57 protein-coding genes and 5 tRNA genes (2 of these 62 cut by a window edge) are annotated in these 54,702 nt (G+C 66.2%); 35 read left to right on the top strand and 27 right to left on the bottom strand.

The features are described 5' to 3' along the window. Positions 1–563 carry the final stretch of a class II histone deacetylase gene (locus FHR96_RS03120; protein WP_183386201.1) on the top strand. Its footprint begins 589 nt before the window's first position, so 563 of the gene's 1,152 nt are visible here — the last part of the coding sequence; its start codon lies off the left edge, out of view; its stop codon occupies positions 561–563. Next, positions 560–1,531 (top strand): branched-chain amino acid transaminase, encoded by a 972-nt coding sequence (locus FHR96_RS03115; protein WP_183386200.1) that lies wholly within the window; start codon positions 560–562, stop codon positions 1,529–1,531. The genes FHR96_RS03120 and FHR96_RS03115 overlap by 4 nt, the downstream gene beginning before the upstream one ends. Before the next feature lie 55 nt (positions 1,532–1,586). Here FHR96_RS03115 and FHR96_RS03110 read toward each other — a convergent pair whose 3' ends face one another. Continuing rightward, positions 1,587–2,066, bottom strand: coding sequence for a phosphate-starvation-inducible PsiE family protein (locus FHR96_RS03110; RefSeq protein WP_183386199.1), 480 nt, complete (start codon positions 2,064–2,066; stop codon positions 1,587–1,589). A 298-nt stretch (positions 2,067–2,364) separates the two neighbouring features. Further along, positions 2,365–4,077, bottom strand: coding sequence for a sigma-54-dependent Fis family transcriptional regulator (locus FHR96_RS03105; RefSeq protein WP_183386198.1), 1,713 nt, complete (start codon positions 4,075–4,077; stop codon positions 2,365–2,367). A gap of 357 nt (positions 4,078–4,434) precedes the next feature. Here FHR96_RS03105 and FHR96_RS03100 point away from each other — a divergent pair, with 357 nt between their 5' ends. The 8 genes from FHR96_RS03100 (at position 4,435) to FHR96_RS03065 (ending at position 11,115) form a co-directional block, all read left to right on the top strand. Then, positions 4,435–4,674, top strand: a complete 240-nt coding sequence (locus tag FHR96_RS03100; protein WP_183386197.1) for a phenol hydroxylase subunit — start codon at positions 4,435–4,437, stop codon at positions 4,672–4,674. Positions 4,675–4,712: 38 nt separating this feature from the next. Continuing rightward, positions 4,713–5,699: an aromatic/alkene monooxygenase hydroxylase subunit beta gene (locus FHR96_RS03095; RefSeq protein WP_183386196.1), complete on the top strand. Its 987-nt coding sequence runs from the start codon at positions 4,713–4,715 to the stop codon at positions 5,697–5,699. A 70-nt stretch (positions 5,700–5,769) separates the two neighbouring features. After that, complete coding sequence (locus FHR96_RS03090) at positions 5,770–6,039, top strand: MmoB/DmpM family protein (RefSeq protein WP_183386195.1); 270 nt, start codon at positions 5,770–5,772, stop codon at positions 6,037–6,039. A gap of 95 nt (positions 6,040–6,134) precedes the next feature. Next, positions 6,135–7,646: an aromatic/alkene/methane monooxygenase hydroxylase/oxygenase subunit alpha gene (locus FHR96_RS03085; protein ID WP_183386194.1), complete on the top strand. Its 1,512-nt coding sequence runs from the start codon at positions 6,135–6,137 to the stop codon at positions 7,644–7,646. 13 nt (positions 7,647–7,659) lie between these two features. After that, complete coding sequence (locus tag FHR96_RS03080) at positions 7,660–8,022, top strand: phenol hydroxylase subunit P4 (protein WP_183386193.1); 363 nt, start codon at positions 7,660–7,662, stop codon at positions 8,020–8,022. Positions 8,023–8,037: 15 nt separating this feature from the next. Then, the gene (locus FHR96_RS03075) at positions 8,038–9,105 is read left to right on the top strand and encodes an NADH:ubiquinone reductase (Na(+)-transporting) subunit F (protein ID WP_183386192.1); all 1,068 of its coding nucleotides are present in this window, start codon (positions 8,038–8,040) and stop codon (positions 9,103–9,105) included. Between the two features lie 94 nt (positions 9,106–9,199). Then, positions 9,200–10,144, top strand: coding sequence for a catechol 1,2-dioxygenase (gene catA / locus FHR96_RS03070; RefSeq protein WP_183386191.1), 945 nt, complete (start codon positions 9,200–9,202; stop codon positions 10,142–10,144). Positions 10,145–10,215: 71 nt separating this feature from the next. After that, on the top strand, positions 10,216–11,115 hold the full coding sequence (locus tag FHR96_RS03065) for a SphA family protein (RefSeq protein ID WP_183386190.1): 900 nt from the start codon (positions 10,216–10,218) through the stop codon (positions 11,113–11,115). 52 nt (positions 11,116–11,167) lie between these two features. Here the strand turns inward: FHR96_RS03065 and FHR96_RS03060 are convergent, their stop codons facing one another. The 4 genes from FHR96_RS03060 to FHR96_RS03045 all read right to left on the bottom strand — a co-directional run bounded on the left by FHR96_RS03060 (position 11,168) and on the right by FHR96_RS03045 (position 14,821). Then, positions 11,168–11,902 (bottom strand): RNA methyltransferase, encoded by a 735-nt coding sequence (locus tag FHR96_RS03060; RefSeq protein ID WP_183386189.1) that lies wholly within the window; start codon positions 11,900–11,902, stop codon positions 11,168–11,170. A 205-nt stretch (positions 11,903–12,107) separates the two neighbouring features. Then, positions 12,108–13,754, bottom strand: coding sequence for a chaperonin GroEL (gene groL, locus FHR96_RS03055; RefSeq protein ID WP_183386188.1), 1,647 nt, complete (start codon positions 13,752–13,754; stop codon positions 12,108–12,110). 58 nt (positions 13,755–13,812) lie between these two features. Then, complete coding sequence (locus FHR96_RS03050; RefSeq protein ID WP_097788920.1) at positions 13,813–14,106, bottom strand: co-chaperone GroES; 294 nt, start codon at positions 14,104–14,106, stop codon at positions 13,813–13,815. Between the two features lie 202 nt (positions 14,107–14,308). Then, positions 14,309–14,821: an FxsA family protein gene (locus FHR96_RS03045; protein ID WP_183386187.1), complete on the bottom strand. Its 513-nt coding sequence runs from the start codon at positions 14,819–14,821 to the stop codon at positions 14,309–14,311. A 188-nt stretch (positions 14,822–15,009) separates the two neighbouring features. On the opposite strand from FHR96_RS03045, the gene FHR96_RS03040 reads away from it, so the two are divergent. Then, positions 15,010–15,771 (top strand): SDR family oxidoreductase, encoded by a 762-nt coding sequence (locus tag FHR96_RS03040; RefSeq protein WP_183386186.1) that lies wholly within the window; start codon positions 15,010–15,012, stop codon positions 15,769–15,771. A 237-nt stretch (positions 15,772–16,008) separates the two neighbouring features. Here FHR96_RS03040 and FHR96_RS03035 read toward each other — a convergent pair whose 3' ends face one another. Next, entirely contained in the window at positions 16,009–16,290 is a 282-nt protein-coding gene (locus FHR96_RS03035) for a ComEA family DNA-binding protein (RefSeq protein ID WP_183386185.1), read from the bottom strand. On the opposite strand from FHR96_RS03035, the gene FHR96_RS03030 reads away from it, so the two are divergent. Together FHR96_RS03030 and pyrF are read left to right on the top strand one after the other, a co-directional pair. Continuing rightward, positions 16,289–16,453, top strand: coding sequence for a hypothetical protein (locus FHR96_RS03030; protein WP_183386184.1), 165 nt, complete (start codon positions 16,289–16,291; stop codon positions 16,451–16,453). The genes FHR96_RS03035 and FHR96_RS03030 overlap by 2 nt on opposite strands. 39 nt (positions 16,454–16,492) lie before the next feature. Further along, a complete protein-coding gene (gene pyrF, locus FHR96_RS03025; RefSeq protein WP_183386183.1) occupies positions 16,493–17,194 on the top strand; it encodes an orotidine-5'-phosphate decarboxylase in 702 nt (233 codons plus the stop codon). A gap of 10 nt (positions 17,195–17,204) precedes the next feature. Here pyrF and lapB read toward each other — a convergent pair whose 3' ends face one another. Genes lapB through FHR96_RS22555 form a run of 3 tightly spaced genes read right to left on the bottom strand, consistent with a single transcriptional unit; the run spans position 17,205 to position 19,326 of the window. Continuing rightward, positions 17,205–18,389: a lipopolysaccharide assembly protein LapB gene (gene lapB, locus FHR96_RS03020; protein WP_183386182.1), complete on the bottom strand. Its 1,185-nt coding sequence runs from the start codon at positions 18,387–18,389 to the stop codon at positions 17,205–17,207. A gap of 2 nt (positions 18,390–18,391) precedes the next feature. Beyond that, a complete protein-coding gene (locus FHR96_RS03015) occupies positions 18,392–18,697 on the bottom strand; it encodes a lipopolysaccharide assembly protein LapA domain-containing protein (RefSeq protein WP_183386181.1) in 306 nt (101 codons plus the stop codon). A gap of 53 nt (positions 18,698–18,750) precedes the next feature. Continuing rightward, entirely contained in the window at positions 18,751–19,326 is a 576-nt protein-coding gene (locus FHR96_RS22555) for an integration host factor subunit beta (RefSeq protein ID WP_281378364.1), read from the bottom strand. Between FHR96_RS22555 and FHR96_RS03005 the strand changes: the two genes are divergently transcribed. Then, positions 19,259–19,552, top strand: coding sequence for an FAD assembly factor SdhE (locus FHR96_RS03005; protein WP_183386179.1), 294 nt, complete (start codon positions 19,259–19,261; stop codon positions 19,550–19,552). The two genes, FHR96_RS22555 and FHR96_RS03005, sit on opposite strands and share 68 nt — an antisense overlap. Beyond that, complete coding sequence (locus tag FHR96_RS03000) at positions 19,512–19,910, top strand: hypothetical protein (RefSeq protein WP_183386178.1); 399 nt, start codon at positions 19,512–19,514, stop codon at positions 19,908–19,910. Before FHR96_RS03005 ends, FHR96_RS03000 begins: the two co-directional genes overlap by 41 nt. Before the next feature lie 7 nt (positions 19,911–19,917). Here FHR96_RS03000 and nadB read toward each other — a convergent pair whose 3' ends face one another. From nadB to uvrY, 8 genes are all read right to left on the bottom strand, one after another. Then, complete coding sequence (nadB, locus tag FHR96_RS02995) at positions 19,918–21,504, bottom strand: L-aspartate oxidase (protein ID WP_183386177.1); 1,587 nt, start codon at positions 21,502–21,504, stop codon at positions 19,918–19,920. Then, entirely contained in the window at positions 21,485–22,642 is a 1,158-nt protein-coding gene (locus tag FHR96_RS02990; RefSeq protein WP_183386176.1) for an FUSC family protein, read from the bottom strand. Before FHR96_RS02990 ends, nadB begins: the two co-directional genes overlap by 20 nt. A gap of 49 nt (positions 22,643–22,691) precedes the next feature. Further along, a tRNA-Leu gene (locus FHR96_RS02985) sits at positions 22,692–22,778 on the bottom strand. A 29-nt stretch (positions 22,779–22,807) separates the two neighbouring features. Further along, a tRNA-Cys gene (locus FHR96_RS02980) sits at positions 22,808–22,881 on the bottom strand. Between the two features lie 28 nt (positions 22,882–22,909). Next, a tRNA-Gly gene (locus tag FHR96_RS02975) sits at positions 22,910–22,984 on the bottom strand. 62 nt (positions 22,985–23,046) lie between these two features. Beyond that, a complete protein-coding gene (gene pgsA / locus FHR96_RS02970) occupies positions 23,047–23,595 on the bottom strand; it encodes a CDP-diacylglycerol--glycerol-3-phosphate 3-phosphatidyltransferase (protein ID WP_183386175.1) in 549 nt (182 codons plus the stop codon). A 69-nt stretch (positions 23,596–23,664) separates the two neighbouring features. Then, positions 23,665–25,479: an excinuclease ABC subunit UvrC gene (gene uvrC / locus FHR96_RS02965; protein ID WP_183386174.1), complete on the bottom strand. Its 1,815-nt coding sequence runs from the start codon at positions 25,477–25,479 to the stop codon at positions 23,665–23,667. Positions 25,480–25,659: 180 nt separating this feature from the next. After that, the gene (uvrY, locus tag FHR96_RS02960; RefSeq protein ID WP_183386173.1) at positions 25,660–26,298 is read right to left on the bottom strand and encodes a UvrY/SirA/GacA family response regulator transcription factor; all 639 of its coding nucleotides are present in this window, start codon (positions 26,296–26,298) and stop codon (positions 25,660–25,662) included. 211 nt (positions 26,299–26,509) lie between these two features. Between uvrY and FHR96_RS02955 the strand changes: the two genes are divergently transcribed. Together FHR96_RS02955 and FHR96_RS02950 are read left to right on the top strand one after the other, a co-directional pair. Continuing rightward, a tRNA-Ala gene (locus FHR96_RS02955) sits at positions 26,510–26,585 on the top strand. A gap of 165 nt (positions 26,586–26,750) precedes the next feature. Then, a tRNA-Ala gene (locus tag FHR96_RS02950) sits at positions 26,751–26,826 on the top strand. Between the two features lie 167 nt (positions 26,827–26,993). Here FHR96_RS02950 and FHR96_RS02945 read toward each other — a convergent pair. The 4 genes from FHR96_RS02945 to FHR96_RS02930 all read right to left on the bottom strand — a co-directional run bounded on the left by FHR96_RS02945 (position 26,994) and on the right by FHR96_RS02930 (position 30,130). Next, positions 26,994–27,752 carry an SDR family NAD(P)-dependent oxidoreductase gene (locus FHR96_RS02945; protein ID WP_183386172.1) on the bottom strand — a complete coding sequence of 253 codons (759 nt, stop codon included), beginning with the start codon at positions 27,750–27,752 and terminating at the stop codon, positions 26,994–26,996. 146 nt (positions 27,753–27,898) lie between these two features. Next, entirely contained in the window at positions 27,899–28,585 is a 687-nt protein-coding gene (locus tag FHR96_RS02940; protein ID WP_183386171.1) for a type 1 glutamine amidotransferase domain-containing protein, read from the bottom strand. Positions 28,586–28,700: 115 nt separating this feature from the next. Continuing rightward, positions 28,701–29,510: a 2,5-didehydrogluconate reductase DkgB gene (gene dkgB, locus FHR96_RS02935; protein ID WP_183386170.1), complete on the bottom strand. Its 810-nt coding sequence runs from the start codon at positions 29,508–29,510 to the stop codon at positions 28,701–28,703. Positions 29,511–29,533: 23 nt separating this feature from the next. Further along, positions 29,534–30,130: an NAD(P)H-dependent oxidoreductase gene (locus tag FHR96_RS02930; RefSeq protein WP_183386169.1), complete on the bottom strand. Its 597-nt coding sequence runs from the start codon at positions 30,128–30,130 to the stop codon at positions 29,534–29,536. A gap of 291 nt (positions 30,131–30,421) precedes the next feature. On the opposite strand from FHR96_RS02930, the gene FHR96_RS02925 reads away from it, so the two are divergent. Then, a complete protein-coding gene (locus FHR96_RS02925) occupies positions 30,422–31,315 on the top strand; it encodes a LysR family transcriptional regulator (protein WP_183386168.1) in 894 nt (297 codons plus the stop codon). Positions 31,316–31,357: 42 nt separating this feature from the next. Here FHR96_RS02925 and FHR96_RS02920 read toward each other — a convergent pair whose 3' ends face one another. Beyond that, a complete protein-coding gene (locus FHR96_RS02920) occupies positions 31,358–32,392 on the bottom strand; it encodes a LacI family DNA-binding transcriptional regulator (RefSeq protein ID WP_183386167.1) in 1,035 nt (344 codons plus the stop codon). Positions 32,393–32,525: 133 nt separating this feature from the next. Here FHR96_RS02920 and ltnD point away from each other — a divergent pair, with 133 nt between their 5' ends. From ltnD to FHR96_RS02865, 11 genes are all read left to right on the top strand, one after another. Beyond that, on the top strand, positions 32,526–33,461 hold the full coding sequence (ltnD, locus tag FHR96_RS02915; protein ID WP_343066321.1) for an L-threonate dehydrogenase: 936 nt from the start codon (positions 32,526–32,528) through the stop codon (positions 33,459–33,461). Between the two features lie 2 nt (positions 33,462–33,463). Next, on the top strand, positions 33,464–34,744 hold the full coding sequence (gene otnK, locus FHR96_RS02910; RefSeq protein WP_183386165.1) for a 3-oxo-tetronate kinase: 1,281 nt from the start codon (positions 33,464–33,466) through the stop codon (positions 34,742–34,744). Next, positions 34,741–35,388 (top strand): 3-oxo-tetronate 4-phosphate decarboxylase, encoded by a 648-nt coding sequence (otnC, locus tag FHR96_RS02905; protein ID WP_183386164.1) that lies wholly within the window; start codon positions 34,741–34,743, stop codon positions 35,386–35,388. The genes otnK and otnC overlap by 4 nt, the downstream gene beginning before the upstream one ends. Positions 35,389–35,408: 20 nt before the next feature. Further along, positions 35,409–36,215, top strand: coding sequence for a 2-oxo-tetronate isomerase (gene otnI / locus FHR96_RS02900; RefSeq protein ID WP_183386444.1), 807 nt, complete (start codon positions 35,409–35,411; stop codon positions 36,213–36,215). 43 nt (positions 36,216–36,258) lie between these two features. After that, the gene (gene denD, locus FHR96_RS02895) at positions 36,259–37,224 is read left to right on the top strand and encodes a D-erythronate dehydrogenase (RefSeq protein ID WP_183386163.1); all 966 of its coding nucleotides are present in this window, start codon (positions 36,259–36,261) and stop codon (positions 37,222–37,224) included. Positions 37,225–37,372: 148 nt separating this feature from the next. Continuing rightward, positions 37,373–38,374 carry a TRAP transporter substrate-binding protein gene (locus FHR96_RS02890; RefSeq protein ID WP_183386162.1) on the top strand — a complete coding sequence of 334 codons (1,002 nt, stop codon included), beginning with the start codon at positions 37,373–37,375 and terminating at the stop codon, positions 38,372–38,374. A 60-nt stretch (positions 38,375–38,434) separates the two neighbouring features. Next, positions 38,435–39,055, top strand: a complete 621-nt coding sequence (locus FHR96_RS02885; protein WP_183386161.1) for a TRAP transporter small permease — start codon at positions 38,435–38,437, stop codon at positions 39,053–39,055. Further along, complete coding sequence (locus tag FHR96_RS02880; protein WP_183386160.1) at positions 39,052–40,326, top strand: TRAP transporter large permease; 1,275 nt, start codon at positions 39,052–39,054, stop codon at positions 40,324–40,326. Before FHR96_RS02885 ends, FHR96_RS02880 begins: the two co-directional genes overlap by 4 nt. Before the next feature lie 20 nt (positions 40,327–40,346). Beyond that, positions 40,347–41,807 (top strand): aldehyde dehydrogenase family protein, encoded by a 1,461-nt coding sequence (locus FHR96_RS02875; protein ID WP_183386159.1) that lies wholly within the window; start codon positions 40,347–40,349, stop codon positions 41,805–41,807. 135 nt (positions 41,808–41,942) lie between these two features. Next, complete coding sequence (locus tag FHR96_RS02870; protein ID WP_183386158.1) at positions 41,943–43,019, top strand: tartrate dehydrogenase; 1,077 nt, start codon at positions 41,943–41,945, stop codon at positions 43,017–43,019. Positions 43,020–43,105: 86 nt separating this feature from the next. Further along, positions 43,106–43,987: an NAD(P)-dependent oxidoreductase gene (locus tag FHR96_RS02865; protein WP_183386157.1), complete on the top strand. Its 882-nt coding sequence runs from the start codon at positions 43,106–43,108 to the stop codon at positions 43,985–43,987. A 168-nt stretch (positions 43,988–44,155) separates the two neighbouring features. Here FHR96_RS02865 and FHR96_RS02860 read toward each other — a convergent pair whose 3' ends face one another. From FHR96_RS02860 to FHR96_RS02850, 3 genes are read right to left on the bottom strand one after another with little or no spacing between them, the layout of a single operon-like run. Beyond that, entirely contained in the window at positions 44,156–45,496 is a 1,341-nt protein-coding gene (locus tag FHR96_RS02860) for a four-carbon acid sugar kinase family protein (RefSeq protein ID WP_183386156.1), read from the bottom strand. Continuing rightward, positions 45,493–46,761 carry a ribulose-bisphosphate carboxylase large subunit family protein gene (locus tag FHR96_RS02855; protein WP_183386155.1) on the bottom strand — a complete coding sequence of 423 codons (1,269 nt, stop codon included), beginning with the start codon at positions 46,759–46,761 and terminating at the stop codon, positions 45,493–45,495. The genes FHR96_RS02860 and FHR96_RS02855 overlap by 4 nt, the downstream gene beginning before the upstream one ends. 11 nt (positions 46,762–46,772) lie before the next feature. Beyond that, positions 46,773–47,600: a phosphogluconate dehydrogenase C-terminal domain-containing protein gene (locus FHR96_RS02850; protein ID WP_183386154.1), complete on the bottom strand. Its 828-nt coding sequence runs from the start codon at positions 47,598–47,600 to the stop codon at positions 46,773–46,775. 186 nt (positions 47,601–47,786) lie between these two features. Between FHR96_RS02850 and nanR the strand changes: the two genes are divergently transcribed. The 4 genes from nanR (at position 47,787) to gcvA (ending at position 51,260) form a co-directional block, all read left to right on the top strand. Then, positions 47,787–48,494 (top strand): transcriptional regulator NanR, encoded by a 708-nt coding sequence (gene nanR, locus FHR96_RS02845; protein WP_183386153.1) that lies wholly within the window; start codon positions 47,787–47,789, stop codon positions 48,492–48,494. Between the two features lie 83 nt (positions 48,495–48,577). Then, the gene (locus tag FHR96_RS02840; protein ID WP_183386152.1) at positions 48,578–49,264 is read left to right on the top strand and encodes an AraC family transcriptional regulator; all 687 of its coding nucleotides are present in this window, start codon (positions 48,578–48,580) and stop codon (positions 49,262–49,264) included. Between the two features lie 73 nt (positions 49,265–49,337). Further along, the gene (gene yddG / locus FHR96_RS02835) at positions 49,338–50,261 is read left to right on the top strand and encodes an aromatic amino acid exporter YddG (protein ID WP_183386151.1); all 924 of its coding nucleotides are present in this window, start codon (positions 49,338–49,340) and stop codon (positions 50,259–50,261) included. A gap of 72 nt (positions 50,262–50,333) precedes the next feature. Then, a complete protein-coding gene (gene gcvA / locus FHR96_RS02830) occupies positions 50,334–51,260 on the top strand; it encodes a transcriptional regulator GcvA (protein ID WP_183386150.1) in 927 nt (308 codons plus the stop codon). Between the two features lie 21 nt (positions 51,261–51,281). Here gcvA and FHR96_RS02825 read toward each other — a convergent pair whose 3' ends face one another. Then, complete coding sequence (locus tag FHR96_RS02825) at positions 51,282–52,271, bottom strand: LysR substrate-binding domain-containing protein (RefSeq protein ID WP_183386149.1); 990 nt, start codon at positions 52,269–52,271, stop codon at positions 51,282–51,284. Between the two features lie 210 nt (positions 52,272–52,481). Between FHR96_RS02825 and FHR96_RS02820 the strand changes: the two genes are divergently transcribed. Together FHR96_RS02820 and FHR96_RS02815 are read left to right on the top strand one after the other, a co-directional pair. Then, a complete protein-coding gene (locus FHR96_RS02820) occupies positions 52,482–53,696 on the top strand; it encodes an aromatic ring-hydroxylating oxygenase subunit alpha (RefSeq protein WP_343066318.1) in 1,215 nt (404 codons plus the stop codon). 262 nt (positions 53,697–53,958) lie between these two features. Next, on the top strand, positions 53,959–54,702 hold the 5' portion of the coding sequence (locus FHR96_RS02815) for a quaternary amine ABC transporter ATP-binding protein (protein WP_221195679.1). It continues 405 nt past the right edge of the window; the window shows 744 of its 1,149 coding nt (coding positions 1–744); its start codon is at positions 53,959–53,961; its stop codon lies beyond the right edge, outside the window.

The raw sequence follows: 54,702 nt of genomic DNA, 5'->3' as shown, positions 1-54,702 counted from the left end.
TCTACACCGATTCCGAGGTCCTGACGGTATCGATCCACCAGGCCGGCAACTTTCCACTGGATACCGGCGCCTTCGAAGAGCAGGGCGAGGAAGCGGGGCAGGGCGCCTGCCTGAACCTGCCGCTGCCGCCGGGCTGCGGCCTGGGGGCCTATGCCCATGCCATGGAAACCCTGGTACTACCGGCTCTCGAGGCCTTCCGACCCGAGCTGATCGTGGTCGCCTGCGGCTATGACGCCTGCGCCAAGGATCCGCTGGGCAAGATGCTGCTCAACGGCCGGGCCTTCGGCGAGATGACCCGCGGTCTCATGGCGCTGGCCGAGCGGGTCTGCGGGGGGCGGCTGGTGATGATTCACGAGGGCGGCTACTCGGAAGGCTACGTACCGTTCTGCGGACACGCGGTGATAGAGGCGCTGGCGTGCAGCGAGACCGCCGTGCCCGACCCGCAGAACGACGAGATCGCCGCCTGGGGTTACCAGGCCCTGCAGCCCCATCAGCGGGCACTGATCGACGACTGGCGCGAACGCTGGTTCGCCCATCCTCCCCCCGACGAGAGAATCCCATGACGCCCCTATACGACCGCGACGGCTGGCTATGGCGGGACGGCGACTGGCTGCCCTGGCGCGAGGCCGGTACCCATCTGCTGACCCACACCCTGCACTATGGCATGGGCTGTTTCGAGGGCGTGCGTGCCTATCGGGGGCCGGATGGGCGCCCGGCCTTGTTTCGGGTCGCCGAGCATACCCGGCGGCTTCTGGATAGTGCTCATGCCCTGGATATACCGTTATCTTGCAATGCCGAGACCCTGATCACGGCCCAGCGCGAGTGCCTGACGCGCAACGGCCTGGCCAACGCCTATCTCAAGCCGACCGTCTATCTGGGCGCCGAGGGGCTTGGCCTGCGTGCCAAGGGGTTGACCAGCCACGTGATGATCGCCGCCTGGGACCTCGGCGACTATGTTTCCCCGGAGGCGTCGAGCGTTGGCCTGCGGGCGCTGACCTCCTCCTGGGCACGCCACCACGTCAATATCAGCCTGTGCCGGGCCAAGACCAACGGCCACTACGTGAACTCGATGCTGGCGCTCAACACCGCGGTGAAGGCGGGCTTCGACGAGACCCTGATGCTCGACCCCGAAGGGTATGTGGCCGAGGCCTCGGCGGCCAACGTCTTCCTGCTGCGCGACGGTGCCCTGCATACCCCGGAGATCACCTCCTGCCTGCAGGGCATCACCCGCGACAGCGTCATACGCCTGGCCCGCGAGGTGCTGGGGCTCGAGGTGGTGGAGCGGCGGATCACCCGGGATGAGCTGTATGTCGCCGACGAGGCCTTCCTCACCGGCACCGCCGCCGAGATCCTGCCGCTGCGCGAGCTGGACGGCCGGCATATCGGGGCGCGGGCGGGAGCGCCGCCCCCCGGCGAGCCGATTGCCCAAGACTCGGTGACCGCTCGGCTGCAGCGGCTCTATCGCCGCGTCACCCGAGGCGATCTTGGCGACGACCTGGCGGCCTTCGCCGACTGGCTGACGCCCGCCTGAACCCACTGGGGGAGTGCTGTTGCCGCGGTTGGCTCGGGTAAGGCATATCAAGACACTAGTGCTTGCGGGCCACCAGCCAGTGGGTGACGCCCAGCGCCAGGACCACGGCGGCGATGGCCAGGACGTATTCGGCCGAGACGGTCTCGATGTCCAGCACGATCACCTTCCGGGCAATGGCCATCAGCGCGGTGGCGATGACCAACTGGATGGGCAGCACGCTGGTGCCGAGGTAGAGGCGAATGTTGATGAAGATCTCGATGGCGATCAGCACCACCATGAAGGCGCCGAACAGCCGGAAGATGTCGCCGACCTCGAGCAACAGGATGGGAGGCGAGGAAAGCTGCTGGTAGAGAACGTAGACGACGTCGAAGATGCCCCACAGGATCACGAACACCATCAGGATCGCGAGCACCTTGACGCCGACGCGGATAACGCGATGCAGCATCCCGATCAGCGGATCATCGTGTTCCTTGGGCAGTTCGTCGTGGAGTAGCTGGGGGCGCTTTTCCTTGGCGGTGTCGGGCTCGATGCTCATGGCGTCACTCCTGACGGGCTAGGGACTCTCTGCCTCCTCAGTCTGGCGTGCGCGACGAAAAACGCCACGACGCGGGGCGTCGTGGCGACATCTCCATCCTCCCTGGGCATCGTCCCGATGCCGAGATCGGCGTCCCTGAGGGGCATCCTGCCCCTGGCATCCCTGGCGAAGCGTATGGCAGTGTCCCTTGCCGGTCCCGTCTTGGGCAGGATCAGTGTCGTCGAGACGGGTGACGATGCGGTGACGCTGCCATGAAGGTTCGGTGACTGCCCTGCGAGCGGCTGCGCCCCAGGGCGGATCAGCGATCGCTGATCTGGCGCTTCTTCAATCGATAGTCCAGCGCGGCCCGGCTCAGGCCCAGGCGTCGTGCCGCCGCCGAGACGTTGCCGTTGGCGTCGCGGTAGGCGCGTTCCAGCAGGGCTTCCTCCAGGGCTTCCAGGGCGATGCCGCCTTCCAGGATGCTGCCGCACAGCGCTTCCAGCGCATCGCCAGTGGCCGCGTCATCGACGGCCTGGATGAGATGACCGCTGTCGCCAAGCACCTGCCCGCGTGCCACGGCTGGCTGCTGACCGAACAGCGCCTGCTCGCCGACCGGGTGGCCCTCGCCGGTCAGGATCACGCCGCGCTCGATGGTGTTCTGAAGTTCACGAATATTGCCCGGCCAGTCGTGGCGGCGCATGGCCGCCAGGGCCTGGTCGGTGAAGCCCAGCGTCTTGAGGCGGTAGTGTTGCTCGAACCGCGCCAGGAAGTGCTCGGCGAGTAGCGGCATGTCGTCGCGCCGGTCGCGCAATGGCGGGATCGTCACCGGATAGGCATTGAGCCGGAAAAACAGGTCGGCGCGGAAGCGACCGTCCTGGACGCGCTCGGTGAGATCGCCGTGGGTGGCGGCGACGATGCGGACGTCGACATGGTAACTGGCCTGGCCGCCGACTCGCTCGATCTGCTTATCCTGCAGCACTCGCAGCAGGGCGGCCTGGGCCCGTGGCGAGAGCTCGGCGAGCTCGTCGAGGAACAGGGTGCCGCCGTGGGCGCGTTCGAAGCGTCCGACACGGGATTGCACGGCACCGGTGTAGGCGCCTTTCGCGACGCCGAACAGCTCCGACTCGATCAGCTCGGGCGGAATCGCCGCGCAGTTGACCGCCACGAAGGGTTCGTTGGCGCGCTCGCTCTGCTGGTGGGCGCGGTGGGCGAGGATCTCCTTGCCGGTACCGGTTTCGCCGAGCAGCAGGATCGGCACCTCGGAGCGGGCGGCGCGGTCGATCAGATCCAGGGCGCCCAGGAAGGCGGGAGACTGGCCGATGGGGCGATACCGTTCCTCGCCCTGGTGACGAGCGATGTCGTCCTCCAGGTAGGCGATGCGCGACTGCAGTTCGTAGAGTTCGTCGATCAGCGGGTCCTCGCGGAACAGTTCGGCGAAGGCCTCGTGATCCTCCCATTCCCGGGCCGGCTTGCCGACGATGCGGCAGCGTGCGTCGCCGCAGCCCCGGCACTCCACCTCGCGATACTGGATCTCCTGGCCGAGGAACTGGCTGGAATAGGCGCAGGCATAGCCCAGTTGCAGCCAGCATACCGGCTCCTTGAGCGGGCCGAAGATGTGCTGGGAGATGCTCACTTCGTAGGAGTCCTGCCACTCGAATTCGCCATAGAAGTGGCCACTACGGGGATCGATATCCAGGGCGATGGGCACCACCTTCACCAGGCCACGTAGCGCGTGCAGCTGGGGCCCGGTGAGAAAGCCATCCTCCACCGACATCTCCTGGCCGCGCACCGACCGGGCCAGCTCGGCATCCTGGAGGCCGGCATGGTAGCCCAGGCGCATGAAGAAGCTGCGCGCGCGCTGCATGCCCATGGTGTTGACGATCTCCTGGCGGAACGTGGCCATGGTCTGGACCTGCAGCAGCAGCATGCGCTGCTCGCCAAGCCATATCTGCCCCTCGCTGGGCAGGAAACGCAGCTTGTCCAGGATGTCCTGGCTGTCGGGGTAGCGCGGCGTCGTCAAGGGCGTGGGCATGGGGTCTCTCACGGTGTCAGGCGTTGGCATGCTGAATGTTGTGGTTATTGTGATGATGATTCTTTGGTCGTATTTTTTCGGCCGGCCGCTCCGCCGGTCGGAGATCCAGCATAAATCTCCCGTGCTTTTCCCACCAGCATTCCGCTTGGCCATCGCCTGAAGGCTTTCCGGTTTCATGAATTGATGACGCTGCAAGGCAGCAACTCATCATTTGCTTGATGCCTGTCGGCCTTTCGTGGCACGGCATATCAGCGCTTGTTTTTTCAATTCATTGTTTATCAGTGGTTTTTCAGTGCGAACAGGCATCTGGCACGGAGCTTGTAATGTTCAGGGAGACGCAACATCCGGAGGTGCCCGATGTCCCAATCCGCCATTTCCCGTTCCCTCAAGCGCTACGTGCGCGTCAGGGAGCGCAGCGAGAAATTCGTCGAGTTCGACTTTGCCATCGAGAACCCCGAACTCTTCGTCGAGCTGATCCTGCCGCCTCAGGCCTTTGAGTCGTTCTGTGCCCGCAATGAGGTGACCCTCATGACCGAGGAGCAGGCCAGGCAGGTCGATATCCAGATGGAAAAGTGGCGCTACAGCGTCGGCCAGTAGGTGAGCGAACCCGTGACAACAACAAGCGAGGAGACACTATGAGCATCGAGATCAAGACGGCAGAAATCGAGCCGATTCGCCAGACCTATGGCCATACCCGCAGGCGTTTCGGCGACAAGCCGGCGACCCGTTATCAGGAAGCCAGTTTCGATATTCAGCCGACCGAGAACTTTCACTATCGCCCGATGTTCGATGAGCGACACGAACTCTACGACCCGGGCTACACGGCGCTGAAGATGGAAGACTGGTATGCCTTCAGCGACCCTCGCCAGTTCTATTACGGCGCCTGGGTCGGCGCGCGTGCCAAGTTCCAGGAGAGCACCGAAACCAGCTTCGCCTTCTTCGAGAAGCGCCATCTCGGCGGCCAGCTGAGCGACGAGGCGCGTCGCCTGGTGACCGAGTGCCTGCTGCCGCTGCGTCACGTCGAGCTCGGCGCCAACATGAACAATGTCGGCATCGCCTCCACCGCCTATGGCACCACCCTCAGCCAGGCCCACATGTTTCACGGCATGGACCGACTGGCCGTCGCCCAGTACCTGTCGCGTATCGGCCTGCTGATCGATGACAGCCCGGGAGTGCTGCTGGGCGAGGCCAAGCAGCTGTGGATGGACGACCCCGACTGGCAAGGCGTGCGCCGCTACGTCGAAGACACGCTGGTGCTCGAGGACTGGGCCGAGCTGTCGGTGGCCCAGAACCTGGTGCTCGACGGCCTGCTGTATCCCTTCGTTCAGGAAACCCTGGATGCCCGATTGATGGACGCGGGGGGCGGCCAACTCGCCATGCTCACCGACTTCATGGGCGAGTGGTTCAAGGACGGCAGCCGCTTCATCGATGCGCTGATGAAGACGCTGGCCGCCGAAAGCGATGAGAACCGTGGTCTGCTTGCGCAATGGGTGTCGGGGTGGCGGGAGCGTGCCGTTGCCGCGTTGCAGCCGGTCGCCGCCAAGGCTGGAGTCACGCTCGACGATGCCCTGTCGATCCTCGACGAGCGTCTGGCCAAGCTCGGCCTGCTCGAGACGCACTGAGTCGGCGCTTGAACGCCTCTCTCGATCTTGGACGTCAACCCCGATTTTCTTGCCAATGGAGTACCCGCTCATGTCACGCGTCTTTATCGCCCTGCAGGACAACGAGAATGCCCGCTTCATCGTCGAGGCGGTGACCGAGGACAACCCAAGTGCCGAGGTCAAGCACAGCCCGGCGATGGTGCGCATCGAAGCCGACGATCGTCTGACCATCCTGCGCGAAACGGTGGAAGAAAAGCTGGGGCGAGACTGGGACACCCAGGAGCTGCAGGTCGACCTGATCAGCCTTGGCGGCAACGTCGACGAGGACGACGACAGCTTCACTCTCTACTGGAACACCTGAGCCGTTGTGGATCGGCCATACGCCGGTTCCACACGAATGCGCCAGCCAATCATCTGCCAACAGCCAGCCAATAATAACGGCGAGGAGCCTTCCCCATGAACGCCAAGACCAGCAAGCGCCTCAACATGAAGGAGCGCTACCGGATCATGACCCGTGACCTGGACTGGGAACCCAGCTACCAGCGCTACGAGGACATCTTTCCCCAGGAGAGCTTCGAGGGCATCAAGATCACCGACTGGAGTCAGTGGGAGGATCCGTTCCGCCTGACCATGGACAACTACTGGAAATTCCAGGCGGAGAAGGAGCGCAAGCTGTACGCCATTTTCGACGCGGTGTCGCAGAACAACGGCCAGATGAAGATCAGCGACCCGCGTTACCTGAATGCGGTCAAGCTGTTCATCACCGCCGTGACCCCGCTGGAGTACAACGCCTACAAGGGCTATGCCCGGGTGGGCCGCCAGTTCGGTGGTGTCGGCGCGCGCATCGCCTGCCAGATGCAGTCCATCGACGAGCTTCGCCACACCCAGACCCAGATCCATGCCATGAGCCACTACAACAAGTATTTCGGTGGCATGCATGACTTCCCGCACATGTTTGACCGGGTGTGGTACCTGTCGGTACCCAAGTCGTTCTTCGAGGACGCCTCCACGGCCGGCCCCTTCGAATTCCTGACCGCGATCTCGTTCTCCTTCGAGTACGTGCTGACCAACCTGCTGTTCCTGCCGTTCATGTCGGGTGCCGCCTACAACGGCGACATGAACACCGTGACCTTCGGCTTCTCGGCGCAGTCCGACGAGGCGCGGCACATGACCCTGGGGCTCGAGATCATCAAGTTCATCCTCGAACAGCACGAGGACAACGTGCCGATCGTCCAGCGCTGGCTCGACAAGTGGCTGTGGCGCGGTTATCGGCTGCTGTCGATCGTCGGCATGATGATGGACTACATGTTGCCCAACAAGGTGATGTCCTGGGCCGAGGCCTGGACGATGTACTACGAGGAAGCCGGCGGCGCGCTGTTCAAGGAGCTCGAGCGCTACGGCATTCGTCCGCCCAAGTACGCCGAGCAGACCGTTACCGGCAAGCACCACGTCAGCCACCAGGCCTGGTTCATCTTCTACCAGTACGGCCATGCCACCGCCTTCAATACCTGGATTCCCACCGCCAAGGAGATGGACTGGCTGTCGGAGAAGTATCCCGACACCTTCGACCGCCTCTACCGGCCGCGCTTCGAGCTGCTGGCCGAGAAGGCCGCCCGCGGCGAGCGCTTCTACAACAATACCCTGCCGCAGCTGTGCCAGGTGTGCCAGATCCCGCTGTCAATCACCGAGCCGGACGACGACACCCTGCTCAGCCATCGTGACACCGTGCACGAGGGCGAGCGCTACCACTTCTGTTCCGACGGCTGCCGCGACATCTTCCAGCACGAGCCGGAGAAGTACGTCCAGGCCTGGCTGCCGGTGCACCAGATCCTGCAGGGCAACTGCGGTGGCGCCGATCTCGAGAAGGTGATCGGCGACTACTACCGGATCGAGATGGGCGAGGACAACCTCGACTTCGAGGGCTCCGCGGAGCAGCGCCGCTGGAACGCGTGGAAACAGGCCGTCTGAGGAGGCAACGATCATGAGCGTGCAAGCCAACTATGCGAACTACCGGGGCCCGGTGCGTGACCGCGCCGAGAACTTCCACGGCCAGCAACTGGTGTACGTGATGTGGGAGCGCCACCTGCTGTTCTGCGCCCCGCTGACCTTTCTCGCCGACCCGGCGATGTCCTTCGATGCGTTCCGCGACGAGGTGCTGGCACCGGCGCTGGCGCCGCATCCCGAGAGCGAGGTGCTGGACTTCACCGAGGCGCGCTGGCGTCTCGATGGCGAGGACGTCACTCCGCGGGGCGAGGCTTCGCTTGCCGACAACGGCATCGGACACAAGTCTCAGCTGCGCCTGATCACGCCGCGGCTGTCCGAGCTGGCCGATGCGGCCATCTGAGGGGAGGAGAGTGTCATGAGCTATGAAGTGACCATCGAACCCACCGGCGAGATCGTCGAGGTGGAGGAGGGGCAGACCCTGCTCGACGCCGCCCTGCGCCAGGGCGTGTGGCTGCCCTTCGCCTGCGGCCACGGCACCTGCGGCACCTGCAAGGTGCAGGTGCTGGAAGGTGAAGCCGAAGTCGGCGAGGCCTCGTCTTTTGCGCTGATGGACATGGAGCGTGACGAGGGGTTTCGCCTGGCCTGCTGCTGTCGCCCCGAGAGCGACCTGGTGATCGAGGCGGACGTCGACGAGGACCCGGACTTCGCCGGTCATCCGGTGCAGGATTGGACGGCCACGGTCAGTACCATCGCCGACCTGACCCCGACCATTCGAGAGATTCGTCTGACACTTCCCGGCGAGGGCATGGCCTTCCAGGCCGGTCAGTACATCAACCTGCAGGTGCCGGGCGTGGAGGGCACCCGGGCCTTTTCCATCGCCACGGCGCCGGGCACCCCCAACGAGATTGCGCTGCACGTGCGCAGGGTCGAGGGAGGGGCCGCCACCACTTGGCTCCACGAGCAGCTGGAGGAGGGCCAGGCGCTGGAGCTCAGCGGCCCCTATGGCCAGTTCTTCGTGCGCAAGTCCGATCCCAAGGACGTGATCTTCATCGCTGGCGGCTCGGGGCTTTCGAGCCCTGAATCGATGATCCTCGACCTGCTCGACGACCCCGAGGACACCCGGCGCATCACCCTTTTCCAGGGCGCACGCCATCTCGCCGAGCTCTACCACCGTGAGCGCTTCGAGGCGCTCGCCGCCGAGCACCCACGCTTTGACTACGTGCCGGCGCTCAATGCGCCGCTGGACGATGACGCCTGGGACGGCGTCGTAGGCTTCGTCCACGATGCCGCCATTGCGCACTTCGATGGTCGCTTCAGCGAGCACAAGGCCTACCTGTGCGGCCCACCGCCGATGATCGAATCGGCCATCGGCGCGCTGATGAAGGGGCGGCTGTTCGAACGCGACATCCACATGGAGCGCTTCCTTACCGCCGCCGACGGTGCCGAGACCCAGCAGCGTTCGGCCCTGTTCAAACGGATCTAGCGCAAACGCATTTAGCGAAAACGGATCCCGCACCGGGGAATCCAGGCCACGGCCTTGGGCCGTTGATCACAAGAATCACAAGGAGCCACTCACCATGACCGTCAATATTTTCGACACCCCGGACGTCCAGGACTTCCTGACAGCCGTCGCCGGCCTGGAGCAGGCCGGCGGAAGCGAGCGCGCCAAGCGGATCCTGCACCGCCTGGTGTCCGACCTTTACCGGCTGATCGATGACTTCGACGTCACCCCCGAGGAGTTCTGGTCCTCGGTCAGCGTGCTCAACGAGCTGGGCCAACAGACCCAGTTCGGGCTGCTGGCCCCGGGGCTGGGCTTCGACCACTATCTGGACATGCGCATGGATGCCGAGGACGAGGCGCGTGGCCTGACCGGCGGCACGCCGCGCACCATCGAAGGCCCGCTGTACGTCGCCGGTGCTCCCGAGGCCGAGGGCGTCACGCGCATGGACGACGGCAGCGACCCCGAGGCCGAGGCGATGTGGCTGACCGGCCGGGTGCGCGACACCGACGGCCAGCCGATCGTCGGGGCCAAGGTCGAGATCTGGCACGCCGACGCCAAGGGTAACTATTCGTTCTTCGACCCGACCCAGAGCGACTATCACCTGCGGCGTACCATCCTCACCGACGCCGAAGGGCGCTATCGGGCACGCAGCATCATCCCGTCCGGTTACGGTGTGCCGGATGGCAGCCCCACCGACCGGGTGCTCAAGCTGCTCGGCCGCCACGGCCAGCGTCCGGCGCATATCCACTTCTTCGTCTCCGCCCCTGGGCACCAGCATCTGACCACCCAGATCAACCTGGCCGGTGACCCTTACACCTACGACGATTTTGCCTTCGCCACCCGCGAGGAGCTGGTGGTGGCGGGCACGCGCATCGAGGACGCCGTCGAGGCTGACAAGCGTGGCTTCGACGGGGCGTTCACCGAGGTGGTCTTCGACGTCGCGCTGACCAGGACCGACGCTCACGCGCTGCAGAGCCGTCATGCCCGCCCCCGGGCCCTGCAAGACGCGACCGCCGGCTGAGCTCGGCACCACAACGCGCGCCGGTGCCGCGCCGGCACCGGCCGATCATAACGACAACAAGGGACCTCCCCATGACACACAAGGTCACGCTAGCCCTCGGGCTGGCACTGGGCGGCTGCGCCCTGTCTTTCGCCGCCCAGGCCGCCAATGGCCACTACGTCCCCGGCGTCGAGGGACTCGATGGTCCGGTGGTACCACCGCCCGGGCTCTACTACCGCGGCTATCTGGTGCACTACGACATCGACAGCCTGCGCGATGGTGACGGCGACGCCGTGCCGAGGCGCAATACCGGCGAGGTCAACGCCCTGGTCAACCGCGTCGTCTGGGTGAGCGACAAGCGCTTCCTCGGCGCCGACGTAGGCATGGAGGCGATCGTGCCGGTGCTGCACACGTCGCTCGATTTCAATGTCGCCGGTATCGATGAAAGTGACAGCGGCGTCGGCGACGTCTTCCTGAGTCCGCTGGTGCTGGGCTGGCACGGTGAGCGCTGGGATGCGGTGGCCGCCGCCGGCTACTGGTTTGCCAGCGGCGACTTCGATGCCGACCGGCCGGCCTCGCCGGGAAAGGGCTACGGCTCCACCATGTTGACGCTGGGCGGTGCCTGGCACCTGGATGCCGAGAAGCGCTGGACCGTCTCGGCGCTGTCGCGTTACGAGATCCACGGCGAGCAGGATGACACCGGCATCACCCCCGGCGACAGCCTGACGCTGGAGTGGGGGATTGGCCATCGCCTGACCGGCGGCCTCAAGCTGGGGTTGGTGGGGTATGATGCCTGGCAGCTCGAGGCGGACGATGGCGTAGCGCCCGGCCTGGCCAACGACAAGGCCGAGCAGCACGCCGCGGGTGCGGAGGTCGGCTACTTCTGGCCGTCGCTGACCCTCGGGCTCAACGGTGCCTACTACCACGAGTACGACAACCGGGACCGGCCTGAGGGGGATCTGTTCAGGGTCACCTTGACCAAGCGTTTCTGAGGCGCATGGACAGGGTTCGAGATGCGACGGCGGCTCATCGGAGCCGCCGTTGTCATTTCTCGATGATCTGTCGTTCCAGCGAGCTCAGCAGGCCGCGCAGCAGCGAGAGTTCCTTGCGTGAGGGTTGGGCGCGGGCGAACAGCGCCTGCAGCTGCTCCTCGGTTCGGGCATGGGGCTGGGTGATGAAACCGCTGGCCTGCATGAGGCGCGACAGATGGTCATGGAAGTGGCCGAGCTGTTCGCGGGTCGGTTGGCGATCATGCGATGGCCGGGGCGCGCGGAAGTTGCTGTCGGGGCGTTGGCGCCAGGCGCGGAACGTCTCGTAGGCCAGTACCTGGACGGCCTGCGAGAGGTTGAGGACGCCGTAGTCCGGATTCGCGGGAATGCTGACCTGGTGGCTGCAGCAGCGAATCTCGTCGTTGGTCAGGCCGAAGCGCTCGCGACCGAACACCAGGGCCACCGGATCGTCGGCGGCGTTGCCGACCACGGCCTCTGCCATCTCGGCAGGTTCATCGAAGTGGGGCAGCGGCATGCTGCGCAGCCGGGCGCTGGCGCCGACGACCTGGACGCAGTCGCTCACCGCCGCCTCGAGGGAGTCCACGACTCGGGCACCCTCGACCACGTCCTCGGCACCGGCGGCCAGGCGGCTGGCCTCGGGGTCCGGGAAACAGCGGGGATTGACCAGCACCAGATCGGTGAGCCCCATGGTTTTCATGGCCCGCGCCGAGGCGCCGATATTGCCAGGGTGATAGGTCTGGACGAGGACGATACGAATGTTCGGCAACATAGATAAAAGAGGCAAGGAAGAAGAGGGAAGAGTCAGCGAATTGACCGGGTGATTCATGCCGTCAGCGATTCTACCTTGTCCTTCTTCCTTCTTCCTTCTTCCTTCTTGCATCCTTGCATCCTTGCATCCTTGCATCGACGAAAGAGCCCCCCGCCGGTCTCCCGGCGGGGGGCTCGATCAGGCCAGGCCTGGGGCAGGGGGCAGGTTACATCATGCCGCCCATGCCACCCATGCCGCCCATGCCGCCCATGTCGGCGCCACCGGCTTCCTTCTCGTCCGGGTCGTCGGCGATCATGCACTCGGTGGTGATCATCAGGCCGGCGACGGAGCCAGCGGACTGCAGCGCGGAGCGGGTGACCTTGGCCGGGTCCAGCACGCCCATCTCGAACAGGTCGCCGAACTCGCCGGTCTGGGCGTTGTAGCCGAAGTTGCCCTCACCGTCCTTGACGCGGTTCAGGATGACGGAAGCCTCCTGACCGGCGTTGGTGACGATCTGACGCAGCGGCGCTTCCATGGCGCGCACGGCGATGGCGATGCCGTGGGTCTGGTCTTCGTTGTCGCCCTTGAGGCCGGCGACCTTGGTCAGCACGCGGATCAGGGCAGTACCACCACCGGGCACCACGCCTTCCTCGACGGCGGCGCGAGTGGAGTGCAGGGCGTCCTCGACGCGGGCCTTCTTCTCCTTCATCTCCACTTCGGTGGCGGCACCGACGCGGATCACGGCCACACCGCCGGCCAGCTTGGCGACGCGCTCCTGGAGCTTCTCGCGATCGTAGTCGGAGGAGGTCTCCTCGATCTGGGCACGGATCTGGTTGACGCGGGCCTCGATGTCACCGTCCTGGCCGGCGCCATCGATGATGGTGGTGTTCTCCTTGGACATGGTCACGCGCTTGGCGGTGCCCAGGTGGTCCAGGGTGGCCTGCTCGAGGTCCAGACCCACTTCCTCGGAGATCACGGTGCCGCCGGTCAGGATGGCGATGTCCTGCAGCATGGCCTTGCGACGGTCGCCGAAGCCCGGGGCCTTGGCGGCCGCGACCTTGACGATGCCGCGCATGGTGTTGACCACCAGGGTGGCCAGGGCTTCGCCTTCGATGTCCTCGGCGATGATCACCAGCGGCTTGCCGGCCTTGGCGACGGCCTCGAGGGTCGGCAGCAGTTCGCGGATGTTGGAGACCTTCTTGTCCACCAGCAGGATGAACGGGTCTTCCAGTTCCACGGCCATGGTGTCCTGGTTGGTCACGAAGTACGGTGACAGGTAGCCACGGTCGAACTGCATGCCTTCCACGACGTCCAGCTCGTCTTCGAAGCCACGGCCTTCGTCGACGGTGATGACGCCTTCCTTGCCGACCTTCTCCATGGCTTCGGCGATGATGCGGCCGATGTTGGTGTCGCCGTTGGCGGAGATGGTGCCGACCTGGGCGATGGCGTTGGAGTCGGTGCAGGGCACGGCCAGCTCACCGATTTCCTTGACGGCGGCGTGCACGGCCTGATCGATGCCGCGCTTGAGGTCCATCGGGTTCATGCCGGCGATCACGCCTTTCAGACCCTCGTTGACGATGGACTGGGCCAGCACGGTAGCGGTGGTGGTGCCGTCGCCGGCGACATCAGAGGTCTTGGAAGCGACTTCCTTGACCATCTGCGCGCCCATGTTCTCGAACTTGTCCTTGAGCTCGATCTCCTTGGCCACGGAGACGCCGTCCTTGGTCACGGTCGGTGCGCCGAAGGACTTCTCCAGGACCACGTTGCGGCCTTTCGGGCCGAGGGTGGCCTTGACGGCGTTGGCCAGGGTGTCGACGCCCTTGGCCATGCGGGTGCGGGCATCGCTGGAGAACTTGACTTGTTTCGCTGCCATTTTGGTTTGCTTCCTGTGAGTTCGTGAACGTCAGTTTCGAGCGTATGGCGGTCGCGGCTCAGCCTTCGACGACGGCCAGGATGTCGGATTCGCTCATGATCAGCACTTCCTCGCCGTCGATCTTCTGCTTCTCGACGCCGAAGCCATCCTTGAAGATCACGGTGTCGCCGACCTTGACGTCGAGCGGACGCACGTCACCGCTTTCCAGAATCCGGCCGTTACCGACGGCGAGGACTTCGCCACGTGTCGGTTTTTCCTGGGCGCTGCCCGGGAGCACGATGCCGCCTGCGGTTTTCTGCTCTTCTTCAACGCGACGGATGACGACGCGATCGTGCAAGGGACGGATGTTCATTGCTCACGTTCTCCTGATGGTTTGCTGTGCCGGGCGTCGCTGCCGCGGCGGTTTCATCATCAACCCGCAGGCTGGGCTACGGGCGAAGGCGTCTGCCTTCCGTGTGGATGATCCCGGCGGGCCGGGACCGAAGCTCGTTGCTGTCGGATAAGTGGGGCTGGCCGATGGGCTTTCAAGCCCCCCTTGGAAAATTTTTTGACGTTCAGCCGCGCCGCTCGTCGTGGGCGATGAAATCACCCTCCAGCGGTTCGCCGGCTTGGTCGGTCGAGGAGGACCGCTGGGCAGACGGCTCGTCGGCCTGCTGCCAGTCGGCGTCGTGCCCCTGGCGGGGGCGATAGCTCCCGGCCTGGACATGCACGCCCTGTAGCCGCATCCCGAGGCGCCCGAGCAGCTTGCCGAGCAGTCGGCGGGCATCGGGTATCAGGCACATGAAGCCCAGGGCGTCGGAGAGGAAGCCCGGGGCCATGAGCAGGGCGCCACCGAAAATCAGCGCCGCGCCGGTAAGCAGCTCGCTGGAAGGCAGTTCGCCCCGCGCCATGCGTTCCTGTGCGCGGGCGAAGGTGGCGACCCCCTCGCGGCGAATCAGATGCAGGCCGAGGAAGCCGGTGCCCAGCACCAGGGCCAGGGTGGTCAGCAGGCCGATATGGCTGCCGACGGTGAACAGCAGCACGAAGTCGAGCAGGGCGAAGACGGTGAAGAGAGCGAGAAAAGGCATGGTGGCTCCGCGTTGGCGATTAGTCGGGAGGTGGGGGCGCGGACGGTGAAAATCAAGCCGCTGCGAGCGCGACCAAAAGAGGATGTTGCAACGCAGCAGACGGGGTAGGCTAATGAAGTACCTCCTGGCAGCGGTGGCTTGCCCAGCGAGCCGACCGCACACATGACACCCTCGATGGGAGAACAGCCATGACACTCCAAGATTGCATCATCGCCATCACCGGCGGGGCGCGGGGCCTGGGCCTGGCGATGGCCGAACGACTGGGCAGGGAAGGCGCGATCCTGGCGCTGCTCGATCGAGACGGCGAGCAGTTGGACGAGGCCGTGGGCCGCCTGGCGGACGCAGGCATCACGGCGCGAGGTTTCGTCGTCGACGTGGCCGACGAGGGCTCGGTGACGGCGGCCTTCTCCGCGGTCACCGAGGCGCTGGGTCCGCTGGACGGCTTGGTCAACAATGCCGGGATCGTGCGCGACGGGTTGCTGGTCAAGGCGCGCGACGGAGAAGTGCTGGAGACGCTGTCGCTGGAACGCTGGCGCCAGGTGATCGACGTCAACCTGACGGGGGTCTTCCTGTGCGGTCGGGAGGCGGCGGCGCGAATGGTCGAGGCCGGTCGCCCGGGTGTGATCGTCAATATCTCCAGCGTGGTTCGCGGGGGCAACGTGGGCCAGAGCAACTATGCGGCGGCCAAGGCCGGCGTCGCCTCGCTGACCGTGACCTGGGCCCAGGAGCTGGCACGCCACGGCATCCGGGTGGGAGCGGTGGCGCCGGGTTTCATCGAGACCGAGATGACGGCGGAGCTGCGCGAGGACATACGCGAGCGCATCACTGGCGGCATCCCGCTGGGGCACATGGGACAACCCGACGATATTGCCGAGAGCGTGGCGTTCATCTTTGCCAATGACTATTTCACCGGGCGAGTCGTGGAGTGTGACGGCGGGCTCAGGGTATAGCCTCAGGGGGGACTGATGGACTGCGGGCGAAGGACGCCGTCGGCACATGCTGTCGTAGACGGTGGCCTGTTCAGTGAGGAGAACGCGTACCGTCGACGGCCATGATGTCGAGCGCCGCCATCGACTCGGTGTTTTCCCGGGCGGCCCGTGCCGGAGGTGGGTGGCAAGCCTGGCGGCCCAGGGGGCCGCCAGCATGTCGGGATCAGCCTCTGATTCGAGGTGCCAGAATTCGCGGCGCTAGAAGGTGACCTGGTCAGCGAGCCCCTCCACGGTGGCCTCGCCAATACCGCTGACCCGGGCCAGGTCGTTGGCCGACTCGAAGGGCCCATTGGCTTCGCGATCCTTGACGATGGCGGCGGCTTTCGTCTCGCCGATGCCCGGCAGCTCGGCCAGCAGGGCGGCATCGGCGGTATTGACGTTGATCGGGGTGGCGTTCTCCTGGGCGAGCGTCGGAGTGGCCAGTCCCAGCATCATCATCAGGCACAGTGCAGCGACGCCTTCCTTGGATATCATTTTCATGAGCGACATCTCCAGCAGTTTTAAGGTAGGTGCTCTCATGGCACCTGTCTTCAACCTAGTGCCGGGGTGCCTGTCGCCATGTCAGCCGATGGTGATGCGTGATTCCGGTGATCAAGGACGGGATTGCGACGAGATCAGCCGACGTGTGATGGAACATGGCTGATATACTGCGCGGGTTCATTTCGTTGCCAGGAGCCAGCCCGTGCCCACCGTGTCTCCCCTGATCATCGCCCTTGACTACGCCTCTCTGGATGCCGCCCTGTGCATGGCCGATCGCCTGGATCCGGCGCGCTGCCGAGTCAAGGTTGGCAAGGAGCTGTTCACCCGCAGCGGCCCCGATGTGCTCGAAGCCTTGCACGGGCGTTGCTTCGAGGTGTTTCTGGACCTCAAGTTTCATGACATCCCCAACACCGTGGCCGGCGCCGTACAGGCGGCGGCCGAGCAGGGCGTATGGATGGTCAACGTCCACGCCGGTGGCGGTCGGCGAATGATGGAGGCGGCCAAGCAGCGCCTGGTCCAGCACGGCCTCTCGACTCACCTGATCGCGGTGACAGTCCTGACCAGCATGGCGGCCGAGGATCTGGCCGAGGTGGGCGTCGGCGTATCGCCCGCCGAGCAGGTTGAGCGGCTGGCGATACTGGCTCGCGACAGCGGCATGGACGGCGTCGTGTGCTCGGCACAGGAAGCCGAGCGTCTGCGGGCACTGTGCGGCGATGGCTTTCTCAAGGTCACGCCAGGCATTCGACCGGCGACGGCGGAGGCCGGCGATCAGCGGCGCGTGATGACGCCGGCGGCGGCCATGGGCGCCGGGAGTACCCACCTGGTGGTGGGCCGGCCGGTGACTCAGGCCGACGATCCCATGGCAGCGCTGAGCGCTATCGAGGCCGAGCTGGCGGCCGGCTGAAGCGGTACGGCTATTCGCCTTCGATGCCGGTGATCGGCTTGGTGGTGCCCCAGCTGCGACAGCGGGGGCACTGCCAGTGGAGCTGTTCGCCGCTGAATCCGCAGCGCCGGCAACGGTGGCGAGGCAGGGCCTTGAGCAGGGTGTGGGTATGGCGCTGAAGCAGCTCGATGCGCCGGTCCACGCGGGAACCTTCCTGCTGATGGTAGAGGCGAATCAGGTAGTCGACAGCACCGAGGCTCGGTGAGCGCTCGAGTTCGCGGGTCAAGAGGGTCAGCGCGGCTTGAGTATCGCCATGGTGGCGGCACAGCGTCTCGGCGAGCAGGATGATGACGCTGGTATAGGGAGCGATCTCGAGCAGCGATTCGAGATGACGGATCAGGCCGACCTCGTCATCGAGCAGGCGATAGGCGCGGGCGAGCGGCTCGAGCAGGGTGGGAATGAAGGTCTTGTCCTGCTCGGGAATGCGTTGCAGCAGGCGGATTGCCTGGCGATAGTGCCCGGTATCCAGTGCCATCTCGGCCAGCAGCAGGTTGGCGCGAACGCAGCGCCGGTCAGTGGCCAGGGCCTGCTTGAGGTGACGGTTCGCCAGGGCCGGGCTCGCCGACCGGCGTTCCTGCACGGCGAGTTCACATAGCCAGTGTGCGGCGGCGCGGCGCACATCGTCGCTTTCCTTCACCAGTGCCGGCTGGGCCACGTCGAGCGCCTGCTGGAATTCGCCTTCTCGCTCCAGCAGGTCGACCAGCAGATGCCTGGCCGCCTGACGATGCTCGTCGTGCTGGCTATCCTTGACCAGCGTCTGCAGCAGTCGCTCGGCGCGATCCAGCAAGCCCAGTTGAAGGAAGTCGCGCGAGAGTTCCAGTTGCACCCGGTCGCTCTGTTCGGCACTGAGGGTGGGACGTGCCAGCAGGTTCTGATGAATCTTCACCGCTCGGTCGGCCTCGCCGCGCGAACGGAACAGGTTGCCCAGGGCGATGTGGGTCTCGATGGTGTCGCTGTTGACTTCCAGGGCGCCGATGAAGGTTTCGATGGCGCGGTCCTGCTGGTCGTTGAGCAGGTAGTTCAGGCCCACGAAGTAGTCGCGGGCCAGGGTTGGGGATGACCCATTGGTATCGGTGGCCCGCCGTTCGCGGCGGCCCAGCCACCAACCGATGGCGACCGCTGCCAACAATAGGGCCAGCAGCAGAACATCGGGCATGCTCAGGGCAGTTCCTTCATCTCCTGGATACGCAGCTTGTCGAGTTCCTTGCGTTGCTGCTGATTGTGGCGTTGGGCTCGGGTCAGCAGGGCGCGCAGACGCAGATATACGCCGCTCATGGCGAGCATGCCAAGGAAGACACCGACGGCAAGAGAAGCCAGCAGCCAGACGGAGAGCGAGGCCGGCGGCAGTTCGATCCAGATCAGGTTAAGAGGAAGAGACTGCTGGTTGTTGACGGCGAAGAGGATGCCGACCAGCAGCACCACCAGCAGGATGACGGCCAGGATCAGGCCTTTGAGCCAACGCATGTATGAATTCCCGTATCGAGTTGAAGGAGGGGAGGCCGGCGCGTGACCGGCGGTCAGTAACCGAGGGCGCGACTGGCGTCCACCTGTTCGCGCAGCTCCTTGCCGGGCTTGAAGTGTGGCACGAACTTGCCGTCGAGCGCGACCGGTTCGCCGGTCTTGGGGTTACGGCCGATGCGCGGCTCGCGGTAGTGCAGCGAGAAACTGCCGAAACCGCGGATTTCGACGCGCCCACCGTCTGCCAAGGTGTCGGTGATGTCGTCGAGGATCATGCGGACGGCGGCCTCGACGTCCTTGACGGACAGCTCCGGCTGTCGCATGGCAATCTGTTCGATCAGTTCGGACTTGGTCATCGGCTCTCTCCGTGCTGTCCAGGCCTGGACCGAGGCGGCTCTAGGCGATCGTCTCTCAAAGCATACTGTGCAACTCTCGATAAAACAACGCACTAGACCGCTGGCCCCCGAAACGGCAACGGAAGGGGGGATGTATCCAACGGGGGCTATCCCGGGGTTGGGGGGGCTCGGGTATACTGTGCCCTCACTCACGCAATCGACGAGGCCGACCTTGAACGATGATTCGTCTGCGGCAGCCGCCCTCCGCAAGCGCCTGTATTGGCATTCCCGTCGCGGCATGTGGGAGCTTGACCTGCTGCTGATTCCCTTCCTCGAGCAGCGCTATGACGACCTCGACGAGCGCGATCAGACCGCCTACCGGATACTGATCGACGAAGAGGACCAGGATCTCTTCGCCTGGTTGATGCGCCGTGAATGGCCCGAGGAGCCCGAGCGTCGCCGTATCGTCAAGATGATCGTCGAGCATGCCGAGACCACCGATAACGATCACTATCGCACCCTCTAGAGCGTCGCTGCTCGCCCAGTGTCTGGTGGCACTGGGTGTCGTGGGATGGCTGGGGGGATACGCCCCCGGCTGGGTCACGCTGCTGGCGGCCTCGAGCCTGGCGGCTCTCCTCTTGCTCGACGTGCGGCGCTGTCCCGCTGGCCAGCTTCGTCACCAGCCTCGGGATGGTGGCGTTGCGCAGTGGGCCTGGCGCGAGTCGGGTTGCCAGGAATGGCGGGAGACGGCGCTGCGCTGCGACTATCTCGGCCCCTTGCTGATCGGCCTGCGCCTCGACGGGCGGCGTCTCTGGCTATGGCCGGACAGCAGCGATGCCGAGTCGCTGAGGCAGTTGCGCCGGATGCTGGTCAGCCTGCCCTAGGCGTCTGTCAGGTTCGCTCGGTGTCGAGGTCGCTCAGGTGGACCCGAGATGCTTGGGGTGCCGCGTCGCCATGCAGCGGGCAGTCGGGGTTGAAGTGCAGGCCCCGGGACTCGCGGCGTGCAGTGGCGCTGGCCACGGTGAGTCGTGCCAGGCGCAGGGCATGCCACAAGCTCGCGAGCTCGACGCTTGGCACGGCATCGGCCAGGCGCGGTGCCAGGCGGTCAGTGAGTTCGGCCAGGCACCGGGCTGCCTCATCGAGTCCGCTGTCGCGGCGCACGATGGCCACGCGGGCGCTCATGACCTCACGCAGCTCGGCCAGCAGCGCCAGGCATTCTTCCTCGGATATCCGCGCGCTGCCGGCCTGCCAGGGCGTCAGCGGAGCCTCGTTGGCCGGCCTGGCATGACGCAGTCGCCGTGCGCAGCTGCGTGCGAAGGCCAGGCATTCCAGCAGAGAATTGCTGGCCATGCGATTGGCGCCGTGCAGGCCGGTGCCGGCGACCTCGCCGACGGCGTAGAGGCGTGGCACCGTGGTGGCGCCCTCGAGACTGGTGCTGATCCCGCCACAGCTATAGTGGGCCGCGGGTACTACCGGAATGGGAGCGCTGGCAATGTCGATCCCTCGGCTCAAGCAATGGGCATGGATGGTGGGAAAGTGGTGGCGGATGGCCGCCTCGCCCAGGTGACGGATGTCGAGCCAGACGTGCCCCTGTCCGCTGCGCTGCATCTGAGCGTCGATGGCGCGGGCCACCACGTCGCGCGGCGCCAGCTCGGCGCGCGAATCGACGTCCGGCATGAAGCGTCGGCCCTCGACATCGAGCAGCAGCCCTCCTTCGCCGCGCACCGCCTCGCTGATCAGGAAGGGCGGGCCGTCGGGATCGAAGAGACAGGTGGGATGAAACTGCTGGAACTCCAGGTTCATCAGCTCGGCGCCTAGCTCGGCGGCCATCATCATGCCCTCGCCACAGGCCGGATTCGGGCTGGTGGTATGTCGGAACAGGCCGCTGGCGCCGCCAGTGGCCAGGACGGTGTCGTCGGCTCGCAGCTCGTGCAGTTGCCCTGCCGCATCGAGGCAACGGGCGCCGCGACACTGGCCGGCGCGGTCGCCGATCAGGCCGATGGCGGTCAGGTCGGTGCGCAGTCGGATCGCCGGATGGGCCTCGACATGCCGGCGTAGCGTCTCGACCACGGCGCGGCCGGTGGCGTCGTCGGCATGGATGATGCGCCGCGCACCGTGGCCGCCTTCCCGGGTCAGGTGATAGGGGTAGCCGGCGTTCGGGTCAGGATCCGGCGTGAAGGGGACGCCCAGAGACAGCAGCCAGGCAATGGCCGCGGGGCCTTGCTCTACGGTGAAGCGTACCGCTGCCTCGTCGCACAGGCCGTCCCCGGCGATCAGGGTGTCGGCCACGTGGGCCTCGATGTCGTCGTCCGGCGACAAGACGGCCGCGATGCCGCCCTGCGCCCAGCGGCTGGCCCCCAGGCCGTCGCGAGCTGGCTGCAGCAGCGTCACGGGGCGTCGATCGGCGACTTCCAGGGCCAGCACCAGGCCGGCGATGCCACCGCCGATGATCAGCACTTCATGCTTGCCGTCGTTCATCCGGGCTGTCCTTGTGTTGGGAATCTGTCGTGTCGCGAGGGGAGAGCAGGCCGTGTCGCTTGGCGCCCTTGCGCAGCCGCCGGCTAGGCAAGCGTTCCAGGCTGCCCAGGCGCTCGATGAGCTCACCGGTCAGGCGGGCCAGTTCGCGATTCAGCCACAGGTAACCGCTGGGGCTGAACAGACGGCGTCCGTCGCTGCCATAGGCATCGTTGGCCAGGTCTGCATGCCGCTGCAGGTCGAAGGGAGTGAGTACCACCTCGATGGGGCGGCCGGTGCGAACCTGGAAGGCCAGGGTGCCGATGCCGCGAGCCAGAGTGTGTTGCTGGTCACGCAGGCCCTGCATGGCGTCGATGCGCTCATGGCCGGCGCGGGTGTTCCAATGGGTCTCGAGCAGCAGCTCGATGGTCGAGAACATGCGCCGCTGCAGGGAGATGAGGTCGTCCTGTTCGCCGCGGGTGAGGCGGTGCTCACGATGGATGGCATCGACCAGGCCGCGCTGTTTCACCAGCAGTTTGCTGCATGCCTTGAGCAGGCTTCGCGTATCGAGATCGACGGGAGCGCTGGCCGAGGTGTGGGCGTGATAGAGGCGTGCCATGTGGTCCAGGTTGTCCGCCATGGCAAAACGCAGCAGATCGGTCGCCTTGTGTGGCAGGACCAGCACTGTGACGCCGATCCCGATCAGGGTACCCAGCAGCACGTTCAGGCTGCGCCACAGGGCCACGTCCAGTTCAGGGGTGCCGCCGCCGACCACCAGCAACAGGCTGATGGTGAACATCAGCCCTCCATAGCCATAGCGCTTGGCGAAGGTGGTCCAGGTCGCCACGGCGATGCCAGCCAGGGTGCCGAGAGGCAGCAGGCCGGGCCAGGGCAGTGGGAGGATGATCAACATCAGGCCCCACAGTGCGCCCAGTAGAGTACCGAGCAGGCGCTGGCGTCCCTTGTCGAGCACGCCACCGATATGCGGCAGGTTGCCCATGACCATGACGGTGCTGACCAGGGCCCAGCCTCGATGGGGAATATCGAAGGGTTCGGTGATGGCGTAGGCGATGACCAGTGCCAAGGCGACGCGCAGCACATGGAGAATGCGGCGATGGCGATTGGTGAAGTAGGGGTCGCGTAGCAGGCGCGCCAGCTTCATGAGCGTGATATACCGTTCGCGTGCCGGCTCTGGAGGGTCGGGGAAATCATGGTGCCCGGAGCCGGGCTCGAACCGGCACGGTGTTGCCACCGAGGGATTTTAAGTCCCTTGCGTCTACCAATTTCGCCATCCGGGCGGGGTTCGAGCGGGCAGCTAAAGGAATGATGGAGGCTGGAGTCGGAATCGAACCGGCGTACACGGAGTTGCAGTCCGCTGCATAACCACTCTGCCATCCAGCCTCATGAGTCAAGCCATTCGTATGTTGAATGGAGCGGGAAACGAGATTCGAACTCGCGACCCTCGCCTTGGCAAGGCGATGCTCTACCACTGAGCTATTCCCGCTTGACTCGAGGACGTATTATACGGATAAGTCGGTGACTGTCAAACGCTTTTCTCGCTTGGCGCTACATCGAGTCACTCAGGTGCGGCCAGGCGGCACGCAGGTACTGGATCATCGACCACAGGGTCAGCAGGGCCGCCGCATAGAGGGTGACCACACCCAGTACGGCGATCGGCGTGTCTGGCGTGAAAGCCAGCAGCAGCAGCAGGGCGATCATCTGCAGCGTCGTCTTTACCTTGCCGATCCACGATACCGCGACCTTGCCACGCTTACCCATCTCGGCCATCCATTCGCGCAGCGCAGAGATGACGATCTCGCGGCCGATGATCACCAGCGCCGGCAGGGTGAGCCAGCTGGCGTCATAGCGTTCGATGAGCAGGGCCAGGGCGACGGCCACCATCAGCTTGTCGGCCACCGGATCGAGGAAGGCACCGAAGGGCGTCGACTGGTCCCAGCGGCGAGCCAGGTAGCCGTCCAGCCAGTCGGTCACCGAGGCCAGGGCGAACAGTCCTGCGGCCACCGGCATGCTCCACGAGAAGGGCAGGTAGAACAGTACCACCAGCAGCGGGATGAAGAAGATTCTGGCCAGGGTCAGGAGGTTGGGGATGTTCATCGGAGCTGCGGTCCTTGCCTGAGGTGGGAGATGCCGAGTATCAGGCCATTCTATCCGGCTCGGCCACGCTCATCCATGCAGGGCGCGATGAATCGTCTCGGCGAGGGTGGCGCTGATGCCGGGAACCCGGGCCAGTTCCTCGCGGCTGGCCTGGCGCACGCCGTGCAGTCCGCCGAAGAAGCGCAGCAGCTCACGACGGCGGCGCGGGCCGACGCCGGGAATGTCCTGCAGGGTGGAGGTGCGTCGAGTCTTGTCGCGACGCGCTCGATGTCCGGCGATGGCGAAGCGGTGTGATTCGTCGCGAATATGCTGCAGCAGGTGCAGCGCCGGCGACGCGCCATCGAGGTCGAGGGTTCGGTCGACGGTCTCGAGGTAGAGCGTTTCCAGGCCGGCCTTGCGGGTGCTGCCCTTGGCCACGCCCAGCAGCATGACGCCGCTTACCCCGAGCTCGGCGAATACGTCGCGGGCCATGTTCAACTGGCCCTTGCCACCGTCTACCACCAGGATGTCCGGCCGTTCGCCCTCGCCGTCGGCAAGCCGGCGGAAGCGGCGGGTCAGGGCCTGACGCATGGCGGCGTAGTCGTCGCCGGGTTCCACGCCCTCGATGTTGAATCGGCGGTAGTCGGACTTGCGCGGGCCATCGGGGTCGAACACCACGCAGGAGGCCACCGTGGCCTCGCCATGGCTATGACTGATATCGAAGCACTCCAGCCGGGTCGGCACCGTTTCCAGCCCCAGGGCTTCGCGCAGTGCTTCGAAGCGCTTTGCCAGCTTGGTCTGGCTGGCCAGCTGGCCGGCCAACTGCTGTTCGGCGTTGGTGCGCGCCAGTTCACGCCACTGCGCGCGGTGGCCGCGCACCTGGTCGGTGACGCGGATGCGCTTGCCGGCCCGTTCGCCCAGGGCGCTAGCCAGCAGCTCGGTGTCGGGCAGCGAGTGGCTGGTGATGATCTCGCCGGGAATCTCGCGTGCCTGGCCGAGATAGAATTGGCTGACGAACTCCCCCAGCAGCGCTTCCGGCCCCAGGTCCAGGCCGTTGGAGGGCTCGTGATGGCGAGCGCCCAGCAGTCGGCCCTGACGCACCGTGAGTACCGAGATGCACAGCGCGCCGGGACGCGAGGCCAGGGCGAAGACGTCCGCATCGCCGCCACCGGTGTCGACGAACTGGCGCTGCTGAAGTTGACGCAGCTGCTGTATCTGGTCGCGCAGTCGGGCGGCTTCCTCGAACTCGAGAGCCTGGCTGGCCGCTTCCATGTCACGGGTGAGTTCACGGGTTACCGCTTCGCTCTTGCCTTCCAGGCACTGGATCGCGTGCTCCAGATCACGCCGGTAGTCGGCTTCCTCGATGTAGCCCACGCAGGGCGCACTGCAGCGGCCGATCTGGTACTGCAGGCAGGGGCGAGTGCGGTGGGCGAAGACGCTGTCTTCACAGTTGCGGATGCGGAAGATCTTCTGCATCAGCGACAGGCTTTCCCGCACTGCGCCGCTACTGGGGTAGGGGCCCAGGTAACGGCCATCGTCGTGTCGCGTGCGGGCCCGCTTGTATTCCAGTGCCGGGAAAGGATGGCGGTCGGTGACGAAGACGAAAGGGTATGACTTGTCGTCGCGCAGCAGGATGTTGTAGGGCGGCCGCTGCTGCTTGATCAGTGTCTGCTCGAGCAGCAGCGCCTCGGTCTCGCTGTTGGTGACCGTGACCTGGATGTCGGCGATGCGGCCGACCAGTGCCTGGGTCTTGGTATTCAGCGCGCCGCGAAAGTAGCTGGCAAGGCGCGCCTTGAGGCGCCGCGCCTTGCCGACATAGAGCGTCTCGCCGCGTTCGTCGAGCATGCGGTAGACGCCGGGAGCTTGGGTCACGGTGGCCAGGAAATGACGCGAATCGAAACTCATCGGGCGGCGGTGTGGCGAAGATGGAAGCTCATCCTATCAGACTCGTTGCAGGGTGGGGCATTCCATCCATGGCATGTCTGTCGTGCCGGCACCTGGTGCCATGCCCGCTTGCCCGGCCGGCTCGGCACCGAACCGATGCTTGACTGGCCTGGGCGCGTGCACCGTCGTGCCGTGCCGGGGCTAGTTGAAGCCGTCGACCAGGCCGTGACGCAGTCCCAGGTGGGTCAGCTCCACATCGGAATGCACGTCGAGTTTCTCGAAGATGCGATAGCGATAGGTGTTGACGGTCTTGGGACTGAGGAACATGCGGTCGGCAATTTCAGCCACCTTCTGGCAGTTGACGATCATCATCGCCACTTGCAGCTCGCGCTGGGAGAGCTGGTCGAAGGGGTTGTCGCTGGCATCGACCCGCGACAGCACCAGGCGCTGGGCGATATCGGGGCTGACATAGCGCTGCCCGGCAAAGACGTTGCGCACCGCGGTGACCATCTCGTCGTGCTGAGAGCCCTTGCTGATGAAGCCGTGGGCGCCGGCATCCAGCAGGCGCTGGGCGAAGCCTTCCTCGATAAAGGCCGTGAGCACCAGAATTCGTATGTCATGGCTGTAGTGATGGATCTTTCGCGTGGCTTCCAAGCCGCCGATGCCCGGCATACGGATGTCCATCAGCACGATATCGGGCTTGAGTTCACGGGCCAGGCGGATGGACTCTTCGCCATCCGCGGCTTCGCCCACGATCGTGATGTCCGGCTCGTCGTCGAGCAGGTGGGCGATGCTGGTCCTTACCAGGTGGTGGTCGTCGGCAACGAGAACCCTGATCAAGGCAGGTGCTCCTGAAAATGGTGTTGAATGACGCTAAAGCCGAAGACCACGATTCTGGTACGAAGCATTCAGACTCTAGCGTGGCACAACATCGCCCTAAGCGGATTTGGTGTCAATCGAAGACATGTTTTTTCATAATCACGGATTGACGAGTGGACATGATGGTCTTAATATTCGCTCCGTTCTCGCGGCCCAGTCCGACGAGCACAGTGGGGCCTTAGCTCAGCTGGGAGAGCGCAACACTGGCAGTGTTGAGGTCAGCGGTTCGATCCCGCTAGGCTCCACCAACCGAACATCGAAGAGCCGCCGAATGCATCGCATTCGGCGGCTTTTTTCGTATGCGTCCGCATGTATGCTTTTGCGATGAATCTCTTGGGCCTGGGACTTGACGGGAAGGCTGTTCGGGCGTAAAGTACGCCTCGTTCTCGCGGCACAGTCCGACGAGCAACAGTGGGGCCTTAGCTCAGCTGGGAGAGCGCAACACTGGCAGTGTTGAGGTCAGCGGTTCGATCCCGCTAGGCTCCACCAACCGAATACCAAGAAGCCGCCCGATACCACATGGTATCGGGCGGCTTTTTCTTGCGTGCCTGGAGATGTCCCTGGTGTGGATCCGCCGTGTCTTCTGCCAGGCCGACTGTCGGCATGAAGCGACGGAGCCACGGCGGACCCGTCGCCGTGGCTCGATGGGCTCGGGGTCAGTCGCGGTCGATGGCGAAAGGCCCCCAGGCCTGGCGCACCGGCATGACCTCCAGCCGATTGATGTTGACGTGAGCGGGCAGGGTTGCCACATGAAAGATCTGCTCGGCGACATCCTCTGCGCCGAGCGGTGTCGTGTCGCCGTACAGCGTGTCGTGGGCGCCGCGATCGCCGCCGGTGCGCACCAGGGTGAATTCCGTCTCGGCCAGCCCCGGGGCGATATCGGTGACCCGCACGCCGGTGCCCAGCAGGTCGCAGCGCAGGTTGTAGCTGAACTGGCGGACGAAGGCCTTGGTCGCGCCGTAGACATGGTTACCCGGATAGGGTGCGTCGGCGGCCACCGAGCCGACGTTGATGATGCTGCTGCCGGCTCCCTGATCGATCAGTGTCGGCAGCAATGCGTGGGTAACGTTCACCAGACCGCTGACATTGGTGTCGATCATGGTATGCCAATCGTCGAGCGAGACCCGCTGCGCGGGCTGCGGCGCCAGGGCCAGGCCGGCGTTGTTGACCAGACACGTCACCGCGGCGAAGGCCTCGGGCAGGGCATCGATCACCGCTTTCACCTCGTCGGCGTCGCGAACGTCGAGTACCGCGGTATGCACCGGCACCCTGTCCTGCAGTGCTTCGCGCAGCTCGTTCAGGCGCTCCTCGCGTCGGCCGGTGAGCACCAGCGACCAGCCCGCCTCGGCAAAGCGGTGGGCGCAGGCGCGTCCGAATCCCGAGGTGGCCCCGGTGATGAAGGCGATACGGTTCATGGCAGGCTCCTTTTGCGGCATGAGATCGGCGGGGAGGGCCAAGCATAGCGCGTTGTGGCCGCGATGATCGATGGGGCGCCAAGACGACCACGGTCGGCGCCAGTGTGGCGGCGCCGCCCGTGGCGACATGCAGGCGCGAGCCCGGCTCAGCCCTTCAGCGCGTCCATCAGGCAGCGGGCGACCGGCTCAGAGGAGGGCGGATTCTGCCCGGTGATCAGTCGGCCGTCCCGGCGCGTGTAAGGCGCGAAGTCGTCGGCCTTGCTATACCGGCCACCCTTGGCGATCAAGGCGTCCTCCACCAGTTGAGGCACGATGTCGGTCAGGCCCACGGCAGCTTCCTCGCCGTTGGTGAAGCCGGTGACCTCGCGACCCTCGACCAGCGGTTTACCGTGCTCATCGCGAGCGTTGAGCAGCACGATGGGCGCGTGGCATACCGCGGAGACGGGCTTGCCCTGGGCCCAGAAGGCTTCGATCAAGCGGATCGAGTCGGTGTCGTCGACCAGATCCCACAGCGGGCCGTGACCGCCGGGATAGAAGATGGCGTCGAAGTCGTCGGGCCGCATGTCGGCCAGCCTGTGGGTGGCGGCGAGGCGGGCCTTGGCTTCCGGGTCCTGCTGGAAGCGGCGGGTGGCCTCGGTCTGGCTCTCCTCGGCGTCGCTCTTGGGGTCCAGCGGCGGCTGGCCGCCTCTGGGCGAGGCCAGGGTGAGCTCGGCGCCGGCGTCCTGGAAGACGTAGTAGGGGGCGGCCAGCTCCTCGAGCCAGAAACCGGTCTTCTCGCCGGTGTCGCCGAGGCGGTCGTGGGAGGTCAGGACGATCAGAATGCGAGGGGACATGGAAGCGTCTCCTGTCGGGGGACCCATGGTTCGGATCCCGGGTGGCGTGGATCAGCGTGAGCGGTGGCCGCCTTGCACGGCGACGGCCCGCCCCGCAGGGCGAACCGCATGGTCTTCAGTCCCAGTCGGGAGCGAAGTCGGGGTCGGCAATACGCTCGCCCCGGTCGAGAGCGGCGATGGCCTGCATCTCCTCGTCGTCGAGCGTCAGCTCGAAGGCGGCCAGGTTGCTGCGGATGTTGTGGGCCTTGGTGGAGGAGGGAATGGCCACGATGCCTTGCTGATTCAGCCAGGCAAGGGCGATCTGGGCCGGGCTGGCATCGTGGGCCCTGGCGATGCGCACCAGGGTATCGTCCTCCATGACCTTGCCGACGGCCAGCGGCATGAAGGCGGTTACTGCGATGCCATGACGTTCGCAGTGCTCGATCAGCGGTCGATTCTGCAGGAAGGGATGCACCTCGATCTGGTGGGTCAGCAGGGCCCCTTCGCCGAGAATCTCGACGGCCTGGTCGAGCTGCGCGCGGGTGAAGTTGGAGACGCCGATGTTGCGTGCCTTGCCGGCCCGCTGCACCGACTGCAGGGCGCGCAGGTAGTCGGCCATCGGCACCTCGTCGCCGGGCGATGGCCAGTGGATCAGCAGCAGATCGACGTAGCCGGTGCCCAGGCGTTCCAGGCTCTCCTCGACGCTCGCCTCGAGATCGCCGGGCTGCAGGCGGTCGTGCCAGACCTTGGTGGTCAGGAAGACCTCTTCTCGCGGTACCCCGCTGTCGGCGATGGCCTGGCCGACCTCGGCTTCGTTACCGTACATCTGCGCGGTGTCGATGTGACGATAGCCGAGGTCGAGGGCTGCGTGCACGCTCTGCCGGAGGGTCTCGCCCTCGAGGCGAAAGGTGCCGAAGCCGGGGTTGGGCAGTGTGCGGGTCGTCATTGGTCGCTCCTTGGTTCGCGGGTTCAGGCGCTGGTCGGGGCGTCCTCGAAGACGCCCTCCAGGTGTGCTCGATACTCGTTCCGGTGGGTGTCGATGTCCGGTGCCTTGATCACGTCGTTGGCCAGGTAGGTCGGCAGGGCGCTCATGCCGAGGAATTCCATGGCCTTGTGGAACGGGAAGTAGACGGCGTCGACGCCACGCCCCTCGAAGAAATTGCCCGGTGCGTCGAACGCGTCGACCGGCGCATTCCAGGTCAACGACAGCAGGTAGCGCTTGCCCTGCAGCAGGCCGCCGCTGCCGTACTGCCGGGAAGGATCCTGGCGCGAGCGGCCATCGCTGGCGTAGAGCCGGCCGTGGCCTTCGGTCAGCACCTCATCCAGGTAGCGCTTGACGGTCCAGGGCGTGCCCATCCACCAGCCGGGCATCTGGAAGACGATGACATCGGCCCACAGCCACTTTTCGATCTCGGTCTCAAGAGCGTAGCCGTCGTCGATGCGGGTTTCCTGCAAGGCATGGCCCCGCTCGGCGAGGGTGCCGCGGGCGGTGTCGTGCAGGGTGTCGTTGTAGCGGCCGCCGGAGTGGGCATAGGCCTTGGCGCCGTTGAGCAGCAGGATGTTCATGGTCATTCCATTATGTGGCTAATCAATTTCTCTGCCCAACTGTGTGGGCGGTGGCGATGACCTTCAATGCATGGCCAGCGAAAAACACTTTCTCGCGCGGCGTAAAGGTCAGGTTCGGTCGAGCGGGGTGGCGGACTCAGGCAACGGGCATGAAAGATTCCCTCGAGTGAGCGTTCGAATGCTGCGGAGTCTGCGTGGTCTGGTTTGTGCGATAAACGTCGTTAAAATAGAAACACTTTTGCATGGAACGAAACAGTAGGCTTAGGCTGCGCCTGGCCCGGGAGGTCGATCTTGAAGAGCCGCACGGAGGATCTCGAGCTGTTGGTAGCGGTCATCGACAGTGGAGGCTTCAGTGCTGCTGCCCGGCAACTGGATGTCCCGGTGGCGCGTGTGTCGCGCGCGGTGCAGCGACTGGAGCGGCAACTCGATACGCCGCTGCTCAACCGCACCACCCGCAGCGTGACGTTGACCAGCGAGGGACGGGTCTTCGTCGAGCAGGTGCGCGAAGGCCTGGGTCGGCTGGCCGAGGCCGAGGAAGCCATGCGCCTCAGTCGAGAACGACCCAGCGGGCCGCTGCGGGTGGACGCGGCGACGCCCTTCATGCTGCATCAACTGGTGCCGCTGGTGAGCGGCTTCAGGGCCTGCTATCCGGGCATCGAGCTCGAGCTGTCCGCCTCGGACGACATCATCAACCTGCTCGAGCAGCGTACCGATGTGGCGATCCGCATCGGCGGTCTGGAAGACTCCACCCTGCATGCCCGCCCATTGGGACGCTCGCCGCTGCAGCTGGTGGCGAGCCCTCGCTATCTGGAATGTCATGGAATGCCGGTCAGTCCCACGGCGCTGCGCGATCATCGATTGCTGGGATTCATGAACGCCGACAAGCTCAATCGCTGGCCGGTGGATGGCCTCCCTCGGGAAGGGGCCAATATCCGGCCACAGCTGAGCACGTCCAGCGGCGAGGTGATGCGGCAGCTGTGCATGGCCGGGGAGGGCATCGCCTGCCTGTCGCGCTTCATGATCCGGGACGATCTCATCCAGGGCCGGCTGGTCAGCCTGATGGCGGATCGCATCATCAGCCCGGATCCGAGAGAGCAGGTTCAGGCGGTCTACTATCGCAACACGGCCTTGTCTTCGCGGATCGGTGCCTTCCTCGACTTCATCGCGCCCCGCCTGACACTGTGAGCCGGTCGCTCGAGATCGCATGGCGTCAAGCAGGCAGCAGGGTCATGTGCTCTCGCCCACCAGCAGCTCGAAACCCACGTTCAGCTGGCGGCGAGTGACCCGCTTGCCGTCCAGCCGCCGCAGGATCTGTTCGCCGGCCTGGCGTCCCATGGTCTCCCGGGGAGACTGGATCGTCGTCAGTCGCGGCGTGAGGTGCTGGCCCGGGGACAGGCCGTTGAATCCGGCGATGGCGATCTCCTCCGGCACGCGCAGGCCGAGCCGAAAGGCGTGCAGCAGGGCGCCGGCTGCCAGGTCGTCGTTGGCGAAGTGGATGGCGTCGGCTTCGGGGTATTCCTTCCGCACACGCTCGAGCCCCGCGGCCCCGGCCTCCAGGCTGCCCAATTGATCCAGTTCGATGAGCGGTGCCTCGTTCCCGGCTCCTTCCATGACCTCGCGGTGGCCGTCGAAGCGAAGTTCGGCCCGGTAGTCCTGGTCGAGGCAGGCGCCGACGTAGACGGAACGACGATAGCCCCGTTCGAGCAGGTGGCGGGCCATGCAGCGGCCGGCCTCGCGATGGTCCAGGCCGACGTTGAGGTCCAGGGCATCGCCCAGTTCCATGACCTCCATCACCGGCTTGTCGCAGTGCTCGAGCAGTTCGCGACAGGCTTGGGTATGACGCAGCCCGGCGGTGACCAGCGCGGAACATGACCAGCCGAGGAAGGTCCTGACCAGGCGGTGTTCGCGCTCGATGTCGTAGTCGGTATTGCCCAGCAGGATCTGGTAGCCCTGCGCCTCGAAGGTCGTCTGCAGGCCGCGGATTACCTCGATGAACACGGCGTTGGCCAGTGACGGCACGATCACCGCGATGAATCGGGAGCGGGCGGACGCCAGGCTGCCGGCGACCAGGTTGGGCACGTAGCCGACCCGATCCACGGCCTCCAGGACCCGCTTGCGGGTCTCCTCGTTGACGCGTTCCGGGGTGTTCAAGGCGCGGGAGGCGGTGATGGCCGACACGCCGGCGGCAGCCGCAACCTCCTTGAGGGTCGGTTGGGCCGAACCGCGTCGACGCCGTGTCCTGCTGGCTTCCTGATTAGACATTGGTCACATCCTTGCACACTGATCTTGCTGCGGGAAAGTCACTCGTCTAGAACTATGTTAGCGCTAACATGACAGCGCTACCATCACTAATCACGGGATGCACGGCATCACGCGACCATCGGGAGATCGAAAGGTGAGCGACATTTCCGCAAGCGCGCCTCGCATCGGAATCATCGGCCTGGGGGCCATGGGCATGGGCACGGCCAGCGCACTCCTCGAGCGGGGGCTGTCAGTGACAGGCTGTGACGTCTCGGCCTCGGCCCGCCAGGCCTTCGAAGCGAAGGGAGGGCGAGTGGCCGCCACGCCCGCGGAGCTGGCCGCGCACTGTGATATCGCGATGCTGGTGGTCGTCAATGCCGAACAGGTCGAACAGGTGCTGTTCGGCGACCAGGGGCTGGTGGGGCGCCTCGCTGAGGGAAGCGTGGTGATGCAGTGCGCCACGGTGGCGCCCAGCATCGCCCGCCGGCTCGGCGAGCGCCTGGCCGAGGCTGGCCTCGAGATGCTCGACGCCCCGATCAGCGGCGGCGCCGCCAAGGCGCGCAGCGGCGAACTCTCGGTCATGGCCTCGGGCACGCCTGCAGCGTTCGACAAGGCCGCCCCGGCGCTGGAGGCCATGGCGGCCAGCGTCTATCGGCTGGGCGATGCCGCCGGCATCGGTTCCAGCATGAAGCTCGTCAACCAGCTGCTGGCCGGGGTGCATATCGCCACGGCGGCGGAGGCCATGGCGCTCGGCATTCGCCTGGGGCTCGACCCGGACACCGTCTACGAGGTGATCACCCACTCGGCGGGCAACTCCTGGATGTTCGAGAACCGGGTGCCGCACATCCTCAAGGGCGACTACACGCCACTGTCGGCGGTCGACATCTTCGTCAAGGACCTCAACATCGTCCACGACACCGGCCGCGAGCTGGCCATGCCCACCCCGGTGACTGCCAGTGCCCTTCAGCAGTTCACCGCCGCCAAGGGCGCCGGTTTCGGCCGCGAGGACGACTCGGCGGTGATCAAGGTCTACCAGCGACTGTCGGGGATCGCGCTGCCCGAGGCGGCCAACGATCCGGGGGAGGCGTGACCATGGCTATCGTGCTGGGTGCCATCGCCGACGACTTCACCGGGGCCACCGATCTCGCCAACAACCTGGTGCGCAGCGGCATGCGCTGCGTGCAGGTGATCGGCGTGCCGGCGGAAGGGCTGGCGCTGGACGATGTCGATGCGGTGGTGGTGGCGCTGAAGTCTCGCTCCTGCCCCGTGGCCGAGGCGGTCGAGGACTCCCTCGCCGCCCTCGACTGGCTGCAGGGGCAGGGCGCGCGCCAGATCTTCTTCAAGTACTGCTCGACCTTCGATTCTACCGATGCCGGCAACATCGGGCCGGTCGCCGAGGCGCTGATGGATCGGCTCGGCGCCGCCCAGACCGTCATGGTGCCGGCCTTTCCGATCAACGGCCGCACGGTCTACCAGGGGCATCTGTTCGTCGGCGATCGGCTGCTCAACGAGAGCGGCATGCAGCATCATCCGCTCAACCCCATGCACGATGCCGACCTGGTGAGGGTGCTGTCCCGCCAGGTCATGCGTCCGGTCGGTCTGGCGGCGCGTCCGATGCTGGCCCAGGGCGGGGAGGCGACTCGCCGCCATCTGGCGGCGCTGTGCGAGCAGGGCATCGGCCACGTGATCTGCGACACCCTCGACGAGCGGGACCTCGAGGTGATCGCCGAGGCCGTCGTCGACCAGCCGCTGGTCACCGGCGGCTCCGGGCTCGGCCAGGCGCTGCCGGCCCAGTACCGGCGCCGGGGCTGGCTGGCCGAGGTCGCCGAGCCCGGCCGCCTGGCGCCGGCGGCGGGGGGAGCCCTGGTGCTATCGGGCAGCTGCTCGCGGGCGACCCTGGGGCAGGTCGCGCACTTTCTCGAGCGCCATCCCGGCATCGCGCTGGACCCGTTGGCGCTGGCCGAGGGCGAGGCCCACTTCCAGACGGCGCTGGCCTTCGCTCGCGAGCGGCTGGCGGGAGGCGGCCCGGTGCTGGTCTATGCCTCCGCCGATCCGCAGCGGGTCCAGGCCGCTCAGGCGGCGCTCGGCACCGAACGCGCCGGCCAGCTGGTCGAGGCCGCGCTGGGGCGCCTGGCCAAGGCGATGGTCGAGGAGGGCGTGGGGCGGCTGGTGGTCGCCGGGGGCGAGACCTCCGGCGCGGTGGTCTCGGCGCTGGGCATCCGCACCCTGCGCATCGGCGAGCAGATCGATCCCGGGGTGCCCTGGACCCAGGCGCCGCTGGCCGATCGCGAGGCGCCGCTGTCCCTGGCCCTCAAATCGGGCAACTTCGGCGGCCCCGATTTCTTCACTCGAGCCTTCGAGGTGCTGTCATGAGCATGAGTGACATCAATGCCCAGCGCGAGCGGATCGCTGTCATGGGGAAGTCGCTGTTCGATCGCGGGCTGACCATGGGCTCCAGCGGCAACATCAGCGTGCGCCTGGAGGACGGCGGCTGGCTGATGACCCCCACCAATGCCTGCCTGGGCCGTCTCGACCCCGCGCGCATCTCGCGCCTGGACCGCGACGGCCGGCTGCTCGACGGCGACAGGCCGACCAAGGAGCAGTTCCTGCACACGGCGATGTACGAGCAGCGCCCCCAGTCCGGCGCCATCGTCCACCTGCACTCCACCCACTCGGTGGCCGTCTCCTGCCTGCCCGACGTGGACCCCTGCGACTGCATCCCGCCGCTCACCGCCTACTACGTGATGCGGGTGGGGCGGCTGCCGCTGGTGCCCTACCACATTCCCGGCGACCCGGGCCTGGGTGATGCCGTGCGCGGCCTGGCCGGCCGGCACAGCGCGGTGCTGCTGGCCAATCACGGCCCGGTGGTGGCCGGCAAGTCGCTTGAGGCCGCGGTCTATGCCACCGAAGAGCTCGAGGAGACCGCCAAGCTGTACCTGCTGCTGCGGGGGCAGAACCCCCGCGGCCTGACGCCGGAGCAGGTGGCCGAACTCGAAGCGCGTTTCCCGCGCGACTGACACCACGGCGAGGAGCGATGATGATTCGACTGGCCGCCAACCTGAGCATGTTGTTCACCGAGCACGATTTCCTCGACCGCTTCACCGCGGCCGTCGATGCCGGCTTCCGAGGCGTCGAATACCTGTTTCCCTATGCCCATTCCCCCGAGGCGCTGCGCACGGCCCTGGATGAGAGCGGCGTCGAGCAGGTGCTGTTCAACCTGCCGCCGGGGGACTGGGCGGCGGGGGAGCGGGGGCTGGCCAGCCTGCCGGGACGCGAGGCGGAGTTCCGCGACGCCGTGATCGAGGGGCTGCGCTATGCCGAGCGGCTGGGCTGCCCGCGGGTGCACGCCATGGCCGGGCTGCTGCCCGAGGGCGCCGATGATCGAGCGCTGGACGACGCCCGCGAGGCCCATCATGCCACCTATCTGGCGAACCTGCGCTTCGCCGCCGGCGAGGCGGCGAAGGCCGGCCGTGAATTGCTGATCGAACCGATCAATACCCGCGACATGCCGGGCTATTTCCTGTCGCGCCAGGACCAGGCCGTGGCCGCGATCGAAGCGGTGGGCGCGGACAACCTGCGCCTGCAGTTCGACCTCTACCACTGCCAGATCATGGAAGGCGACCTGGTTCGCCATCTCGAGCGGCTGCTGCCGCACATCGGCCACGTGCAGATCGCCGGGGTGCCGGAGCGCCATGAGCCGAACATCGGCGAGGTGCACTACCCGGCGATCCTCGAACGCCTTTCGGCCCTGGGCTATCGCGGCTGGGTCGGCTGCGAATACCGACCGGCCGCCGCCACCCGGGACGGCCTGGGCTGGGCCAGGCCCTTCGGCCTGGCGAGCTGAACCATCCACGCGACTCCAACCGACATCCGTAAGCGAGACTCCTATGCACATAGCGATCACCGGCGCCGCCGGCTTTCTCGGCCAGCGCCTCGTGCACCAACTCCTCGAGCGCGGGGAACTCAACGGGCAGGCGATTCGCCAACTGACGCTGATCGACCAGGCCGAGCCGCCCGCCATCGAGCGGGAGGGCGTCGAACTGCGCTGCCTGGCGCTGGACATCAGCGAGCCGGGAGCCCTGGAACCGTTGCTGGAGGCTCGGCCCGATGTCATCTACCACCTGGCCGCGGTGGTCAGCTCGGCCGCCGAAGCGGACCTGGACCTGGGCATGCGCGTCAACTTCGATGCCACCCGCGCCCTGCTCGAGGGCTGCCGGGCGCACGGGCTGTCCGGCACTCGGCTGGTCATGGCCAGCTCCGTGGCCGCCTATGGCGGCGAGCTGCCCGAGGTCCTCGACGACATGACCGCGCTGCACCCCCAGAACTCCTACGGCGCCCAGAAGGCGATGGGCGAGCTGCTGGTCAACGACTACAGCCGTCGGGGACTCGTCGACGGCCTGGTATTGCGGCTGCCGACCATCGTGATTCGCCCAGGGCGACCCAATGCCGCAGCGTCGAGCTTCGCCTCCAGCATCCTGCGCGAGCCGCTCAACGGCGAGCAGGCGATCTGCCCGGTGCCGACCGAGCTGGAGCTGTTCGTGATGTCGCCGGCCAGGGTGGTCGAGGCGCTGGTGCACGGCGCCGAGGTGCCGGCCTCGGCCCTGGGGGATTTCCGCGCCTTCATGCTGCCGGGCCTCACGGTGAGCGTCGCCGAGATGCTCGACACCTTGCGCGAGGTGGCCGGTGAGTCGGCACTGGCTCGCGTCCGCCATGAGCCGGATGCCCGCATCGAAGCCATCGTCGGCAGCTGGCCGGCGCGCTTCAGTAACGAGCGCGCCCGCCAGTTGGGCTTCCGCAGCGACCGGAACTTCGGCGACATCGTCCAGGCTTTCCTGAGCGAGGTGTCGCGGTAGGCGGAAAGCCTCGCATTGATCACGCCTCTCCTACCATGGTCGCATTTGACAGAGAGGCGTAGTTATCATGTCATTATACCAGTTTGCAGTACGCCGTCGGTCGTGACCGTCGGTATCCACCAAGCCGCAAACCCGAGGGGATATAACAATGATGACCCGTTTTGCACGTCACGCCTTGCCCGCCGCCATCGCCGGTATCTCCACCCTGGCGCTGGCCTCCACCAGCCTCAGTGCCGTGGCCGCCCAGACCATCACGGTGGGCCACACCACTTCCGACAACTCCCACTATTCGGCCGGGGTCGATGCCTTCGCGGCCAAGCTCGATGAGCTCAGCGACGGCGAGTTCGTGGTGGCCGAACATCCCTCCGGTGCCCTGGGCGGCGAGCGCGCCATGATCGAGGGCCTGCAGATCGGCACCATCGACATGGTGGTGTCGTCCACCGGGCCGCTGGGCAACTTCGTGCCCGAGACCTACGTGCTCGACCTGCCGTTCCTGTTCAAGGACTACGACCAGGCACGTTGCGTACTGGACGGCGAGGTCGGTCAGGCCCTGCTCGACAAGATCGACCAGCACGACCTGGTGGGCCTGGCCTGGAGCGAGAATGGCTTTCGTCACCTGACCAATAGCCTGCGCGACGTGAAGACGCCCGAAGACGCCGCCGGGCTGAAGATCCGCACCATGGAGAACGAGATGCACATGGCGGCGTTCCGCGAGCTCGACGTGCATCCCACTCCGATGGCCTTCCCGGAGCTGTTCACCGCCCTGCAGCAGGGCACCGTCGACGGCCAGGAGAACCCCATCTCGGTGATCCTCACCGGCAACCTCTGGGAAGTGCAGGATCACCTGTCGCTGACCGGTCACGTCTATTCGCCGGCCATCATGCTGGCCTCTCCGGTGCTGTGGGACGGCCTCAGCGACGAGGAGAAGGGCTGGTTCCGCGAGGCCGCCCACGCCGGCGCCGAGGCCACCCGGGCGATGGTGTCGCGACTGGAGACCGAGGGGGTCGCCGAGCTCAAGGAGAAGGGCATGACCGTGGTCGAGGACATCGACAAGTCGGCCTTCCAGGAAGCCGTCGAGCCTTCCTACAAGGTCTACACCGACGAGTACGGCAGCGAGATGCTCGACCGCATCCGTCACAGCGACTGCTGATCATCACCCGACGCCTGCCTCGGCCGTCGTGCCGAGGCAGGCCGACCCAAGGGGAATGTCATGGTGGAACTCTTCCTCCGCGTCGAGCGTGTCACTACGCGAGTGGCGCTCGTCGTGGCCGTGTTGATGCTGATCGTGTCGGTCGCCACCGGTTTCTATCAGGTGTTGACGCGTTTCGTCTTCGATGCGCCCTCTACCTGGTCGGAGGTGGTGGCGCGGTCGTCGATGATCTGGTGCGTATTTCTTGCCGCGGCCCCCGGCTTCCGTGGCGGGCACATGATGTCGGTCGAAGTCATCTACAAGCTGCTTCCCAGGAAGGGGTTGATAGTGCTCGAGGCGGCCATCGCCTTGAGCTGTGTGCTGGCGCTGACGGTGCTGGTCTACTACGGCACCGCCATGACCCTGCGGGTGCGCCCACAGGTGCTGTCGGGGCTGGGGATTTCCATCGCTTGGGTCTATACCGCCATCCCCCTGGGAGCCGGTTTCGCACTGATGGCCGTGGTAGCGAGGCTGCTGGCCCAACTGACTGGACGCGAGGACATCGGGCTGGTCGATGCCGAGGCCGAGGCGGCCGGTCATGACGACGCCTCGTCGGTCACCGAGTCCGCCAGACCGGCACCGTCCACGCCGTCCGATACGGCTGGCCCCGTGGGCGCATCGACCCGGAGGGCTCGCTCATGAACCTCGCGATCGGCCTGTCCCTGATCCTGTTCTTCGCCCTCGGCGTCCCCATCGCCGTGTCCATCCTGCTGGCGTCCATCGTCGGCATCGAATTCTTCTCGCGCTTTCCGCTACTGATGGTGCCCCAGCAGATGTTCGTGGGCATCGACAACTTTCCGCTGATGGCGATTCCGTTCTTCATCCTGGCCGGCAACCTGATGGCCGCCGGCGGCATTTCGCAGCGCCTGGTGGACCTGGCCAAGTCTGTCGTCGGGGGGCTGCAGGGCGGCCTGGCGATGACCTGCGTGCTGACCTGCATGCTGTTCGCCGCGGTGTCGGGCTCGAGCGTGGCCACGACCTTCGCCATCGGCTCGATCCTGATTCCGGCCATGGCGCGACATGGCTATCCGCGGCCGCTGGCGGCCTCGATCCAGGCATCGTCGGCGGAGCTCGGTGTGCTGATCCCGCCGTCGATCCCGCTGATTCTCTATGGGGTCAGCACGGACACTTCCATCGGCCGCCTGTTCATCGCCGGTATCGGCCCGGGGCTGTTGATCGGAGGGGCGCTGCTGCTGTTCCTGTACCTGTTCTGCAAGTTGCGCGGCTACGGGCTCCGGGATCGCGAGGAACGCCACGATTTCGGCACCGCCTTCAAGCGTGCCTGGGCGGCGCTGCTGATGCCGGTGGTGGTGATCGGCGGCATCTATGGCGGGGTCTTCACGCCCACCGAGGCCTCGGCGGTCGCCGTGGTCTACGCGCTGATCGTCGGTGGACTGATCTATCGCGAGCTGAGCTTCGCCCAGCTGTGGCCGATCCTGCGCCAGAGCGTGATCGCCACCGCCACGGTGATGCTGATCATCTCGGCGGCGGCGCTGTTCAGCTTCCTGATCAGCCGCTCGGGGCTTCCCTCCCAGGTCGCGGCCTGGGTCACCCAGGTCTTCGAGAGTCCGGTGAGCTTTCTGCTGGCAGTGAACGTCATGCTGCTGGTGATCGGCATGTTCGTCGAGACCTCGGCGGCGATCCTGGTGCTGGCGCCGATCTTCACGCCGATCGCCGTGCAGTACGGCATCGACCCGGTGCATTTCGGGCTGATCATCGTGGTCAACCTGGCGCTGGGCATGTTCACCCCGCCGCTCGGCGTCAACCTGTTTGCCGCCTGCGCGGTGGCCAAGCTGTCCATCGATCAGCTCATTCCCTGGCTGCTGCGCTTCGTGCTGGTGGTGCTGGCCTGTCTGATGGCAATCACTTATCTGCCCTGGATCTCGCTGGGGCTGGTGGACCTGTTGTACTGACAACGACCAAGGAGACATCGATGAGTGCGTTACCCGTAACGCCGCGCTGCGCGGCCTTGATCGGCGGCGAGTGGGTGGCCACGGCCCGGACCCTGAGCGTCGAGGCGCCCGCCACGGCCGCACCGTTGGCCGAGATCGCCCGCTGTGACGCGGTTCAGGTGGACGCTGCCGTGGCCGCCGCGCGACGCGCCTTCGACGGCGAACTCGGCGACTGGCACCAGTGGTCGGCGCGCCGGCGGGGCGAATGGTTGCATGCCTTCGCCGATGCCATCGAGGCCGACGCCGAGGCGCTGGTCGCCCTGGAGTGCGCCGACACCGGCAAGCCGCTGTCCCAGGCCCGGGGCGACATCGCCGTGTGCGCCCGCTACTTCCGCTTCTATGCCGGGGCGGCGGACAAGCTGCATGGCGAGACCATCCCCTTCGACAACGACTTCGCCGTGCTCACGCTGCGCGAGCCCTTCGGCGTCTGCGCCCAGATCATTCCCTGGAACTATCCGTCGCAGATCTTCGGCCGCTGCGTGGCGGCGGCGCTGGCGGCCGGCAACAGCGTGGTACTCAAGCCCGCCGAGGACGCCTGCCTGAGCGTGCTGAGACTCGCCGAGCTGGCCGTGGAGGCCGGGCTGCCGGCCGGGGCGCTCAATGTGGTGCCGGGCCTGGGACGCGAGGCGGGCTCGGCGCTGGCCGCGCATCCCGGCATCGATCACCTGTCGTTCACCGGCTCACCGGAGACCGGGACCCTGGTCACCCAGGCCGCGGCAGTCCATCACGTGCCGGTGACCATGGAGCTCGGCGGCAAGTCCCCGCAGCTGGTGTTCGCCGATGCCGACCTGGACAGCGCCCTGGCGGCGGTGGTGCGCGGCATCATCCAGAACGCCGGACAGACCTGCTCGGCGGGCAGTCGCCTGCTGGTCGAGGCATCCTGCTACGACGAGGTCGTCTCGCGTCTCGCTGCACGCTTCAGCGACCTGCGCTGCGATGCCGGCGAGCGCGATGCCGACTGCGGCCCGCTGATCAACGCCCGCCAGCGCGAGAAGCTCGAGTCCCGGCTGGCGGCGGCGCAGGCCGACGGCATTCGGGTGGCGGCGGCCGGCCAACTGGCCGACGGTGCACCCGCCGGCGGGCACTTCGTGGTGCCGCAGATGCTGGTCGACATCCCCGAAGGCCATGCGGTGACCCGCGAGGAGCTGTTCGGTCCGGTGCTGGCGGTGCAGCGCTTCGTCGATGAGGACGATGCCGTGCGACTGGCCAATGCCACCGAATTCGGCCTGTGTGCCGGCGTCTGGACCCGCGACGGCGGGCGCCAGCTGCGCCTGGCCAAGCGCATCCGCAGCGGCCAGGTGTTCGTCAACAACTATGGCGCCGCCGGCGGCATCGAGCTGCCCTTCGGCGGCATGGGCCGCTCCGGTCACGGCCGCGAGAAGGGCTTCGAGGGTCTGAAGAGCTACACCCAGCTCAAGACGGTGGCGATTCGCCACGGCTGAGGCCCTGCCAATCCAGATCGACCCGCACGACGACATCGGCCGGGGAGGGGGCGCGCTGGCCGCCCCGACCCGGGGGGCGTCGTGCGCCAGAGGTTCCATTGCGACACGGGCAGCGTGCTGCCGGGAGACAACATCATGACCTACAGGATCGCGGTATTGGCGGGGGACGGCATAGGCCTCGAGGTGGTGCCCCAGGGGCTGAGGGTGCTGGAGGCGGCGGCGCGCCGCTTCGACCTGCCGCTGGAGTTCGAGCACTTCGACTTCGCCAGCTGTGCCTATTACATGGAACACGGCGATATGCTGCCGGACGACTGGTACGAGACCCTGACCCGTTTCGATGCCATCTTCTTCGGCGCGGTGGGCTGGCCCGACACGGTGCCGGACCATGTCTCGGCCTGGGGCTCGTTGCTCAAGTTCCGGCGTGCCTTCGACCAGTACGTCAACCTGCGGCCGTGCCGGCTGATGCCGGGCATCGAGAGTCCGCTCAAGGGCAGGGCTCCCGGCGATATCGACTTCCTGGTGGTGCGCGAGAACACCGAGGGCGAATATTCTCGCCTCGGCGGGCGAGCCTTCGAGGGCACCGACCGCGAGGTGGTGCTGCAGGAAACCCTGATGACCCGCACCGGGGTCGATCGCGTGCTCAAGTACGCCTTCGAGCTGGCCCAGTCGCGGCCGCGGAAGAAGCTGACCTCGGCCACCAAGTCCAACGGCCTGTCGATCTCGATGCCCTACTGGAACGAGCGGGTGGCGGCGATGAAGGCGAACTTCCCCGACATCGACGTCGACCAGTTCCATATCGATATCCTCACCGCCAACTTCGTGCTGCATCCCGACTGGTTCGACGTGGTGGTGGCCAGCAACCTGTTCGGCGACATCCTCTCGGACCTGGGGCCGGCCTGCACCGGCACCATCGGCATCGCGCCGTCCGGCAACATCAACCCGACCCGGGAATTTCCCAGCCTGTTCGAGCCGGTTCACGGCAGCGCCCCGGACATCGCCGGCAAGGGCATCGCCAACCCGATCGGCCAGATCTGGTGTGCGGCGATGATGCTCGAGCACCTGGGCGAGGCCGAGGCGGGGGCGGCGATCGTCGCCGCCATCGAGGCGGTGCTGGAGAAGGGCGATCCGTGGGTGCTGACACCAGACCTCAAGGGCAGCGGCAGCACCGAGACCCTGGGGCGCGCCATCGCCGAGGCGCTGGGGGCGGCCTGAGCGCTGCAGGACGGTTGTTGAACCAGGAAGCGCCACGTGCCGGGCGGACAGCCTCGCCACGTGGCGACCTCGAAAGGGAGCGACGAATGAACAAGACATACCGGGTCGGCATGATCGGCGTGGGCCTGATGGGCCACGGCATCGCCACCAGCCTGCTGCGGGGCGGCCATCGGCTGAGCTTCCTCGAGCATCCCGGCAACCAGCCGGTCGAGGACCTGCTTGCGGCCGGTGCCGAGAAGCTCACCAGCGCCCGCGAGGTGGCCGAGCATGCCGAGGTGGTGATCCTCTGCGTGACCGGCACGCCTCAGGTGGAGAGCGTGCTGTTCGACGCCGGCGGCGTACTTGAGGGCCTGCAGGCGGGCAGCGTGATCGTCGACTGTTCGACGGCGATCCCAAGCTCCACCCTGGCCATCGCCGAGCGCGTCGCCGCCGCCGGCGGCCAGTTCATGGATGCCGCCATGACCCGCACGCCCAAGGAGGCCGCCGAGGGGCGCCTCAACCTGATCGTCGGCGCCTCCGACGAGCTGTTTCGCGACGTGAGACCGCTGCTCGAGAGCTTCTCCGAGCACATCACCCATGGCGGTCCGGTGGGCTCGGGCCACAAGCTCAAGCTGCTGCACAACTATGTGTCGCTGGGCTTCACCGCGGTGCTGGCCGAGGCCGCTGCCGCCTCCCGCCGTGCCGGCATCGATGACGAGGTCTTTCTCGAAGTGCTGGGCAACGGCGGCGGTGGCGGGGTGGTGCTGGAGCGTCTGCGGCCGTTCATCGCCGCCGAGGACCCCTCGGGGTTCCGCTTCAGCCTCGCCAACACGCTCAAGGACATCGACTACTACAATGCCATGGCCGAGGACGTGGGCGCCGAGCGAGGCGTGGCCGCCGCTATCGAGGCGCTGTATCGCGATATCAACGAGCGGGGCCATGGCGATCGCCTGACCCCGGAGCTGGTGGCGCTGTTGGGACAGCCCTGAGCGATGACGGAGGCAGCCTTGAGCGATGACGGAGACAGCCTTGAGCAGCGGACAGCCGTAAGTGGCGTACAGCCGTGAGAGGAAGGGAAATAAGCATCGGCGCCCGGCGGGAGTCCCGCCGGGCGCCGTTTTTTCGTATGGATTCTTACGCGCAGCCCGCCATGCTGATCAGTCGAAATCGGCGTCGCGCAGGCGCCCGAAGTAGGCATCGTCGCCGATCTGGCCGCCCTTGAAGGCGATCTGCAGGCCGTCGAAGGCGGCCTCGTCGGCGTGGGCGACGCACAGCGGCGAGCCCGGCGTCTGCGGCAGCGGGCGGCAAGTGGTCAGGGCATGAATGCCCAGTTCGCGCAGGGCGTGGCTCGAGGTGTCGCCGCCGGCGACCACCACGCGGGTGAGGCCCTCGGCGATCACCAGCTCGCGCAGCAGTCGGCCGAGCCCGTGCCCCAGCGCGTGCCGCGCTTCTTCGCCCGACAGCGTCGGCAGGCTGCCGTCCGGCCCCAGGGCGGTGTAGATCACCACGCTGAGCCCGTCGCGCAGTGCCGACAGCGCCTGCTGGCGGGCCTCATCGAGCGCGGCCGGCGCCGTCTCGGCCTCGGCCAGGCGGGTCGCGTCGAGGGCGATGCCGCGAAAGCCGTTGGCCTCGGCCCAGCGGATCTGCCGGGCGGTGATCTCCGAACAGCTGCCCGAGACCACGGCGATGCGCTCCACCGGGGCGGGCTCCTCGAAGGCGGGCGCTGCTTCGACGAGCCCCAGCCGTCGCCACTCCGCGAGCAGCGCATATTCCACCCCCGAGGAGCCGACCACGAAGCCGCCCTGCGGCGGGCGGGTGCGCCACAGCTGGCGGCCTGCGGCCGCCTGGCTAGCGGGGTCGAGCACGTCGAACAGCAGCGCCTGGCTGCGCGCCTGGGCCTCGTCCACGTGCCGGTCGGCCGCGTCGTCGGCCAGGGTTCGGAAGTCGACGAGACCCGTCTCGAGATCGGTCTGGGCCGCCAGGTGCCGGCGCAGGTCGGCCTCGTGCATCGGCGTGACCGGATGCCGCGACATGATCGGGTGACGGTCGATGCGATATACCTCGCCGCGGGCCGTGGCGAACAGGTGCCCGAAGGCGGTGTAGCGGCCGAGCTGGGGGGCGCCGACCACGATCGGCACGCAGTCCTGGTCATGGAGGCGGCGGCCGATCTCCAGGGCGCGGCCGATGCTGCCGGTCTCGGGGGCGCTGTCGAAGGTCGAGCAGGTCTTGTAATGGCAGAGTGCCGCGCCGCGTTCGCGCAGCCAGGTCAGCGCCGGCACCAGGTGCTGGTCCATCCAGGCCGGCGACTCGCTGCGGCTGGTGCCGGCCAGGCCGATGGCGCGGCAGTGGCGAAAGCGTGCCAGCTGGTCGGCGTCGGGGAGGGCGGTGAACAGCACGGTGTCGACGCCCTGGCTGCTCAGGGCTTCCAGGACGTCGGTGGAGCCGGTCAGGTCGTCGCCGTAGTAGCTGATCAGCGTCGTGTCGTGGTCGGGTGTCATCGGCGGAAGGTCTCCAGGGCGCGGGCCAGTTGACGATGTTCGCGGGCATAGTCGTCCAGCTCGATCCCCGCCACGGCGGCCTCCCAGGCCTGGCGCAGGCTGTGCACGCCGGCGCCGATGCCGTCGGGATGCGCCATGATGCCGCCACCGGCGCAGAAGATCAGGTCGGTGCTGTCCAGGGCGCGATAGGTATCGACGGCCTGGTCGGCGGTCTGGCCGGAAGAGAACACCGGCATCACCTCGCAGCCCGGCGAGGGCGGGGCGAACATCGGCGTCAGGCAGGTGCGGGCGCTGGCGATGACGCTGGCGTCCTCCTCGCTGAACTTGTTGCGCAGCCCGTTGACGTGGATATGGTCGACCCCGGCCAGGCGCCACAGCTTCTGGTAGGCGACGAAGCTCATGCCGAGATGCGGCGAGCGGCTGAACATCCCCCAGCCGGCGCGATGGCCGTGCAGCGCCACCTGGCAGTGGCGGCGCAGGTGGGTGACGCCGGCGAGCCCGACGGCGTTGAGCGCTGCCATCACGCAGCTGCCTCCGGCAGCGACCACGTAGTCGTGATGCTCGCGCATCTCGTCCAGGTCGCCGGTGATATTGAAGGCGTACATCACCCGGCGGCCGGTGCGCTCGGCGTGCTCGCGGATCACCGGCATCACCGCGTCGACCCGGGCCTTGAGCGGGTTGTGCGGGCCGTTGGCCTGCAGCTCGTCGTCCTTGATGAAGTCGATGCCGCCCTCCACCAGTTCGCGCACCACCTCGGCGGTGGCGCTGGGCGACAGGCCGACGCTGGGCTTGATGATGGTGCCGATCAGCGGGCGCTCCGCAATCCCGGTCAGCTCGCGGGTGCCGGCGATGCCGAACTGCGGCCCGGGATAGGCCGCGGCGAAGGGCGCCGGCAGCTCCAGGTCGAGCAGCTTGAGGGCCGAGAACTCCTTGAGCTCGAACAGGTTGCCGGCCACCGTGGCGACCAGGGTGGGCAGCGACGGGCCGAGATTGGCGAGCGGCCAGGACAGCGTCACCCGGGCGCGCCGGTAGCGCGGACGACCGCTGCCCGCTGGCGGGGCCGGGGTGGGCAGGGATGGGGCCTCCACGCTTTCCAGCGGCTTGATGTGCTCCACCCGGGCGCCGTGCTGCTCGCGCAGTTCATCGGTCTCGCCAGCGAGGCGGGTGAAGGTGCCGCAGGACTGCTCCCCGGCCATCACCTCGGCGGCGCGCTCCAGCGAATAGGGGGTCTCGATCAGGTAATGGGCCCGGATGCGATCGCTCATGGCCGCCTCCGTCAGGTGATGCGCTGGATGCTGTCGGCGATGGCGTCGCGTTCGAAGACGCGTTTCCAGTCGTCGCGCATCAGCATCGGCTTGCCGTTCTCGATGGCCTTGTTGCAGGCGTCCGAGAAGGCGCCGGGCTGCTCGTCGAAGATCACCGCGGAGAGGATATTCATGTGGCCGAGCAGGAAGTCCCGGGCGCACTGCTCGGAGACGCCACGGGCGACGACCTCGTCCATGGCTTCGCGCATCACCGCCAGCAGGGTCGCGCAGACGGTCTCGGACAGGCCCGGCTCGAGCAGCGCCATCTCGTCGACGCTGACGCGATGCGAGCGGCCGACCGGCGCATAGATGGTGCGGGCGATCCGCTCGCCCAGGGCGAAGCTCTCCTCCGGCCCCTGCATCAGTGCGCTGACGATGTGCTGGGTGGCCTTGTAGCCGCCGAAGTAGTCGCGCTTGGCCTCCAGCTCGGTCTCGTCGTTGAAGATCGGGGGATGGCAGGGGTGGGTGACGAAATACACCAGGTCCGTGCGCTCGGGCAGGTGCCCGGCGAACGGCGCGGCGGCGTCGAGGGTGATCAACATGGTGCCGCTCTCCATCAGCGGCGAGAGCTGCTGGGAGATCCTGCCGATCAGGGTATCGGGCACGGCCAGGATGACCACGTCGGCTCCCGGCACCGCCTCGTCGGCGCCGACGCAGTCGATGCCGAGCTCGTCCTTGAGGCGCTCGCGCCCCGCATCGCTGACTTCGACATGGCGGACGCTGAAGTCCGACTGCTGCAGGTTGCGGGACAGACGGAAGCCCATCTTGCCGCCGGCACCGATCAACGCAATGGTCGTCATGGGTCTTGATCCTCGCTGTAGGGGAAAGAAGTGACGCGAAACGCCGAGCACTCTGGCGGCTCAACTGGTATAATGACAATATAAGTATGTGAGTATGTCAAACACGACCTTGGTGGCAGATGCTTGCCGCAGCGCCTTGCGTGCGTATGCTGTGCTCCTGCTTCCCCCTGATGAAGGCACCGACCCATGAGCGACGCCCTGAAGATCTCTCGCCGAAAGCTGTCCGACGAAGTCTTCGATCGGCTGTATGCGATGCTACTCAACGGCGATTATGCGCCCGGCGACCACCTGCCTTCGGAACGCGAGCTGATGGAGCGATTCGGGGTGGGGAGGCCGGCGATCCGCGAAGCCATGCAGTCGCTGGAGCGCCTGGGGCTGGTGTCGATCCAGCACGGCCAGCGGCCGAAGGTCACCATGCCCACGGCCGACGGCATGCTGTCCCAGATCGAGCTGACGGCCATGCATATGCTCTCCAACTCGCCGCAGTCGCTGGAGCATCTCAAGGAGGCACGGGCCTTCTTCGAGCTGGGCATGGTGGCGCGTGCCGCCAGGACGGCCAGTGAACAGGACGTCGTCCAACTGGAGGAGCTGCTCGAGCGTCAGCGCAGCGAGCTCAATCGTGACATCGGGGCCTTCATCAAGGCCGACATGTCGTTCCACTCGGCCATCGCGGAGATTACCGGCAACCCGATCTTCATCGCGATCAGCCATGCGATGCTCAACTGGCTGGCCAACTTCCACGCCTCCGTACTGCACTGGAAGGGCAGCGAGCACATCACCCTCGAGGAGCACGCTCGCATCCTCGATGCCATACGCCAGAACGACGAGGCCGCCGCCGTGAGGGAGATGCGGGCCCACCTGGACCGGGCCCGCAGCCTCTACCAGCTTTCCTGAAACGAGCCGGTGGCGGCGACGCGAGCCAGCCGAGCGGGGCCCGGCGCTGGCATCCTCGGCGAGCGCCCGGCATCCTGTAGGGCATGACCTCCGAGTTCCGCCTTCGGCTCGGCAGCGTCGAGCGTTCCTATCCCCTCGACTGCCTGAGCGATACCCACGATTACCACCAGCTGCTGGTGAGCCTCGACGGCCGCGTGGACGTCGAGGTCGGAGGGCTCGGCGGTGCCATGGCGCCGGGCAGCGTCTGCCTGATCCCCGCCGCGGCGACCCACCACTACCTGGGGCTCGGCGCCGACAATCGCTGTCGGGTGCTGGACCTGCCGGCCGGCGCATCGCCCTACGATGCGCTGTTCGAACGAATCCGCTTCCTGCGCCTGTCTCCCGAAGAGGCGCGGCGACTCGACGACGAGACCCTGCTGTCTCGACTGGGTGCCGCTCCCCCCTGGTGCGGGCCGCGCCTGAACATGGCGCGGCTGATCCGGCGCGTGCAGGCCGACCCGGCCGCGCCCTGGAACCTGGCACGGCTGGCCGAGGCGGCCAGGCTCTCCGAGCGACAGCTGCGTCGCAGCCTCTCCGCCGTGACCGGCCAGACGCCCTGGCAGTGGCTGCAGGGGCAGCGCCTGGCCCGGGCCGAGCGGCTGCTGGTCACCAGCGACGCCTCGATCACCGAGATCGCGCTGGCCTGCGGCTTCGCCGACGGCGCCCAGTTCAGCCGCCACTTTCGCCGCCGACGCGGCGTGACGCCGACGGCCTTCCGACGCCGGCCCTGATGGCCGAAATCGACAAGCCTTCCCACCCTGCCGTGGGCATACTGCCCAGCCGACACCGGAATGGAGAATCGACATGTCGGCCGTTTCCCCCGCCGAGGCGCGTCGCGCCACCCTGTGGGGCGCCAGCACCGTGCTCAGCTGGGCGACCCTTGCGCTGTTCACCCAATGGGCCGGCCCGGTGCCGCCCTTCCTGCTCACTGCGCTGTGTTTCGGCCTGGCCGGTGGCCTCGCGCTGCTGGTGTTCCTGGTCCGCGGCGAGAAGCATGCCCTGGCCGAGGCCTTCCGCCAGCCGCCGGCGGGCTGGCTGCTGGGCGTCGGTGGGCTGTTCGGCTATCACCTCTGCTACTTCATCGCCCAGCAGAACGCCCCGGCGGCCAACGCCGGGCTGATCAGCTACCTGTGGCCGCTGCTGATCGTGATCCTGGCCGGCTGGCTGCTGCCCGGCGAGCGCCTGCGCGGCATTCATCTGCTGGGTGGCGTGTGTGGCTTCATCGGTGCGGCACTGCTGGTGGGGCCTTCCGGCTTCGACTGGGCGGGGGAATACACGCTGGGCTACCTAGTGGCGCTGCTCGCGGCGTTCATCTGGAGCGGCTATTCGGTGGCGTCGCGATTGCTGTCGCGGATCCCCACCACCGCGGTGGCCTGGAACTGCCTCGGCGCCGCGGTGCTGGCGCTCGCCTGCCATCTGGCCTGGGAGCCACGCGGCTGGCCGGAAGGCGCCAACCTGTGGGCGATCCTGGCCCTGGGGCTGGGCCCTGTCGGTAGCGCCTTCTTCACCTGGGACCTGGGCATGAAGCGCGGCCATGTGCGCCTGCTGGGGCTCTTGTCCTACGCCACGCCGCTGTGCTCCACCCTGGTGCTGATCGCCGCCGGCCTGGCGACGCCCAGCCCGACGCTGCTGCTGGCCGCGCTGCTGATCTGCGGCGGCGCGCTGATCGGCAGCGGCCGGCTTGGAGGGTCACGTCGGGCGGATGGGGCAGAAGGAAACCTGCGTTGACCCGTGGCGTCACTCCCGTGGTGGGCGTACACTCGTGCCGACTGCCCCGATCATGGCCAACGCCGAAACATTATGAAGATCAGTCCCTTGCCTCCCCTGAACAGTCTGGTGGCCTTCGAGTCGGCGGCTCGGCACCTGAGCTTCACCCTGGCCGCCGAGGAGCTGCATGTCACTCAAGGGGCCATCAGTCGCCAAGTCCGCAGCCTCGAGAACTACCTGGGCAAGCCGCTTTTCGAGCGAGCCAATCGCACTGTCAAACTGACTGCCATGGGCCTCCGTTATGCCCAGTCCGTGCGCCAGTCGCTGATGGATATAGCCGCCATCACGGATGAGGTGCGAAGCTGGCAGGGGATGCATCAACTTACCGTCGCCACCAGCAGTGCCATGGCCTCGCTGTGGCTGCTGCCCAAGATCGCAGAGTTTCAGCGTGAACATGACGACATCGAGCTGCGTATCGTCGCCACGGAGCAGATTCGTGACCTGTCGCGGGTGGAGTCGGACGTGGCGCTGTTCTATTGCCGCACGCCCCCGCCCAACATGCGTGCCACGACGCTGTTCCACGAAGAAGTCTTCCCGGTCTGCAGTCCCGGCTACCTCGAGCGCCATGGCCCTCTCGAAGGGCTCGAGGCGCTGCAGGAGTGCACCCTGCTGTCGCTGGAGGATGCCGACCAGGACTGGATGAGCTGGAAGCAGTGGTTTTCACGGGTGGGGGCCGTGGCAAGGCCGCCGCGCCGGCGTCTCAATATCAACAGCTATTCGATGCTGGTGCAGGCGGCGATGATGGACCAGGGCGTGGCGCTGGGCTGGAGTCAACTGGTCGATGACTACCTGGAGCGTGGTCATCTGGTCCGTCCCGTTGAAACGGTGCTGCGTACCGAAGCGCGCTTCTGCCTGCTCGAACACGGCGACGCGCCGACCAACCGTCGTGGCGTCAAGGCCTTCCGTGAATGGCTACTGGAAACGATTCCCAAGGAGGTCGGTGACCTTGGCCTGGCATGACCAGAGTACGACAAGCGACGGTCAGGCTAGTCCTCGAGTAGATGGTTGCCCGGCCGCCGCCTGTTGCATGAACCAGTCGCGGAACCGTGTCAGGGCCTCGTCGTCCGCCTTGTCCTCGCGATAGGCGAGATAGTGACGAGTCTCCTCAAGCACTACCTCCTGCTCGACCGGCCTGACCAGCCGGCCCTGCTCGACGAGCGGTCCCACCAGATGGCTCCAGCCCAGTGCCACCCCCTGGCCATTCAGCACCATCTGTATCAAGAGGTTGTAGTCGTTGGCGTTGAAGTAGTGGGGGCCGTCGTAGGGACGGTCCTCGATGTCCAGGTTATGGATGGCCAGCCAGACGCCCCAGTCCACGTGCTCGGCAACCTGGGAGCGGCCGTAGGGGCTGAGGTTGAGCAGTGTCCCGTCGCGCAGCCCCTCGAGCGAGCGAGCCTCGGGATGGGCCTCGAGAAAGCTCGGCGTGCATACTGGATAGATGACATCGTGAAACAGCGGTTGGCTGCGATAGCCGTCGCGGACCCGTGACATCTTGGTGATGAAGATGTCCGGGTCCACGCCAGGCTCCAGGGACAGGAAGTTCTGGGTCGTCACCAGGCTGAGGTCGATATCAGGGTGCGCGCTGAAGAAATCGGGCAGGCGATGCGACATCCAGAGGGCTGAGAAGGCGGGAGAGCAGCATAGCGTCAGGGAGCGCCTGGTGCTTGTGCGGTGATCCTGACGAATCCGGCCGGCCGCCTGGGCGATATTGATGAATGACAGCTGGGCGGCATCGAAAAAGATCGAGCCGGCCGTGGTCAGCTCCACAGAGCGGCCTGCTCGGCGAAACAGCGGCGTGCCCAGATAGCTCTCGAGCTCACGAACCTGGCGGCTGATCGCGGCCTGAGTCACGCACAAGGCTTCGGCGGCGCGGGTGAAGTTCTGGTAGCGGGCGGCCGCGACGAAGGACTTCACGGCACGCAGAGAAGGCATCTTGATCAGGGTTTGGTCGGGGTCGGTGTGCTTGGTCATAACCAGAAGTCATCAACATCCTGAAAAAAAAGTTAATTTCGTCCAGGTGACGGCATACCTAGACTCGGTGAACCAATGAACAAGACGGCCAACCGCTTTACCCTAGGCTACTCGAAAGTTTCTGCAGGCGACAGGCGATGCCCCGTTGACTCGTGAGCGGTAGGGTGCCGATGGCAGAGCGTTCGAGACAGGCAGCAGGAGTCGACAACAGTGACTAACCAGACCATGACGCTGGACTTCGTTCAGCAACGTAAACCTCGTCACGCGCTTCCCCGTGAGCTCTACAGCGATCCCGGCGTATACCGTGAGGATCTGGCTCAGCTCTGGCACAAGGAGTGGATCTTCGCGGGGCATACTTTCGAGCTCGAGAAGCCGGGCCAGTACCTGACGCTGCAGATCGGTGACTACCCGATTGCCGTGGTGCGTGGAACGGACGGCGAGCTGCGAGCTTTTCACAATTCGTGTCGACATCGCGGTTCCAAGGTCTGCCAGGAAGCCAGCGGCAAGGCGGCCAAGCTGGTCTGCCCGTACCACAAGTGGACCTTCGACCTGGATGGCAGGCTGCTGTTTGCCGGCAACATGGGCAGTGACTTCAACACCGAAGGGTATGGTCTGAAGCCCGCTCATTGCGAAGTCGTCGAAAGCTACATCTTCGTGTGCGTGGCTGAAACGGCGCCGGATTTCGAGCCGTTCCGAGAGGCCGTGACACCCTTCATCGCACCGCATGGCCTTGAAGAGTGCAAGGTCGCGTTCGAGTCCAACCTGATCGAGAAGGGCAACTGGAAACTGGTCTTCGAGAACAACCGCGAGTGCTACCACTGCGACGGTGCTCATCCGGAACTGATGAACTCCTTCGTCGAGAACCTCTCGGTAGCTGGCGTGGCGGACAATGAGGATCCCGAACTGGAAGCCTTCTGGGATCGTTGCGAGGCGGCCGGTTTGCCGAGTCGCATGGCCATGGACGAGACAGCGGGCCAGTTCCGCATGACGCGTATCCCGCTGTCGGCCAAGGCCGTCAGCTACACCATGGACGGCAAGCCTGCTGTCTCGAGGCGGCTGGACAAGAGCGGAGTGGAGAACATCGGCGCGCTGCTCTATTTCCACTACCCCAATACCTGGAACCACTTCCTCGGTGATCACGCCCTGAGTTTCCGGGTGCTGCCGCTTGGTCCTGACGAGACCCTGGTGACCACCAAGTGGCTGGTGCACAAGGACGCCCAGGAAGGGGTCGACTATGACCTCGATCACCTGACTCGTGTCTGGCTGTCGACCAACGACCAGGACAGAAAGCTTGTCGAGGGGACGCAGGCGGGTGTTACGTCTCCGGCTTACGAGCCTGGCCCCTACTCGGAGCTGGCCGAGAACGGGGTTTGCCAGTTCGACGACTGGTACTGCGACACCATGGGGCGCAAGCTGGGCGGTTGACGGCTTCGCGCATCGGGCGAGGTATCTCGCCGGCACCCAACGATGCTGATGACCCCTTTCCCTCATCGGGGAAAGGGGTTTTTTGTGGCCGAATGACAAGCGAAGGAACGACTGATCGATGACGTAAGGTTATCGATAGTCGGAAAAAAAGGTCGCTGGACGGTGCTTTGCTCGACGCCGTAGCTTGAATGAAAAGAAAGACAGCACCAGTTCAGTCCTGGGTATCAATAAGTCCAATGAAAAAATGAGGTGGAAGATGGAGATGGGAGAAGAGATCCTATCGGTGAAAAACATCTTCAAGGTCTTCGGCGCAAGACCGAATGAGGCCATGAAGATGTTGGAATCAGGAAAAAATAAAGACGACGTCTTTCGCGAAACGGGGCAGGTGGTTGGCGTTTTCGACGCCAGCTTTTCGGTAAGAAAGGGCGAGATTTTCGTGATTATGGGACTCTCGGGGTCCGGGAAGTCGACCATGGTGCGCCTCTTCAATCGGCTGATCGAGCCCACATCCGGCAGCATCTTTCTCAACGGCAATGAAATTACCGGCCTGAGTGACAAGGAATTACTCGGGGTCAGGAGAAAGGACATGAGCATGGTGTTCCAGTCCTTTGCCCTGATGCCGCACTTGACGGTTCTGGATAATGCGGCCTTCGGCCTCGCCGTGTCGAGCGTCGGTGAGGCAGAGCGCTACCGGCGCGCCCGGGAAGCCCTGGAACAGGTCGGCCTGGCGGGGCATGAATACAGCTATCCCCATCAATTGTCTGGTGGCATGCAACAACGCGTGGGCCTGGCTCGAGCCCTGACCAATGATCCCAGCATCCTGTTGATGGACGAAGCCTTTTCGGCACTGGATCCACTGATTCGCACCGAGATGCAGGACGAGTTGATTCGGCTCCAGGCCGAACAGCAGCGCACCATCGTCTTCATTTCCCATGATCTCGACGAGGCCATTCGCATCGGCCACCGCATCGCCATCATGGAGGGAGGACGCGTCGTCCAGGTGGGG

It is taken from the genome of Halomonas organivorans (assembly GCF_014192055.1).
GTDB classification, from domain to species: domain Bacteria; phylum Pseudomonadota; class Gammaproteobacteria; order Pseudomonadales; family Halomonadaceae; genus Halomonas; species Halomonas organivorans.
This window is presented reverse-complemented; position numbering and strand designations above follow the sequence as displayed.

Coding starts and splice junctions, on each gene's coding strand:
- FHR96_RS03115 (WP_183386200.1), top strand. CDS start 560: ATGACGCCCCTATACGACCGCGACGGCTGGCTATGGCGGGACGGCGAC.
- FHR96_RS03110 (WP_183386199.1), bottom strand. CDS start 2,066: ATGAGCATCGAGCCCGACACCGCCAAGGAAAAGCGCCCCCAGCTACTC.
- FHR96_RS03105 (WP_183386198.1), bottom strand. CDS start 4,077: ATGCCCACGCCCTTGACGACGCCGCGCTACCCCGACAGCCAGGACATC.
- FHR96_RS03100 (WP_183386197.1), top strand. CDS start 4,435: ATGTCCCAATCCGCCATTTCCCGTTCCCTCAAGCGCTACGTGCGCGTC.
- FHR96_RS03095 (WP_183386196.1), top strand. CDS start 4,713: ATGAGCATCGAGATCAAGACGGCAGAAATCGAGCCGATTCGCCAGACC.
- FHR96_RS03090 (WP_183386195.1), top strand. CDS start 5,770: ATGTCACGCGTCTTTATCGCCCTGCAGGACAACGAGAATGCCCGCTTC.
- FHR96_RS03085 (WP_183386194.1), top strand. CDS start 6,135: ATGAACGCCAAGACCAGCAAGCGCCTCAACATGAAGGAGCGCTACCGG.
- FHR96_RS03080 (WP_183386193.1), top strand. CDS start 7,660: ATGAGCGTGCAAGCCAACTATGCGAACTACCGGGGCCCGGTGCGTGAC.
- FHR96_RS03075 (WP_183386192.1), top strand. CDS start 8,038: ATGAGCTATGAAGTGACCATCGAACCCACCGGCGAGATCGTCGAGGTG.
- catA (WP_183386191.1), top strand. CDS start 9,200: ATGACCGTCAATATTTTCGACACCCCGGACGTCCAGGACTTCCTGACA.
- FHR96_RS03065 (WP_183386190.1), top strand. CDS start 10,216: ATGACACACAAGGTCACGCTAGCCCTCGGGCTGGCACTGGGCGGCTGC.
- FHR96_RS03060 (WP_183386189.1), bottom strand. CDS start 11,902: ATGTTGCCGAACATTCGTATCGTCCTCGTCCAGACCTATCACCCTGGC.
- groL (WP_183386188.1), bottom strand. CDS start 13,754: ATGGCAGCGAAACAAGTCAAGTTCTCCAGCGATGCCCGCACCCGCATG.
- FHR96_RS03050 (WP_097788920.1), bottom strand. CDS start 14,106: ATGAACATCCGTCCCTTGCACGATCGCGTCGTCATCCGTCGCGTTGAA.
- FHR96_RS03045 (WP_183386187.1), bottom strand. CDS start 14,821: ATGCCTTTTCTCGCTCTCTTCACCGTCTTCGCCCTGCTCGACTTCGTG.
- FHR96_RS03040 (WP_183386186.1), top strand. CDS start 15,010: ATGACACTCCAAGATTGCATCATCGCCATCACCGGCGGGGCGCGGGGC.
- FHR96_RS03030 (WP_183386184.1), top strand. CDS start 16,289: ATGAGCGACATCTCCAGCAGTTTTAAGGTAGGTGCTCTCATGGCACCT.
- FHR96_RS03035 (WP_183386185.1), bottom strand. CDS start 16,290: ATGAAAATGATATCCAAGGAAGGCGTCGCTGCACTGTGCCTGATGATG.
- lapB (WP_183386182.1), bottom strand. CDS start 18,389: ATGCCCGATGTTCTGCTGCTGGCCCTATTGTTGGCAGCGGTCGCCATC.
- FHR96_RS03015 (WP_183386181.1), bottom strand. CDS start 18,697: ATGCGTTGGCTCAAAGGCCTGATCCTGGCCGTCATCCTGCTGGTGGTG.
- FHR96_RS22555 (WP_281378364.1), bottom strand. CDS start 19,326: ATGCCGCGACGGGAATGCCAATACAGGCGCTTGCGGAGGGCGGCTGCC.
- FHR96_RS03000 (WP_183386178.1), top strand. CDS start 19,512: ATGCCGAGACCACCGATAACGATCACTATCGCACCCTCTAGAGCGTCG.
- nadB (WP_183386177.1), bottom strand. CDS start 21,504: ATGAACGACGGCAAGCATGAAGTGCTGATCATCGGCGGTGGCATCGCC.
- FHR96_RS02990 (WP_183386176.1), bottom strand. CDS start 22,642: ATGAAGCTGGCGCGCCTGCTACGCGACCCCTACTTCACCAATCGCCAT.
- pgsA (WP_183386175.1), bottom strand. CDS start 23,595: ATGAACATCCCCAACCTCCTGACCCTGGCCAGAATCTTCTTCATCCCG.
- uvrC (WP_183386174.1), bottom strand. CDS start 25,479: ATGAGTTTCGATTCGCGTCATTTCCTGGCCACCGTGACCCAAGCTCCC.
- FHR96_RS02945 (WP_183386172.1), bottom strand. CDS start 27,752: ATGAACCGTATCGCCTTCATCACCGGGGCCACCTCGGGATTCGGACGC.
- FHR96_RS02940 (WP_183386171.1), bottom strand. CDS start 28,585: ATGTCCCCTCGCATTCTGATCGTCCTGACCTCCCACGACCGCCTCGGC.
- dkgB (WP_183386170.1), bottom strand. CDS start 29,510: ATGACGACCCGCACACTGCCCAACCCCGGCTTCGGCACCTTTCGCCTC.
- FHR96_RS02930 (WP_183386169.1), bottom strand. CDS start 30,130: ATGAACATCCTGCTGCTCAACGGCGCCAAGGCCTATGCCCACTCCGGC.
- FHR96_RS02920 (WP_183386167.1), bottom strand. CDS start 32,392: ATGTCTAATCAGGAAGCCAGCAGGACACGGCGTCGACGCGGTTCGGCC.
- otnK (WP_183386165.1), top strand. CDS start 33,464: ATGGCTATCGTGCTGGGTGCCATCGCCGACGACTTCACCGGGGCCACC.
- otnC (WP_183386164.1), top strand. CDS start 34,741: ATGAGCATGAGTGACATCAATGCCCAGCGCGAGCGGATCGCTGTCATG.
- otnI (WP_183386444.1), top strand. CDS start 35,409: ATGATTCGACTGGCCGCCAACCTGAGCATGTTGTTCACCGAGCACGAT.
- denD (WP_183386163.1), top strand. CDS start 36,259: ATGCACATAGCGATCACCGGCGCCGCCGGCTTTCTCGGCCAGCGCCTC.
- FHR96_RS02890 (WP_183386162.1), top strand. CDS start 37,373: ATGATGACCCGTTTTGCACGTCACGCCTTGCCCGCCGCCATCGCCGGT.
- FHR96_RS02885 (WP_183386161.1), top strand. CDS start 38,435: ATGGTGGAACTCTTCCTCCGCGTCGAGCGTGTCACTACGCGAGTGGCG.
- FHR96_RS02880 (WP_183386160.1), top strand. CDS start 39,052: ATGAACCTCGCGATCGGCCTGTCCCTGATCCTGTTCTTCGCCCTCGGC.
- FHR96_RS02875 (WP_183386159.1), top strand. CDS start 40,347: ATGAGTGCGTTACCCGTAACGCCGCGCTGCGCGGCCTTGATCGGCGGC.
- FHR96_RS02870 (WP_183386158.1), top strand. CDS start 41,943: ATGACCTACAGGATCGCGGTATTGGCGGGGGACGGCATAGGCCTCGAG.
- FHR96_RS02865 (WP_183386157.1), top strand. CDS start 43,106: ATGAACAAGACATACCGGGTCGGCATGATCGGCGTGGGCCTGATGGGC.
- FHR96_RS02860 (WP_183386156.1), bottom strand. CDS start 45,496: ATGACACCCGACCACGACACGACGCTGATCAGCTACTACGGCGACGAC.
- FHR96_RS02855 (WP_183386155.1), bottom strand. CDS start 46,761: ATGAGCGATCGCATCCGGGCCCATTACCTGATCGAGACCCCCTATTCG.
- FHR96_RS02850 (WP_183386154.1), bottom strand. CDS start 47,600: ATGACGACCATTGCGTTGATCGGTGCCGGCGGCAAGATGGGCTTCCGT.
- nanR (WP_183386153.1), top strand. CDS start 47,787: ATGAGCGACGCCCTGAAGATCTCTCGCCGAAAGCTGTCCGACGAAGTC.
- FHR96_RS02840 (WP_183386152.1), top strand. CDS start 48,578: ATGACCTCCGAGTTCCGCCTTCGGCTCGGCAGCGTCGAGCGTTCCTAT.
- yddG (WP_183386151.1), top strand. CDS start 49,338: ATGTCGGCCGTTTCCCCCGCCGAGGCGCGTCGCGCCACCCTGTGGGGC.
- gcvA (WP_183386150.1), top strand. CDS start 50,334: ATGAAGATCAGTCCCTTGCCTCCCCTGAACAGTCTGGTGGCCTTCGAG.
- FHR96_RS02825 (WP_183386149.1), bottom strand. CDS start 52,271: ATGACCAAGCACACCGACCCCGACCAAACCCTGATCAAGATGCCTTCT.